The sequence below is a fragment of the Limosilactobacillus reuteri genome (assembly GCF_020785355.1).
GTDB lineage: Bacteria > Bacillota > Bacilli > Lactobacillales > Lactobacillaceae > Limosilactobacillus > Limosilactobacillus reuteri_I.
In genome coordinates this window covers 1-57,671 of sequence record NZ_JAJGVH010000032.1, presented here as the reverse complement: position 1 = coordinate 57,671, position 57,671 = coordinate 1, and the positions used below count along the sequence as shown (strand labels likewise).

The 57,671-nt window shown below is 39.8% G+C and carries 41 protein-coding genes (1 of these 41 running past the window's edge); 34 read left to right on the top strand and 7 right to left on the bottom strand.

From position 1 onward, the window contains the following. The 10 genes from LMB56_RS00970 to LMB56_RS00925 form a co-directional block, all read left to right on the top strand. Positions 1-847, top strand: the 3' portion of a protein-coding gene (locus tag LMB56_RS00970) for a UDP-N-acetylglucosamine 1-carboxyvinyltransferase (protein ID WP_229283364.1). The gene continues 431 nt to the left of window position 1, outside the view; 847 of the gene's 1,278 nt are visible here — the last part of the coding sequence; its start codon lies off the left edge, out of view; the stop codon is at positions 845-847. A gap of 92 nt (positions 848-939) precedes the next feature. Then, entirely contained in the window at positions 940-1,185 is a 246-nt protein-coding gene (locus LMB56_RS00965) for a type B 50S ribosomal protein L31 (protein WP_003665599.1), read from the top strand. 150 nt (positions 1,186-1,335) lie between these two features. Beyond that, positions 1,336-2,652: a PTS transporter subunit EIIC gene (locus tag LMB56_RS00960; RefSeq protein WP_229283365.1), complete on the top strand. Its 1,317-nt coding sequence runs from the start codon at positions 1,336-1,338 to the stop codon at positions 2,650-2,652. Then, on the top strand, positions 2,636-3,526 hold the full coding sequence (locus tag LMB56_RS00955) for an alpha/beta hydrolase (RefSeq protein WP_094504714.1): 891 nt from the start codon (positions 2,636-2,638) through the stop codon (positions 3,524-3,526). Before LMB56_RS00960 ends, LMB56_RS00955 begins: the two co-directional genes overlap by 17 nt. Before the next feature lie 49 nt (positions 3,527-3,575). Beyond that, positions 3,576-4,280, top strand: coding sequence for a class A sortase (locus tag LMB56_RS00950; RefSeq protein ID WP_229283366.1), 705 nt, complete (start codon positions 3,576-3,578; stop codon positions 4,278-4,280). Positions 4,281-4,694: 414 nt separating this feature from the next. Beyond that, positions 4,695-7,076, top strand: coding sequence for a phosphoenolpyruvate synthase (ppsA, locus tag LMB56_RS00945; RefSeq protein WP_229283367.1), 2,382 nt, complete (start codon positions 4,695-4,697; stop codon positions 7,074-7,076). Between the two features lie 15 nt (positions 7,077-7,091). Next, positions 7,092-8,879: a right-handed parallel beta-helix repeat-containing protein gene (locus tag LMB56_RS00940; protein ID WP_229283368.1), complete on the top strand. Its 1,788-nt coding sequence runs from the start codon at positions 7,092-7,094 to the stop codon at positions 8,877-8,879. A 12-nt stretch (positions 8,880-8,891) separates the two neighbouring features. Beyond that, entirely contained in the window at positions 8,892-9,671 is a 780-nt protein-coding gene (gene tpiA, locus LMB56_RS00935; RefSeq protein WP_229283369.1) for a triose-phosphate isomerase, read from the top strand. 11 nt (positions 9,672-9,682) lie between these two features. Further along, a complete protein-coding gene (fba, locus tag LMB56_RS00930; protein ID WP_035160021.1) occupies positions 9,683-10,549 on the top strand; it encodes a class II fructose-1,6-bisphosphate aldolase in 867 nt (288 codons plus the stop codon). A gap of 19 nt (positions 10,550-10,568) precedes the next feature. Next, positions 10,569-11,225: a histidine phosphatase family protein gene (locus LMB56_RS00925; RefSeq protein WP_229283370.1), complete on the top strand. Its 657-nt coding sequence runs from the start codon at positions 10,569-10,571 to the stop codon at positions 11,223-11,225. Between the two features lie 37 nt (positions 11,226-11,262). Here the strand turns inward: LMB56_RS00925 and LMB56_RS00920 are convergent, their stop codons facing one another. Further along, complete coding sequence (locus LMB56_RS00920; protein ID WP_229283371.1) at positions 11,263-11,727, bottom strand: low molecular weight protein-tyrosine-phosphatase; 465 nt, start codon at positions 11,725-11,727, stop codon at positions 11,263-11,265. 131 nt (positions 11,728-11,858) lie between these two features. Here LMB56_RS00920 and LMB56_RS00915 point away from each other — a divergent pair, with 131 nt between their 5' ends. The 6 genes from LMB56_RS00915 (at position 11,859) to LMB56_RS00890 (ending at position 30,957) form a co-directional block, all read left to right on the top strand. Next, the gene (locus tag LMB56_RS00915) at positions 11,859-12,428 is read left to right on the top strand and encodes a LemA family protein (RefSeq protein ID WP_003667234.1); all 570 of its coding nucleotides are present in this window, start codon (positions 11,859-11,861) and stop codon (positions 12,426-12,428) included. 2 nt (positions 12,429-12,430) lie between these two features. Next, positions 12,431-13,327, top strand: a complete 897-nt coding sequence (htpX, locus tag LMB56_RS00910) for a zinc metalloprotease HtpX (RefSeq protein ID WP_019252335.1) — start codon at positions 12,431-12,433, stop codon at positions 13,325-13,327. Positions 13,328-13,484: 157 nt separating this feature from the next. Further along, positions 13,485-14,864 (top strand): UDP-N-acetylmuramoyl-tripeptide--D-alanyl-D-alanine ligase, encoded by a 1,380-nt coding sequence (locus LMB56_RS00905; protein WP_229283372.1) that lies wholly within the window; start codon positions 13,485-13,487, stop codon positions 14,862-14,864. Positions 14,865-14,935: 71 nt separating this feature from the next. Continuing rightward, complete coding sequence (locus tag LMB56_RS00900) at positions 14,936-16,429, top strand: DEAD/DEAH box helicase (RefSeq protein WP_153703113.1); 1,494 nt, start codon at positions 14,936-14,938, stop codon at positions 16,427-16,429. A gap of 321 nt (positions 16,430-16,750) precedes the next feature. Beyond that, positions 16,751-29,728 carry a DUF1542 domain-containing protein gene (locus LMB56_RS00895; protein ID WP_229283373.1) on the top strand — a complete coding sequence of 4,326 codons (12,978 nt, stop codon included), beginning with the start codon at positions 16,751-16,753 and terminating at the stop codon, positions 29,726-29,728. 287 nt (positions 29,729-30,015) lie between these two features. Then, complete coding sequence (locus LMB56_RS00890; protein ID WP_153703111.1) at positions 30,016-30,957, top strand: glutaminase; 942 nt, start codon at positions 30,016-30,018, stop codon at positions 30,955-30,957. A gap of 43 nt (positions 30,958-31,000) precedes the next feature. Here the strand turns inward: LMB56_RS00890 and dltD are convergent, their stop codons facing one another. From dltD to dltX, 5 genes are read right to left on the bottom strand one after another with little or no spacing between them, the layout of a single operon-like run. Next, a complete protein-coding gene (gene dltD, locus LMB56_RS00885; RefSeq protein WP_107721934.1) occupies positions 31,001-32,290 on the bottom strand; it encodes a D-alanyl-lipoteichoic acid biosynthesis protein DltD in 1,290 nt (429 codons plus the stop codon). Next, a complete protein-coding gene (dltC, locus tag LMB56_RS00880; protein WP_003665624.1) occupies positions 32,283-32,522 on the bottom strand; it encodes a D-alanine--poly(phosphoribitol) ligase subunit DltC in 240 nt (79 codons plus the stop codon). Before dltC ends, dltD begins: the two co-directional genes overlap by 8 nt. A gap of 19 nt (positions 32,523-32,541) precedes the next feature. Beyond that, entirely contained in the window at positions 32,542-33,759 is a 1,218-nt protein-coding gene (dltB, locus tag LMB56_RS00875) for a D-alanyl-lipoteichoic acid biosynthesis protein DltB (RefSeq protein WP_229283374.1), read from the bottom strand. Next, positions 33,759-35,285 (bottom strand): D-alanine--poly(phosphoribitol) ligase subunit DltA, encoded by a 1,527-nt coding sequence (gene dltA / locus LMB56_RS00870; RefSeq protein ID WP_229283375.1) that lies wholly within the window; start codon positions 35,283-35,285, stop codon positions 33,759-33,761. Before dltA ends, dltB begins: the two co-directional genes overlap by 1 nt. A 21-nt stretch (positions 35,286-35,306) precedes the next feature. Further along, on the bottom strand, positions 35,307-35,447 hold the full coding sequence (gene dltX / locus LMB56_RS00865; protein WP_003665629.1) for a teichoic acid D-Ala incorporation-associated protein DltX: 141 nt from the start codon (positions 35,445-35,447) through the stop codon (positions 35,307-35,309). 330 nt (positions 35,448-35,777) lie between these two features. Here dltX and acpS point away from each other — a divergent pair, with 330 nt between their 5' ends. The 6 genes from acpS (at position 35,778) to LMB56_RS00835 (ending at position 41,631) form a co-directional block, all read left to right on the top strand. After that, positions 35,778-36,140 (top strand): holo-ACP synthase, encoded by a 363-nt coding sequence (acpS, locus tag LMB56_RS00860; RefSeq protein ID WP_003674648.1) that lies wholly within the window; start codon positions 35,778-35,780, stop codon positions 36,138-36,140. Continuing rightward, complete coding sequence (alr, locus tag LMB56_RS00855) at positions 36,140-37,267, top strand: alanine racemase (RefSeq protein ID WP_229283376.1); 1,128 nt, start codon at positions 36,140-36,142, stop codon at positions 37,265-37,267. Before acpS ends, alr begins: the two co-directional genes overlap by 1 nt. 18 nt (positions 37,268-37,285) lie before the next feature. Further along, positions 37,286-37,660 (top strand): type II toxin-antitoxin system PemK/MazF family toxin, encoded by a 375-nt coding sequence (locus tag LMB56_RS00850; RefSeq protein ID WP_003667249.1) that lies wholly within the window; start codon positions 37,286-37,288, stop codon positions 37,658-37,660. 190 nt (positions 37,661-37,850) lie between these two features. Beyond that, entirely contained in the window at positions 37,851-39,227 is a 1,377-nt protein-coding gene (locus LMB56_RS00845; RefSeq protein ID WP_019254274.1) for a cytosine permease, read from the top strand. Then, positions 39,218-40,462, top strand: coding sequence for a cytosine deaminase (gene codA, locus LMB56_RS00840; RefSeq protein ID WP_153703529.1), 1,245 nt, complete (start codon positions 39,218-39,220; stop codon positions 40,460-40,462). The genes LMB56_RS00845 and codA overlap by 10 nt, the downstream gene beginning before the upstream one ends. A 377-nt stretch (positions 40,463-40,839) precedes the next feature. After that, positions 40,840-41,631 (top strand): 2-keto-4-pentenoate hydratase, encoded by a 792-nt coding sequence (locus LMB56_RS00835; RefSeq protein WP_003667252.1) that lies wholly within the window; start codon positions 40,840-40,842, stop codon positions 41,629-41,631. Between the two features lie 108 nt (positions 41,632-41,739). Here LMB56_RS00835 and cbpA read toward each other — a convergent pair whose 3' ends face one another. Further along, positions 41,740-42,378 (bottom strand): cyclic di-AMP binding protein CbpA, encoded by a 639-nt coding sequence (gene cbpA / locus LMB56_RS00830; protein ID WP_029507556.1) that lies wholly within the window; start codon positions 42,376-42,378, stop codon positions 41,740-41,742. A gap of 205 nt (positions 42,379-42,583) precedes the next feature. Here cbpA and pth point away from each other — a divergent pair, with 205 nt between their 5' ends. From pth to LMB56_RS00770, 12 genes are all read left to right on the top strand, one after another. Further along, a complete protein-coding gene (pth, locus tag LMB56_RS00825; protein ID WP_003674660.1) occupies positions 42,584-43,144 on the top strand; it encodes an aminoacyl-tRNA hydrolase in 561 nt (186 codons plus the stop codon). Between the two features lie 18 nt (positions 43,145-43,162). After that, on the top strand, positions 43,163-46,702 hold the full coding sequence (mfd, locus tag LMB56_RS00820; RefSeq protein WP_229283377.1) for a transcription-repair coupling factor: 3,540 nt from the start codon (positions 43,163-43,165) through the stop codon (positions 46,700-46,702). Next, on the top strand, positions 46,699-46,965 hold the full coding sequence (locus LMB56_RS00815; protein ID WP_229283378.1) for an RNA-binding S4 domain-containing protein: 267 nt from the start codon (positions 46,699-46,701) through the stop codon (positions 46,963-46,965). The genes mfd and LMB56_RS00815 overlap by 4 nt, the downstream gene beginning before the upstream one ends. Before the next feature lie 106 nt (positions 46,966-47,071). Continuing rightward, complete coding sequence (locus LMB56_RS00810; RefSeq protein ID WP_020842863.1) at positions 47,072-47,428, top strand: FtsB family cell division protein; 357 nt, start codon at positions 47,072-47,074, stop codon at positions 47,426-47,428. A gap of 188 nt (positions 47,429-47,616) precedes the next feature. Continuing rightward, positions 47,617-48,111, top strand: a complete 495-nt coding sequence (locus tag LMB56_RS00805) for a S1 domain-containing RNA-binding protein (RefSeq protein WP_003665652.1) — start codon at positions 47,617-47,619, stop codon at positions 48,109-48,111. Position 48,112: 1 nt separating this feature from the next. After that, on the top strand, positions 48,113-49,507 hold the full coding sequence (tilS, locus tag LMB56_RS00800) for a tRNA lysidine(34) synthetase TilS (RefSeq protein ID WP_229283380.1): 1,395 nt from the start codon (positions 48,113-48,115) through the stop codon (positions 49,505-49,507). After that, positions 49,500-50,042: a hypoxanthine phosphoribosyltransferase gene (gene hpt / locus LMB56_RS00795; protein WP_003665656.1), complete on the top strand. Its 543-nt coding sequence runs from the start codon at positions 49,500-49,502 to the stop codon at positions 50,040-50,042. The genes tilS and hpt overlap by 8 nt, the downstream gene beginning before the upstream one ends. A gap of 231 nt (positions 50,043-50,273) precedes the next feature. Then, on the top strand, positions 50,274-52,382 hold the full coding sequence (gene ftsH, locus LMB56_RS00790) for an ATP-dependent zinc metalloprotease FtsH (protein WP_066035757.1): 2,109 nt from the start codon (positions 50,274-50,276) through the stop codon (positions 52,380-52,382). Between the two features lie 90 nt (positions 52,383-52,472). Then, entirely contained in the window at positions 52,473-53,393 is a 921-nt protein-coding gene (gene hslO, locus LMB56_RS00785) for an Hsp33 family molecular chaperone HslO (RefSeq protein ID WP_003665660.1), read from the top strand. Between the two features lie 107 nt (positions 53,394-53,500). Next, on the top strand, positions 53,501-54,502 hold the full coding sequence (gene dusB / locus LMB56_RS00780; protein WP_003674674.1) for a tRNA dihydrouridine synthase DusB: 1,002 nt from the start codon (positions 53,501-53,503) through the stop codon (positions 54,500-54,502). A 20-nt stretch (positions 54,503-54,522) separates the two neighbouring features. After that, the gene (lysS, locus tag LMB56_RS00775) at positions 54,523-56,040 is read left to right on the top strand and encodes a lysine--tRNA ligase (RefSeq protein ID WP_228342120.1); all 1,518 of its coding nucleotides are present in this window, start codon (positions 54,523-54,525) and stop codon (positions 56,038-56,040) included. Positions 56,041-56,272: 232 nt separating this feature from the next. Beyond that, entirely contained in the window at positions 56,273-56,806 is a 534-nt protein-coding gene (locus tag LMB56_RS00770; protein ID WP_229283379.1) for a DUF7010 family protein, read from the top strand. Positions 56,807-57,671: the final 865 nt, after the last annotated feature.

The following is a 57,671-nucleotide window of genomic DNA, read 5'->3' as shown; positions in this document are numbered from 1 at the left end:
TCATTTAGATGCGCCGAATGGCTTACACGGGTCTCGGATCTTTTTAGATATGGTATCAGTTGGTGCAACGATTAATGCTATCTTAGCAGCTGTTCGCGCTGAAGGAACAACGATTATTGAAAATGCAGCTCGTGAGCCAGAAATTATCGACTTGGCAACATTTTTAAATAATATGGGCGCCAAAATTCGTGGAACTGGAACCGATACGATCCGTATCACTGGAGTAAAGACCCTTCAGTCAATGAATACTCATACAATTATTGCTGATCGGATTGAAGCAGGAACATATCTATCATTGGCCGCAGCGCTTGGTGATGGCGTTATGATCCATAATGTTATTCCTGAACACTTAGAATCATTTACAAGTAAAATGATTGAAATGGGTGTTGACCTACAAATTGATAGCGATAAGATTTATGTGCCAAAATCCAGCAATTTACATCCAGTTACGGTTAAGACGATGCCATTCCCTGGCTTTGCTACCGACTTACAACAACCGCTTACTCCGTTGATGTCGCTTGCTGATGGTGATAGTACGATTGTTGATACTATTTATCCAAAGCGTGTAAAACACATTTCCCAATTACAAAAAATGGGGATGAAGATTGAAGCGCATGATGGGATGATCGTCGTTAAACATACAGAAGAGCTTCATGGCGCAGAGGTCTCGGCAGGTGAGATTCGTGCCGGAGCAGCTTTAACAATTGCTGGTTTAATGGCAGATGGACAGACTGTAATTAATAATGCCGGAAATATTTTACGGGGTTACGATCGGATTGTCTGGAAGCTTAATCGCCTTCACGCCAACGTTTCTATTGAGGACGATTCTTCAGTAAAAATCGGTTAGAAGTTGCGTACTTCTTTAAATCGTGGTATCCTGTTAAAGTTGATTATCTATGTTTCAGGCAATGATTCATGGCAAAAGGAGCGTAATAAATTATGAAACAAGGAATTCATCCAGATTATCATCCAGTAGTTTTTGAAGATTCATCTACTGGTTACAAGTTTCTCTCTGGCTCAACAGCCACTTCAAGTGAAACTGTTAAGTGGGAAGACGGTAACGAATACCCATTAATTCGGGTTGAAGTTACTTCAGATTCACACCCATTCTACACTGGTAAGCAAAAGTTTACTCAAGCCGACGGTGCTGTCGACAAGTTCAACAAGAAGTACGGTCTCAAGTAATCGAACTTCTTATTATTCAAAAAAGCCGGGAAAAGCGAAAGTTTTTCCCGGCTTTTTTTGAATTAAGGCCAATAAATCATTATTTTGCGTCTTTAAGTATTGATCTTTCTCTGCGTATAATATTGATAATTGAGAAAGTGGGGGCTACCTATGCATGAAAAAATTATTAATCGAATAATTGCCCTGCATCGTTATTCTTTTGTTAGGATAACCCGGCAGACATTAATTATGATTTTTCCCATTGTTTTTATTGGAACGATGGCAAAGATGATTTTGAAAACTGTTTTTAAACCAGATGGATTTATTTATAATATTGCTTTTCTTGATGTAATACCACAGAACGTGTTGCGGATTATTCAATTTATGTTAACTAGCATTAGTCAATTAACCTTAGGGATTCTAGGAATTTATACTGTTTATATGGCAGCAAAATTTACGGCGAAAAGGTATCGGCGAGACGGTAAATTTGCCGGAATAACCGCTATTTTGACCCTTTTACTAATGTCTTATCGTTATGGCAAGTCATCCCCGCAATTTTCCCTTAGCTTTTATCAACGGCTCCTCAGTGGCAATAGTTTGTTAATCGTTTTAATTCTTGGTTACGGAATCGGCCAGCTTTACCGGTGGTTAACCCCGCCCAAAGATGGTGATAATACCAATGCGTTGCCGTTATTACAGGAACGATCATTTAGTTCAATGCTGCCAATGACAATTAGTCTGATTTTTGGAGTGACGGTTGCTCTTTTCTTAAATTCCAACACAATCTATCATGCTTGGTCAACAAGTTACTCCACGTTAGTTACGACTGCCCAAGAACATCGGCAATTATGGCTGACGTTATTAGCTACAATGGGGCTAACAATATTTGATTGGTTAGGATTAGGTGTTCCATACACTTCGATGGCGTTAACCTCTGGAGATTCATTTACTGCTAACTTGAACTATGCGCTTGCTCATGGGACTCCATGGAATGTGCCGTATGAGTTTTTAGGCAGTTCTCTTTATAATTCATTTGCTAACTTTGGGGGCGATGGATTGATCCTTGCCTTGATAGTTGCCATTCTGTTAACTTCTAATGGCTCCTATATGCATCGTGTTGCACGGTGGACGGCCTTGCCAACATTATTTAATTTTAATTATGCGACAATGATTGGCTTACCGGTTGTATTTAATCCGTTATTTCTGATCCCATTTGTCTTCTTACCGATTGTAAACATTCTCCTTGCCAGTTTAGCGATTACGATTCACTTAATACCTTCAACGCCTTACCCGGTTTTGCAGGGTACACCAGGACCGCTTATTAGTTTTTTGGGAACAAATGGTAATTGGGGAATTTTGATTTTTACTTTGGTATTGCTTTTAATCGATATCGCTGCTTATATCCCCTTTGTAAAAATGGCTTTAGTTGTTGAAAATCGCTTAACATTAGCAGAACAGGACGTGATCAGTCATGAAAAAAATGACTAAATCAATTCTCCACACTCGTTTAGTATTGATTGGCCTAATATTGATCTTAGTCCTAATGGCAATCCCAGCATATTTTTGGATGAAAGATACAAATAAATATTTAGCTGCCCAACATAATTCTAGAATGTCGCCGATAATTATGGTTCCAGGAAGCTCAGCAACACAAAACCGCTTTAATCCGCTTATTCGTAAACTTAACGAAGATAGCCCTAAAAAACATAGTGTGTTGCGATTAGAAGTGATGAACAGCGGTAAAATCGTTTCGCAAGGATGGATAAATCGTGGCGATAACGAGCCGATTATCGTGATTGGCTTTGAGAATAATCATGATGGTTATCAAAATATAAAGAAACAAGCACAAATGGTTAATCAGGCTTTTGAACGATTGACGGAAGAGTATAACTTTAATAACTTTAAGGCGTTTGGCCATTCCAATGGGGGTCTGGTATGGACTTATTGGTTGGAACACTACTACTCTGAATATAAAGATGCGATTACAATTAAAAGGCTAATGACATTGGGAACGCCATACAACTTTGCGGAATCTTCTGTTAGCCATCCGACACAAATGTTTTCTGATTTTGTAAAGTATCGGAGTCGGATTCCTAAAAACCTATTAGTTTATTCGGTCGCGGGGACAGAAACTTATACATCGGATGGCCTCGTCCCAGAAGGAAGCGTCGATGCTGGTAAGTATATTTACCAAAAACAAGTTGCCCATTATACGAGTATGACGGTCACGGGAAAAGATGCTCAGCACTCTAGCTTGCCGCAAAATAAGCAGATTGTACGGTTAATTGAAGAGTATTTGCTTGATCCAAATGACAACGGTAATCCTAATTCGCAAAATAAGCAGGGGGCTACTCAAAATTAATTAAGCAGGTTATACTAAGTTCATAATAAAAAGTAAGGAGTTCAATATCGTGAAAAAAGATAAAAAGCGATCATTTGAATGGTTACGGTGGACAGCGGTTGTTGTACTGTTATTGATTTCAGTTGTCTTAATTTTTAACCAACAGATTAAGTCTTACTTAGTAGGGAGTTATAAACCTGAGATTACCCGTCAGACAGTACAAAGCAACCAAAAGAAAAAAGCGACCTATGATTTTCAAAGTGTCAAAGATCTTAACTTGCAAACGGCTGCCAAGGCTCGTGCAAATAAGCAATCGATTAATACCATTGGAGCAATTACGGTTCCCGCTATTAATATGACGATTCCAATTGCTAATGGGGTTGATAATACAACCCTTGCGTTAGCAGCAGGAACCCTTCGTCCGGACATGAAGATGGGGGAAGGTAACTATGCGTTAGCTGGTCATAATATGGCCCATGGGAGTAAAATTCTCTTTTCCCCATTGTACTATCATGCTAAGGTGGGTCAGATGATCTATATTACCAATATGGATCGCGTTTATGAATATAAGATTTATCAACGTGAATTTATTGCGGCGACCCGGGTTGATGTGGTAGACAATACGCCGGAAAAGATTATTACTTTGATCACCTGTGATGCTACCGGGGCCAATCGGTTGATGATTCGCGGTAAATTTGTTAAATCAGAACCATTTACGAAAGCACCACAAAATGTGCAAAAGAATTTTAGCGAAAAATATACGACAGGTCGTTAAAGGGAAGTGGGAAATAATCTCCTCGACAAGGCGGTGGGCTAAGCTAAAGCGGTGATTAGCACGGCACGAGCTAATTATCGTTCGTACTTAGCCTCAAGCCTTGTGACGACGCGAAGCTAGTTCCACGTTATCTTACTATTGTTCGTGAAAACCATTGAGGCTGAGAGAAAAAATTTTTCTTCCAGTCTCTTTTTTTATTTTGCAAATTTTTAGCGATATTTGTAATCCATTCCAAATCAAGAAAAACACAATGACAGTAAAAAATAGCCAAATTAAAATAAATTTTAAGTAAACAGATGAGCGAACGGACAAGAATGCCACCGTTTGCTCATTTTTTTGCCGTGAATAAATTTCTTGACTCTTTTTCAGGAACCGCATAAGAAAGAGATACATTGAATTTAAGGAGATGCAGTAATGGAGAAACGCGAACAAAAGAATGTTTTATGGTTTGATGAATTGCATCGCTCTGACGTTAATCTCGTTGGTGGGAAGTCCTCTTCATTAGGTGAAATGACTTCTGCAATGAAAATTCCAGTTCCATATGGCTTTGCGACGACAACTCACGCTTATCGTCAATTTATGGCAGAAACGGGATTAAACGACCAAATTAATAAATTATTAGCTGAAATTAATGACTATGAAAATGCTGATGAACTTCATCGGGTTTGCTCACATATTCGGCAGATGATTGTCGAAGCACCGATGCCAAGTGAGATCGCTATGACAATCAAAAAAGCTTATGCAGCCTTATCAGAAAAAATGGGTGAAACTGAACCATTTGTAGCAATTAGGTCAAGTGCTACCGCTGAAGATTTACCAAATGCTTCTTTTGCGGGGCAGCAAGAATCGTATTTGAACGTGCGTGGTGCTGAAATGGTATTAGCAAAGGTTCAAGAATGTTATGCTTCCCTGTTTACCGATCGGGCAACCTATTACCGGCATAAGCAACATTTCCCTCATGAAAAAGTGGCTTTATCGGCGGCCGTTCAGATGATGGTTTTCTCAAAAGCTTCTGGGGTTATGTTTTCAGTTAACGTGGCGAACGGAAATGACGCTCAAATTGTTATTGATACGATTTGGGGATTAGGTGAATACATTGTTTTAGGAAAAGTAACACCGGATCATTTTGTGATTAATAAAAATAACCTTCAAGTAGTAGAACGTTCGGTAGTTTCGAAGGCAATTGAATTGTGTCAAACCCCTGGTGGCGGAGTACATGAAGAACCGGTGCCAGCAGACCGGGCAATCCGGCCAGCGCTAACTGAAGACCAGATTCATGAATTAGCGGGATACGCAAAGGAAATTGAAAAGCACTATGGTTGTTACATGGACATGGAATTTGCGCTAGACGCACGAACAGATCGGTTGTGGCTAGTACAAGCTCGTCCAGAAACGGTTTGGTCAAACAAAAATAATAAGCAAGCAACAAAGGAGTCCACTGTCTCAATGAACAAAACTAAAAAAATCTTGGTCAAAGGCTTACCAGCAAGTCCAGGCGTTTCAACAGGAAAGGTGCACATAATTGCGGATCCTAAAGATATTGATGAATTTGAAGAAGGAGAAATATTAGTAACGTTGATGACTTCGCCTGACTGGGTACCGGCAATGAAAAAAGCAGCAGCAATCATCACCGATAATGGTGGAATGACCTGCCATGCCGCAATTGTTTCTCGTGAAATGCAGATCCCATGTATCGTTGGCACCAAGAGCTGTGGGCAAGCAGTTACTGAAATGCTGCAAGATGGCGCACAAGTAACCGTTGATGCTAAAAATGGGGTCGTTTATCAAGGTGATCTTGCAGAACAATTTAACGGGGAAAAGAAGACAACGGAATGTCACTATGCAGAATATTACGCGCCGACTGCAACCAGGGTCATGATGAATTTAGGCGATCCAGAACTAGCAGAAAAATATGCCGAACTTCCTGTTGATGGCATTGGCTTAATGCGAGAAGAATTTCTTTGGACGACTTATATTCATGACCATCCTCTCTACTTAATTGAAACTGGTCATCCTGAAAAAGTTGTTGATATGTTAGCAGATGGGATTGCTAAAGTAGCCCGGGCGATTGCTCCGCGGCCGATGGTTTTACGTTTTTCTGATTTTAAGTCGGGAGAATACCGTAACTTAACGGGTGGTGATAAATATGAGCCGCATGAACCTGCCGACTTATTGGGATGGCGCGGCGCTTCTCGGTACTATGATCCCAAATATATCGAAGCTTTTAAGCTAGAGCTTGCGGCGGTAAAAAAGGTGCGTCAAGAATTCCGGTTAAAGAACCTCAATGTAATGATCCCGTTTGTCCGCACCGTTGCCGAAGCTGATAAAGTTACAAAATTAATGGCAGCTTCCGGGTTACACCGCGGACCTGATTTTAAGGTATACATGATGGCTGAGATCCCAAGTAATATCATCTTGGCGGATCAGTTTAATAAATATGTTGATGGTTATTCGATTGGGTCCAATGATTTAGCAATGCTTATTTTAGGTTGTGATCGGAATAATGATACAGTGGCTCACCTCTTTGATGAGCGTAATCTTGCGGTAAAACGTGCGATTAGCCACCTTATTAAGGCTGCTCACAAAGATAACAAGACGGTTTCAATATGTGGGCAAGCACCATCTGAATATCCTGAATTAGCATCTTTCTTAATTCAACAAGGGATTGATTATATTTCAGTTAATCCAGATATGGTTAAAGAAACAAAACAGAACGTGGCAAGGATTGAACAGCGCATAATCCTGGATAACGCGACTGGCAAGGGACGACAAGCTATGGAAAGTTATGCATGGTAGAAAGGATTGAATAAAATGCAAATTTTTGTTGATATTAATGCTTCTGAAAATGGTAATGGTTCACAAGAGTTTCCGTTTAAGTACATCCAGCAAGCGGCAGATATCGCTCAACCAGGGGATTATGTCCAAGTGATGCCGGGTGAATATCATGAAGAAGTTCATCCGCAATATTCCGGTACTAGTGATAAGCCGATTATTTATGCGTCTGCTGAGCAAAATCGGGCAATCATTACGGGTGCTGACCGTGTTACTGGCTGGCAGCATGTTGCTGGTCCGGTATGGCAATTAAAACTCCCTAATGCCGAATTTGGTGACTATAATCCATACAACGTTTTAGTTGATCAAACCTTTAATCATGCTGGTGAAATCTTCCTGAATAATAAAGCAATGTATGAGGTTGATCAGTTAGCAAAAGTTGAAACACCAAGCGAAAATAAACTTTCACGTGACCGGAAATTTACCTGTTATACCTGGTATACCGAACAGTTGCCAGCAGAAGATTCAACCGTAATCTATGCGAACTTTCAAGCGCAAAATCCTAATGATGAACATGTTGAACTGACTTTCCGGGAGACATGTTTCTATCCAGAAAAAGCAGGGCTCAATCACCTTATCCTATCTGGCTTTACAATGACGAAGGCTGCTTGTCGGTGGGCATCTTCGCAATATAATAAGGGGATTATTGGTACTAATCGTGGTCAGGGATGGAAGATTGCCAAGTGTGACATTTCTCACGCTAAGTGTTCCGGGATCTCCCTTGGTCGAAATATTGTTCCAACCATTGATGATGATAAGGTTTATCCACATCGGATTAAGAACAATACGATTCATGATTGCGGACAGACCGGAATTATCGGTGTTGAAGGCAACCCATCACCGATTATTGAACACAACAGTATTTACAACATTAACGTCCGGCAAAACCTTGTCAGTGATGATGTTAGTGCGATCAACCTTTCGCCAGCGATTGGGGCTAAAATTTTACGCAATTGCATTCATGATTGCACGCGCGGAATTTGGCTTGGTGGCAAGGTTGAAGATACCCAAATTTCACGGAATGTGTTCTACAACAATTCACTGCCAGATTCATTTGAAGTCACAAACGAAAATCGGGAGGACTTAGTAGCGGCCCTTGGTGAAGATATTGAAATTAAGGATTCGATGGGTGTGACCTTGATTGATAACAATTTCTTATTATCAGATTGTGCGCTTAAGCTCGAATCTAAGGGCGTTCTTCTCGTTCATAACCTAATTAATGGCAGTGTGGAATGGTTAAGCAATACGAATGTTGCTGAAAATGACCCTTACTACCACCGCCTTTACCAACAAAATGCGCCAGAAAGTGCTCCTTACGATTCTTCCTGTTTCTATAACAATGTCTTTATCCGGAAGAACCTCCGGAGTGAAATGGCAAAATTAATTGCATTTGCCCACGAACAGGCAAGTGAACAACCAGTCGATAATCATATTAGCGATGATAATGCTGCTTATGTTGGCCTAGCCAGTGGACACCGAAGCTATATTCCAGCTAATAAAGCAGGAAATATTTTTATGAATGATGAGCAAGAAGACGTTAAGGTTGGCATCGATTCAAATGAAGATGGAGTATTTCTTGATAGTAATATTTGCGACTACTTGAACGAAGATACCAGTCGGGTGATCGCAGTTGGTGCTACTCCCGAGACCGCCCGTGATTTTGATACAGATTTCTTAGGGAACCATCGTGAAGGAATTAGTGTAACCGCTGGACCTTTTGATGCAAAAGAAGAATATAGTCGACGCTTATTTAGACTACTGTTTTAAGGAGGCAAAGAAATGCGCAAACCGTTTATTATTGCGAACTGGAAAATGAATAAAAACGTTCATGAATCTGTTGCATTTGTTAAAGCAATTAAAGAAAAGCTCCCGGCAGATAAAGAAATTGGGATCGCGGCACAAGCAGTCTCGCTCTATAACATGAAAAAAGTGGCGGGCTCTTCCAACTTACAAATTATTGCTCAAAATGCATCTGCTGAGTTAGAAGGACCGTATACTGGAGAAATTAGCATGCGAAGTTTAGCAGATGCGGGCGTGACATACGTGATGCTAGGCCATTTAGAGCGCCGGCGCCTTTTTAACGAAAGTAATGATTCAATCAATCAGAAAGTTTTAGCAGCCCTCAATGCCGGCATTATTCCCATTATTTGTACGGATGAAGAGATGGTTCAAACAGAAGTTAACGGACAAATTCATTATGTATTTCGCCAACTAAAAAGCGTCCTTAAAGGGGTACCAGCTAACAAACTATCACGGATTGTTATTTCATATGAACCAAGTTGGGCCGTTGGAAGCACGCATCAAGCAAATCCAAACATTGCGGAAGAGGGATGTCAGGCAATTCGTCAAAGCCTGGTTGAAATGTATGGTAATGAAATTGGCGAGCAAGTCCGAATACTCTATGGTGGCAGCGTTAATCCCGAGAACATTGGCCAAATTATGAGTAAACCAAACGTTGATGGGGCACTAATCGGTCGTGCAAGTCTCGAGATTGAAAGCTTTTTACAAATGATCAATTATATCGAATTAGCGAGCAAGCAAAAGTTACAGGTAATTTAGGAGGAAGAATGATGGCTTACTTTGATAACGGAAACAAACTTTTTGATGACGCACGGAAGAATCAATATGCAATTGGGGCATATAATATTAATAATCTTGAATGGACCCGGGCAATCTTGCGGGCGGCAGCAGAGACTAACACCCCAGTACTGATCCAAGTTTCAATGGGAGCCGCCAAGTATATGGGTGGTTATAAATTTGTTAAAGATATGGTTGAAGACCAGATGGACGCAATGGAAATTAAAGTTCCAGTTATCCTGAATCTTGACCATGGTGACTATGATGCAGCGATTGAATGCATTAACTTAGGATATTCGTCAGTCATGTTTGACGGACATAAGTTACCAATTGAAGAAAATTACGCCAAAACCAAAGAGATTGTCCAATTAGCGCATTCACGCGGCATTGCGGTTGAAGCTGAAATCGGTAAAGTAGGAGAAAACCAGGATACTAGCAGTGGGGAACTTGCTGACGTTGAAGATGCAATGGCGTTTGCAGCGATGGGGGTTGACCGTCTTGCTTGTGGGATTGGTAATATTCACGGCATTTATCCTGCTAACTGGCCAGGGTTAGACTTTGACCGCCTTCAAGAAATTGCGAATGCGATTGATATTCCGCTCGTGCTTCATGGTGGTTCAGGGATTCCTAGAGAACAGGTTCAAAAAGCAATTTCAATGGGGATTGCAAAGGTGAATATCAATACTGAATTCCAGTTAGCGTTCCAAGATGCAACCCGGAAGTATATTGAAAATGAATTAGACCTCAATAAAGAACAAAAAGGATATGATCCACGGAAATTATTACTTCCCGGAACAGATGCAATAACTGCTAAAATGAAAGATATGATTGAATGGTTAGGCACGCCAGCAGTTGCCTAATTATAATGGAGGTTATGGAATGGCAATCACAGTTTACTTTGTCCGGCATGGTGAGACCTACTTTAATCGGTTTGCCCGCTTGCAAGGATGGTCAGATACCCCGCTTACAGAAAAGGGCAAGATGAATGCTAAAAAGATCGGTCAAGTTTTAGCGGACTTAAGGATCGATTACCTTTTCTCCAGTGATTTAAAACGAGCGGTTGATACGGCACGGCTTTTAATTGCGGATCACCCAACTGCGAAAATGAAAGAACCAATTCAAAAGGAATTCTTCCGCGAGGTATTTTATGGGTCTTTTGAAGGCCATAGTAATGAGGAAGGGGCCATCTGGGCAAGCTATCTTGAAGGCAAGCGATTTAGGCGTATCGGTGAATTAGTTGATGAATTTGGCGTTGAAAAAGCGCATGACCTGCTGAAAGCCGCCGATCCAGCCCACCTTGCAGAAGATAGTAATGAGTTAAATACTCGTATAGAGCAGGCAATTGCCTTTTTACAAAGCTTACCTGACGGAAGTAATGTGGTCGTAGTAGCTCATGGATCGATCATCCAATATATTGCGGGGATGTATGGCGAATCTGGATATAAGTATGAAAACTTACATAACGGCGCGCTGATGAAGGTCCAGCTAACAGCTAGAGACGTTGAAATTACCGGATACAATCAATTTAAACTATAAAAAGAGGCAAGGAATTTTTTCCAAACCTCTTTTGTTATTATGATAATTCTTTAGTAATCTTATCCAGCCATAATGGTAATGTCTCGTTTAGGCTATTGTAAGTATCTTCAAAGCGGTGGGTATACCAAGGATCGGGAATTTCTTGATCCTCTTTACCGGGAATTACTTCATATGCTAAATGGACTTTATCACGATCTTGTGCTGGTGCAATGCGTTGCAAGTTGTACTTGTTCATATTATCCATGCAGATGATGAAATCAGCCCAATCGAAGTCTTGTCGTGTAATTGGGCGTGAGATTAAGTCGTCTGTTGATAGCCCGTGTGCGTGCATTGTCTTTGCGGCACCTGGATGGGGACCATTTCCTTCTTCTTCGTTGCTTGTTCCAGCAGAATCAACATTGATTTTGCCATTTAATCCTGCATCATCAACCATTTGCTTAAACATTGCCTCGGCCATTGGTGACCGACAAATGTTTCCTAAGCAGACAAATAAAACGTTCATGTAATCACCTCATTTATACTTCTATCATACCGAAAAAGATAATATTTTGCTAAAATATTCGGTAATCCTAACACTATCCTTAAGTTTTTGGTAAAATTAAGGACAAATATTTTTTTAGAGGAGGAACAAAAATGACCCTTATTATTGTAATTGTTGTCATTGTCTTGCTGATTGCCATTTATGCAGGACTTTACAACAGTTTGATTCAATTGCGGACACACGCACAAGAATCATGGAGTCAAATTGATGTTCAATTACAACGACGTAACGACTTGATCCCTAACTTAATTTCAACAGTTAAGGGCTATAGCAAGTATGAAGCCGGGACCTTGGAAAAGGTAACAAAGCTGCGGACAGAATTAAACAGTATTCCAGACAGCGATCATGCTAAAAAAATGGAAGTTTCCAATGAATTAACGGGAACTTTACGGACATTATTTGCCGTCGCTGAAAATTATCCAGACTTAAAAGCAAGTGCTGAATACCAAAAATTAATGGAAGAATTAACCAATACTGAAAATAAGATTGCCTACTCACGGCAGCTTTACAACAGTACTGTGGCTGCTTTAGATGCTAAGATTCAATCTTTCCCAAGCAATATTGTGGCTAAAATTCATCACTTCCAACAAATGGATTACTTACAAGTGCCAGAAGAAGCCAAGGCTGTGCCAAAAGTTTCATTTGATGATTTAGGTGATTAAGCATGTTATATCAGCAAATTGCCCGTAATAAACGAAAAACAATTTTGGTGATGTTTGGGTTCTTTGTATTGCTTGCTTTAATTGGGGCTGCGATTGGATATTTATTTGCGCGGACAGCGATTGGCGGCATGATCATTGCGGCGATTATTGCGGTGATCTATATGTCCGTGATCATTGGTCAATCGACTGATGTAGTGATGCGGATGAATAACGCGACAGAGGTACGATCAGCGAGTGATGCGCCAGAACTTTGGCATATTGTTGAAGATATGGCCTTAGTTGCACGGGTACCGATGCCGAAAGTCTATATCATCCATGACCCAAGTCCCAATGCTTTTGCGACTGGTAATGATCCTGAGCATGCTGCTGTGGCCGCTACTACTGGTTTGATGGAAAAAATGAATCGTGAAGAACTAGAAGGGGTAATGGCCCATGAAATGACTCACGTTCGTAACTATGACATCCGTCTGCAAACAATTGCGTTAGCCTTAGCATCCGCAATCGCAATGCTTGTCAATTTTGCTGGAAATTTCTGGTGGATTGGTGGGCGGAGCAGTAGCGATGACCGAGATAATCCATCAAGTGTTTTCGCGATCCTTGGTTCGATTCTCTTGATTATCTTAGCGCCATTGGCAGCAACCATTGCGCAGATGGCCCTTTCACGTAATCGGGAATACTTAGCCGATGCAGGTGCTGTTGAGTTAACCCGTAATCCGCAAGGGATGATTAGTGCATTAGAAAAGCTAAAAACTGCTGTCCCAATGAAACATGTGGACCCAAGCAGTTCAGCATTATATATTAGCGATCCAGAAAAGAACGCTAAGCACCATCCTTTTTCAAATCTATTTGACACTCACCCACCGCTAGATAAGCGAATTGAACGGTTGCGTCAAATGTAATAAGTTTATAGTGAGACAAGACTGAGAAAAAACTTTTGCTTTTTCTCAGTCTTTGCTATTTTTGCTCACGACTTATCGTTTTTAATCGCCTTATACTAGTGAGGGTGATATAATTAAAAAGCTAGACCAAAGTATCAAAAGAAGAGGTATCTTTTTCATGAAAATGAAATTAGCGGAAATTGCCAAGGCGATCAACGCACAAAATGACATTGAACAATGGAAAGACGTAGAAGTGACTAGCGTGTCATTTGACAGTCGACACTTAGATCAAGGGAGCTTATTTGTTCCGTTGCAAGGTGCCCAAGACGGCCACCAATACGTACCAAGTGCTTTTACCAATGGTGCAGTAGCTAGTTTATGGGCTAGTGACCATGAGATAACGGATCAGACGCACCCGCTATTAGTCGTTAATGATCCACTAACGGCCCTTCAACAACTAGGCAAGTACTACTTGCATAAGATCAATCCGATTGTTGTTGCAGTTACAGGTAGTAATGGTAAGACGACGACTAAAGATATGATTGCGTCAATCTTAAGTACGCAGTTTAATGTCACAAAGACATATGCTAATTTTAATAATGAGATTGGGGTTCCAGTAACGCTTCTTAACATGGAGTCTAATACCGAAGCAGTGGTAGTTGAGATGGGCATGGACCGTTTTGACCAGCTTGACTTCTTAAGTAAGCTTGTAAATCCTGACATTGCCGTTATTACAATGATCGGGGAAGCACATATCGAATTCTTCGGGACTCGTGATAAGATTGCTGATGCAAAGATGGAAATTACCCATGGCCTAAAGGAAGATGGAACACTAGTATTTAATGGGGATGAGCCATTATTAGAGGAACGGGTGAAAGATCTTGCCCAACGACAGATGCGCTTTGGTCGGCAACTAAGCAATAATTTGTATGCAACAAGTGTCCACGATGAACCACGGCAGCTATCATTTACCGTCAACGAATGGCCAGATGAAGAATTCACTATTCCAATGGTTGGTGAATACAATATTAATAATGCGTTAGCGGCTATGGAAGTGGGGAAGATTCTGCATATTACTCCCGCCCACATGAAGCAAGCGTTGGCAAACGTTGAATTAACGGAAAATCGTGCTGAATGGGTTAAAGGAAAGAATGGCGAACAGATCTTAAGTGATGTTTACAATTCAAACCCAACCGCTGCCAAGGAAGTTCTTAAGACGATTGCAGAGACACCAGTAGATGGTCGCCGGATCGCCGTATTAGGGGACATGCTGGAATTAGGGGATGCTGCGCCAAAATTGCATGCTAGCTTAGCAGAAGAGATTGACCACCAAAAGATTGCTAGTGTTTACCTTGTAGGCGAACAAATGAAAAATCTTAAAGCCAAGTTGATCCAAGAAGGTTACCCAGCTGAAGATATCCATCATTATGCTGCTAGTGACCTTCAACAATTAATTGCCGATCTTACGGCTGCTTTGACAGGTGAGGATATTGTCTTATTGAAGGCAAGCCATGGCATTCACCTAGAAGAAGTCTTGACGGCATTGAAAGCAGAATAGTTAATATATTTGCCAGTCGATTACTGATGCTTATATCATGAATCGACTGGTCATTTTTAGGAGGAAAATTTTTGAAGTTTAGTGAATTAGGCTTATCCGATAGCCTATTAAAAGCAATCAAACGGAGCGGATACGAAGAAGCAACACCAATTCAAGAACAAACGATTCCAATGGTTCTTGAGGGTAAGGATGTTATTGGCCAAGCACAAACTGGAACTGGTAAGACGGCTGCTTTTGGGTTACCAATTATTGAAAACGTTGATACTGAAAATCCCAATATTCAAGCAATTATCATTTCACCAACACGTGAATTAGCAATCCAGACTCAAGAAGAACTTTATCGTCTTGGTAAGGATAAACATGTTCGCGTGCAGGTAGTCTATGGTGGAGCAGATATTCGGCGCCAAATTAAGAGCTTGAAACAACACCCACAAATTCTTGTTGGGACTCCTGGACGGTTACGGGACCATATTAACCGTCATACAGTTAAACTTGACCACATTAAGACCCTTGTCCTTGATGAAGCAGATGAAATGCTAAACATGGGATTCTTAGAGGATATTGAATCCATCATCAAGGAAACACCGGATGATCGGCAAACATTGCTCTTCTCAGCAACCATGCCACCAGAAATCAAGCGGATTGGGGTTCAATTTATGTCTGATCCGGAAACTGTTCGGATCAAGGCCAAGGAATTGACTACTGACTTAGTTGATCAGTACTATGTTCGCGCCCGTGACTATGAAAAGTTTGACATTATGACCCGCTTAATTGATGTTCAAGATCCCGACTTAACAATTGTCTTTGGTCGGACAAAGCGACGGGTAGATGAATTGTCGAAGGGCTTAATTGCACGGGGATATAATGCAGCTGGTATTCATGGAGACCTTACTCAGGATAAGCGTTCTAAGATCATGTGGAAGTTTAAGAACAATGAACTTGATATCTTAGTCGCAACAGATGTGGCTGCCCGAGGCTTAGATATTTCCGGGGTTACGCATGTTTATAATTACGATATTCCATCTGACCCAGACAGCTATGTTCACCGGATTGGCCGAACAGGACGGGCCGGACATCACGGGGTATCTTTAACCTTTGTTACTCCAAATGAGATGGATTACCTTCATGAGATTGAAAAATTAACCCGGGTACGGATGCTGCCACTCAAGCCACCAACAGCTGAAGAAGCATTTAAGGGTCAAGTTGCATCAGCCTTTAATGATATCGATGAATTAATCGCGCAGGATTCAACTGATCGTTATGAAGAAGCCGCTGAAAAGTTACTAGAAACTCATAATGCAACTGATCTGGTAGCAGCATTGTTAAATAACATGACGAAGGAAGCAGCGAGTGAGGTTCCCGTTAAGATTACTCCTGAACGTCCCCTTCCACGACGTAACAAGCGAAATAACCGTAATGGCAACCGAAATAATTCGCATGGTGGCAACCACTACCGGCGTAAGAATTTCCGTCGTCACCAACATGGTAGTCGCCGGAATGATAACCATGGGAAGAGCCATTCTAGTCGGCATGCATTTAATATCCGTCATCGAAAAGAAGATTAAATTAGCTAAGAAGTCTTTGGTTGAGAGATTTGACCAAGGGCTTTTTTATGTTAAACAAATTTAATATAATTGATTGAAAATTAAAATTAGGTTATACTTATCATATGTTTATATATAGATGGATTTTTTAGAATTACATTATCGGGGAAATCAGTCTATAGGCCCTATAGTAAAGCATAGGTAACGAGGTTGTTTTTTTAATGTACTAGACAATTACTACAATAGTGATTAATAAGATGATTAATTATTTGTTTTTGTTCAATTGCATTAATAAAGGCAACCTCTTTTAATTAAATTTTAATGATCCAGGGGGAATAGAACATGGTATCAAAAAATAATAAAAAATTGATTGCGGAAAAGAATCGGCGCAATGAAAAGCAACGGTTTGCCATCCGTAAATTAAATGTTGGTGTCGCATCAGTCTTACTTGGAATTACTTTTAGTATTTACGGTGGTGGACAAGTAGTAGCACACGCTGATACTGCCAATGCTAGTGACCAAGTTGCCACAAGTGATACGGGCGATAATAGTTTAGCCACTAAGTCCGAAGTTGCTTTAAGTAGTGCTGCTTCAAGTGCTAATCAATCGTCCATATCAGCAACTAGTGCTAATAGTGCAGTCCAAAGTCAAGCGTCAGCTAATAGCCAAACAGCAGTAACTGCTAACACTCCTGCTAGTGATGATGCTGTTGCTTCAACTGCAACTGTAGAAGCAACTAAGGATCAATCTACGACAGAAAAGCAACCAAGTGCTAGTCAAGAAGTACAAACTCCAACACAAGCACAACCGGTAGCACAAGAAAATAGTTCTAGTGATGCGAGCCTTAATGCAACCCGGCAAGTCCTAAATACGATTGCTAACAGAAATTCGGTGCCTGTTGCAAATTATTTGACGTCATTTGCTGCTGTTCCTGCTAGTGATGGTGTAGAAACTACCACTTTAAACTTATTTACTAATCAAGAAACCAATGCAAATAATCTTGCTGAAAGTAAAGTGGCAACTACAGCACTTGCGGCTGAAACAGAAGATCCTAATGCAGTGACAGTTAGTGATGCAGACGGATTAATTAATGCTATTCAAAAAGGTACAGCTACTACCATTAATGTTGCAAATGACATTAATTTAGGTACTAAGACAAGTAGTTATTATACTGGGACCTCTATTTCAAATAAACGTGATATCACTATTCAGTCTGCTATCCCTGGCACAAAGTACACTATTGATTTTGCTGGATATGGGTTCAATATGTACAGTAATGATTACGGTGTAACATTTAAAGACCTTAATCTCTATGGCCAGAGTTATTACGGTATCGTTCGTAGTGCTGGTTCATATACTTTTGATAATGTTGACTATACTGGTTCCCAACTTGTTTATACTGATTCTGGATACAATGCTACTGTAATCTTTAAAAATACAGTGAATGCTACTTCAGTGGAAAATTATGTGGGACCACTTGATAATAAGACACGTACTGCACAATATAATGGTAGTAAAGGTAATCAACAGGTTCTTCAATTTGCGAATGGTACTAATAATATTAATTTTGAAGCAGGTAGTAGAGTTGCATTTACCACAAATAACTCAAATGTAATTGAAATTGATAGGGGTACAACTGTAATTAATGTCAAGAGCAATTCTGATGGTAGTGCCGGAGCGCAAGTTACCTTAAACCCACATACTAAAAATGGACCAGAACAGTTAAACGGTATGAGGATGGATGGTATTGCTCGTGGTATTGCATCGAATGGGAATACAACTTTAAATATTGATAAGGGTGCAAATCTTAATATTAATTTAAAAGATGATTCTGATGATAAATATCATTCTGGTGCACTATATTTAAACTCTGGAGCAACTATCAATAATAACGGTAATTTAACTATTACGTCTGAAGGTACGCCATATTATCATGCACAAGGTTGGGATGACCCCGTTTATATTAATGGGGATGCGACAATTAATGTTGGTAATGGTGCAACCTTTAGTCTTGAAGCAACTAATCTGGGAGACTTCAACGGGCATTTAATGACTGTTTCAGGTACAGGAACTGTTAAGCTTGATCCTCACTCTAGTTTCAAAATTAGTGCGGATGGTACTGGTGCTGTAACTGCAATTAACCTTTCAAGCGGTAGCACCTTTACTTCTGATCAACCCAAAGAATTCACTATTGATTTATCTGCTAATATTAGTTCCGACAAGACTTTGATTAAGAACGGTACAATCAAATTTACCCGTGTTAAAAACACTAATGTTGCTAGTCAATATCAAGTCCCATTAGGTAAGGTCGATGCCACATATAGTTCTAATGGTACGTTAAGCAACAGTGTAGTAACTTCCTTAAATAAAGACGTTCCTACAACAATTTATGACTACATTAAGACAAATCCGAGCGCTCTCTCTTTTGTCGCTGCTGGTGAAGATGTAACTCTAACGAATTTACATCTTGACAAAAATAATCAATTAACTGGTATTACAACATCTACTGGTGACAGTAAGACTCCAATTTATATTACTGTTTTGATTAATGAGACTGCTACAGGCGTTCCTGAAGCAGGAATGTATCGCCTATATACTGATACTGATGGAAACATAACTACTACAAAAGTAACTTATACCGGTACTCCTAAAAATCCCGACGGTTCACCAAAGCCTAATGGGGGAGAATTCTCTATTGATCTATCCTCGTTAGCTAGTCAATTAACTGATGACGCAAAGATTACCGTCGTCGCTTCTAAAGACTTCGTTGAATCTCCAACGCTTACTGAAACGGTTGCAGCATTGAGACAAGTAAATACTGCTACTCTTCAAGAATTAGTAGACGCTGCTTCTGCCGAAGAACAAAAGCCAAGTTACTACAATGCTACTGAAGAAGCTCAAATGGCATATAATAATGCAATTGCAGCTGGTCAAGATATTCTTGATAATCCAACAAGTTATGATCAAAGTGATGTAGATGGAGCAGTAAGTGTCATTCAACTTGCTTTAACTGCATTAACTGGTAAAGAAACGGATAAGACTGCATTGCAAACTGCTGTTGATCAAGCATCATCAGTAGAATCAAGCAATAACTACACTAATGCGGATACCAGGCTTCAAGATAACTACCAAGCTGCCATTAAAGCAGGTCAAGGCATTTTAAGTAAAGAAAATGCTACTCAAACTGAGGTAGATAATGCATTAACCACCATTAATAATGCAAAAGATGCTTTGAATGGTGATGCTAAGAAAGCAGCAAGTAAGGAAGCCCTTCAAAAAGCAGTTGATGAAGCACCTACTGTAAAATCAGATGATGCGGCATACTACAATGGTTCTGATGAAGCTAAGAAGGCTTATGATGAAGCAATTACCGCTGGTCAAAAAGTGTTAGATGATTCAGACGCAACCGCTACTCAAATTACTGCTGCGTTAGATGCCATCAATACTGCTAAGGGTAATCTTAAGGGTGAAGCAACTGATAAATCAGCGCTTCAAAAAGCAGTTGACAATTCTGCAACTGTAAAAGAAAGCAATAACTATACTAATGCAGACGAAACTCAAAAAACTGCATATGATAATGCAGTTACAGCTGCACAAACAGTTTTAGGTAAAACTAATGCAACTCAAGCAGAAGTAAACAAAGCTCTTCAAAATCTTGAAACTGCAAATAATAACTTAAATGGGGATGCTAAGACTGAAGCTGCAAACAAGGCTGCCTTAGAAGCTGCTGTTAAGGATGCGCCAAATGTAAGAAATACGCCTGCATACTATAATGGTAGTGAAGAAGCCCGAACAGCATACAATAATGCAATTACTGCAGGTCAAGCAGTTTTAAATGAAGCAAATCCATCTGCAAGTGATGTTAAGAATGCTTTAGATGCAATTAATGCAGCAAAAGATAACCTTAAAGGTGAGGCTACTAATACTGAAGCCTTGGAAACAGCTTTAACCAATGCTAATAGTGCTAAGAACACTGGTAACTACACTAACGCCGACCAAGCAAATCAAGAAGCTCTTAATAATGCGATTACTGCAGGTCAAGAGATTTTAAAGAATACTAATGCAACTCAGGCAGATGTAGACAATGCAGCAAAGGCTATTACTGATGCAATCAATGGCTTGAATGGGGATACTAACCTTACAAATGCTAAGAATGCTGCTACTGAAGATATTCAAAAGGCTTTAGATACTAAGACTACCCAAATCACTGACGCTACTAATATCGATCAAGCTACTAAGGATCAATTAATTGCCGATGCTAAGAAGGCAGCAGAGGATGCTAATACTGCGATTAATCAAGCAACCAAGGCCGATACAGTTAATAGTGCTAAGACTGAAGGAATTACGAACATTAACAATGTAACTGTTCCAAGTTTAGATGATGCTAAAACTAAGGCAACCAAAGAAATTGATCAAGCATTAACTGATAAGACTAAGGAAATCAATAACGCTGAAAATATTGACCAAACGACTAAAGATCAGTTAATTAAAGAAGCAACTGATGCAGCGAATACAGCAAAGGATGCTATTGAAAAAGCTACAACTAATAATGATGTAGCAACTGAGCAGTCAAAGGGTATTGATGCAATTAGCAATGTAAAGGTACCAAGCGTTACTGATAGTCAAAATACTGCAAAAGAAGCAATTGATGATGCCCTTAACGCTAAGACTAAGGAAATCAACGATGCTAACAATATTGATCAAACAACTAAGGATCAATTAATCAAAGAAGCAACTGATGCAGCTAATAATGCTAAAGAAGCCATTGATAAAGCAACGACAGCTGATGCAATTAAGACTGCACAAGATGAAGGAACAACTAATATTAATAATGTTACTGTTCCAAGCTTAGAGGATGCTAAGAAAGCAGCAAATAAAGCAGTAGATGATGCCCTTACAGCTCAAACTGAGGTAATTAATAAAGCTGATAATCTTAATGATGCAGAAAAGAAAGATCTAATTGATCAAGCAACTGCTGAAGCCAATAAGGCTAAAGAAAATATTGAAACTGCTACAACAAACAATGAGGCAGCTCAAGCAGGTCAAGCTGGTGTGGATGCAATTAAAAAGATTGTTCCAACAAGCTTAGATACTGTGAAATCTGATGCAAATAAAGCAATTGACGATGCTTTAACTAAGAAATTAGAAGAGATCAATTCCGCTAGTGATTTAACTACTGATGAAAAGACTGCGTTAACACAAGAAGCCAATACAGCTGCGGATAAGGCAAAAGAAGAAATTACTAATGCAACGACTAATGATGCTGTAATTGAAGCACAAAATAATGGTGTTACTGCAATTGATGGCATTAAAGTTCCAACTGAATCAGCAGTCAAAGAAGCAGCTAAGAAGGCAGTAGCCGACGCAGCAACTGCAAAGAACAATGCAATTGATTCTTCAAACTTAACTGATGAAGAAAAAGCTGCCTTGAAACAAAAAGTTACTGAAGCACAAAATGCTGCAGATCAAGCAATTGACAATGCAACAACAAATGCAGCAGTAACTGAAGCTCAAAAAAATGGAGTTACTGCAATTAATGGTATTGAAGTAACTACGTCAACAGCTAAAGAAGCAGCTAAGAAGGCAGTAGCTGACGCAGCAACAGCAAAGAATACTGCAATTGATGCTTCAAACTTAACTGATGAAGAAAAGGCTGCCTTGAAACAAAAAGTTACTGATGCACAAACAGCTGCAGATCAAGCAATTGACAATGCAACAACAAATGTAGCAGTAGCTGAAGCGGAAGACAAAGGCGTTAAGGCAATTAATGGTATTGAAGTACCAGCTAAATCAGATACTAAGGACCAAGCAACCACTGACCTTAATACAGCAGTTGAAAATGCTAAGAAGGCCATTGATCAAGACAGTAATTTAACTGATGAACAAAAGCAAGCAGCTAAGGATCAAATTGACTCTGATGCTAAGACTGCTCAAGAAGCTATCAACAATGCCAAGACTAACGATGATGTTAAGAAGGCAGCGGATAATGGTACATTAGCAATTGATAAAGACGTTGCTAATGCCGCCATTGATAATGCAGTCGCTGGTAAGAAAGCAGAAATTTCTAACTCATCATTAACAGACGAAGAAAAGACTGCTTTGAATAATGAAGTAGATCAAAAAGCCAAGACTGCTAAAGAAGCAATTAACACTGCAACTACTCCAGAAGCAGTAACTACTGCACAAGAAAATGGTATTAAGAATATCAATGATATTGACGTACCATCTGAATCAGCAGCTAAACAAGCAGCTAAGAAGGCAGTAGCAGAAGCTGCAGACGCCAAGAATAGTGCAATTGATTCTTCAAACTTAACAGACGAAGAAAAAGCTGCCTTGAAACAAAAAGTTACTGATGCTCAAAACGCCGCAGATCAAGCGATTGATAATGCAACTACTAATGCAGCAGTAACTGAAGCTAAAGACAATGGTATTAGTACAATTGACGGCATTAAAGTTCCAACAACATCAGCGAATAAGGAAAAAGCAATCACTGACCTTAATACGGCTGTTGATGAAGCGAAGAAAGCAATCGATCAAGATAGCAACTTGACTGACGAGCAAAAACAAGTTGCTAAAGATCAAATTGATTCTGATGCTAAGACTGCTCAAGATGCCATCAATAATGCCAAGACTGATAATGACGTAAACAATGCAGTTAACAGTGGTAAGGTTGCAATTGACAAAGATGTTGCTAATGCAGCTATCGACAATGCAGCTGCTGGTAAGCTTAAGGAGATCCAAGATCCATTAACTACTGAAGAAAAGCAAGCTTACACTGATTTAATTAATTCTGAAGCAAAGAACGCAAAACAAAATATTGCTAATGCAACTACTGTTGAAGAAGTAACCACTGCACAAAACAGTGGCGTAGATGCAATTAACAAGATTGAAGTGCCAACTACTTCTACAGTTAAGGACGATGCTATTAAGGCAATTGATAAAGCATTACAAAATAAGACTGATGAAATCAATAGTGCTTCTAACCTTAACACTCAAGAAAAGACTGACTTAATCAAGCAAGCAACTGAAGCAGCAAATACTGCTAAGAACAATATCAACAACGCCACTACTAATGCTGGTGTTGAGACTGCCCAAACCAATGGTGAAAAAGCAATTGCTGATGTAACAGTTCCAAACTTGTCTGATGTTAAGAAGGAAAGTATTGATCTCATTAACAAGGCTTTAGATGCCAAGACTGACGAAATCAACAATGCTTCTAACCTTTCTCAAGATGAAAAGCAAAGTTTGATCAATGATGCAACTAATGCCGCAACTGAAGCAATTAACAACATCAACCAATCTCAAACAAATGATGATGCTAAAGCTGCAGCAACTACTGGTGTTCAGAACATCGAAAATGTTACTATTCCAACTCTTGACGAAGCGAAGAAGAACGCTAACCAAGCTATTGATGATGCGTTGAATGCTAAAGTAAATGAAATTAATAATGCGTCTAACTTAAATGAGACTGAAAAGCAAAAATTAGTTGATCAGGCAAATGATGCAGCAGCTACTGCTAAGAATAATGTTGAAAATGCCACTACCAATGATGGTGTGCGCGATGCAGCCAATGCAGGAATTGACAACATTAAAGGCATTAGCTTTACTTCACTAGAAGATGCTAAGAAGGCTGCTAATACTGCAATTGACAATGCTTTGCAAGTTAAGACAGATGAAATTAATAATGCATCTAACTTAAGTACTGATGAAAAGCAAGACTTAATCAATCAAGCAAGTGAAGTAGCTAAAACTGCAAAAGACAATATCAACAATGCCACTACCAATGATGCTGTGACTGAAGCACAAAATAAGGGGATTGCAGATATTGCTAATGTGACTGTTCCAAGCTTAGATCAAGTTAAACAAGATGCAATTAATGCAATTAAGCAAGTTCAAGATGCTAAGAATAAGCAAATTGCTAATGCATCTAACCTAAGTGCTGAAGAGCAAAAAGAATTAACTGATCAAGTAGATAAAATTGCTAACGATGCAATTGCTAAGATTAATGAGGCAGCAACTACTACCAATGATGCAGTTACTGCAACCCGCGATGAAGCAATCAAGCAAATTACTGATTTATTTATTCCAACTCTAGACGGTGCGCAAACAGATGCAATTAATGCAATTGAAAGTGCTAAGAATGCTAAGCTGAATGACATTAACAATGCTGCTCACTTAACTGATCAAGAAAAGCAAGCTTTAGTTGATCAAACCAATAAAGCTGCTGATGAGGCAACGAAGGCAATCAACGCTGCTCAAACTAATGATGAAGTTAAGAGTGCAGAAACAGCAGGGTTAGATAGCATTAATAACATCACTATTCCAACTCTAGTTCAGAAGCAACAAGAGGCAATTGAAGAGTTGAATGCAGCCCGTGATGCTAAGAATAGCGCAATTGATAAAGCTGCTGATTTAACTACTGATGAAAAGAATGCTTTGAAGGATAAAGTTCAAGCAGAATACAGTAATGCAGTATCAAATATCACGAGTGCGACAACGGATGAAGCAGTAACAACTGCTAAAGAAGACGGCATTGCTGCAATTAAAGACATTCAAATTCCAACTAAGTCAGCTGCAAAGGAACAAGCAACCACTGACCTTAATGATGCCGTTGAAGAGGCTAAGAAGGCCATTGACCAAGACGGCAACTTGACTGACGAAGAGAAGCAAGCGGCGAAGGATCAAATCGATTCCGATGCTAAGAAGGCCCAAGAAGCCATCGATAATGCAAAGACTGATGATGAGGTAAACAGTGCCGTTGATAATGGTAAGCTTGCCATTGATAAAGCCATTGCTAATGCCGCCATCGATAATGCAGTTGCTGGCAAGAAGGACGAAATTGCTAAATCACCATTAACTGATGAAGAAAAGACTGCTTTAAATAATGAAGTCGATCAAAAGGCTCAAGATGCTAAGGAAGCAATCAATAATGCCCCTACCCCAGAAGCTGTAACCACTGCGCAAGACAATGGTATTAAGAATATCAATGATACTGAAGTGCCAACTGAGTCAACAGCTAAAGAAGCAGCTAAGAAAGCTATTACAGAAGCAGCCGAAGCTAAGAACGATGCAATCGATTCTTCAAACTTAACTGACGAAGAAAAAGCTGCATTGAAGCAGAAAGTTACTGATGCCCAAAATGCTGCAGATAAGGCAATTGATAGTGCAACTACCAATGCTGCAGTAACTGAAGCCAAGGACAATGGTATAAAAGCAATCAACGCCATTGAAATCCCGACTAAGTCACCAGCTAAGGACCACGCAACCACAGACCTTAATAATGCCGTTGACGATGCTAAGAAGGCAATTGACCAAGATAACAACTTGACTGACGAAGAGAAGCAAGCTGCGAAGGATCAAATCGATTCCGATGCTAAGAAGGCCCAAGAAGCTATCGATAATGCGAAGACTGACGATGAGGTTAAGACTGCCGTTGACAATGGTCAGCTTGCCATTGATAAAGATGTTGCTAATGCCGCCATCGACAATGCAGTTGCTGGTAAGAAGGCTGAAATTGCAAAGGCACCATTAACCACCGATGAAGCTAATGCCTTGAATGACTTAGTTGACCAAGAAGCAAAGGCAGCTAAGAATGCAATTGATTCAGCTACTACCATTCCAGCGGTTGAAGATGCTAAGAATAAAGGAGTTGCTGCAATCAACGATATTGCAGTTCCAACAACTTCATCAACCAAGGATCAAGCTAACCAAACAATTGATGATGCTTTAGCTAACAAGACTAAAGAAATCAATGATGCAACCAACTTATCTGATAAGCAAAAGCAAGACTTAATTGATCAAGCCAACGAAGAAGCAGCAAAGGCTAAGGAAAACATTAAGAATGCCACTAGCAATGAAGCAGTCAACAAAGCTACTACAGATGGTGTAGATGCTATTGCAAATGTCACTGTCCCAAGTCTTGATGATGCGAAGAAAGATGCTAGTCAAATAATTGATGACGTTCTTAAGCAAAAAGAAGATGAGATCAATAATGCTTCCCACTTGACTGATCAAGAGAAGCAAGACCTCATTAACCAAGCACAAAACGCCGCTAACGAAGCTAAAGACAAGATCAACCAAGCGACAACTAATGACGATGTAGCTACGGAAAGAGATGCTGGCGCAGAAAAGATTGCTAATATTGTCGTTCCGAGTCTTGATGATGCTAAGGATAAAGCCACGAAGGCAATTGATGATGCTTTAGCAGATAAGACGAAGGAAATTAATGATCAAACTCATTTATCTGATCAAGAAAAGAAGGATCTTATCAACCAAATCACTGATATTGCTGATAAGGCAAAGGATAAGATTAACAATGATTCTAATGACGCAGAAGTTGCCAAGGACGAAAAAGATGGTATCGATGCAATTGTTGATACTAAGGTTCCTGGCTTAGAAGATCGCAAACAGAATGCAATCAAGTCCTTAGACGAGGCTAAATCTACTAAGCTTGCCCAAATCGATGAAGCAACTCATTTGACTGCAGATGAAAAGGCCAACTTAACTCAACAAGTTGATGCGGAATACAATAAGGCCCTTGATAATATTAATAAGGCAACAACCAATGACGATGCTGATAAAGCAAGTGCAGACGGTGTAGAAGCCATTCTTAATATTGCTGTTCCAAGTCTTGATGAAAAGAAGCAAGATAGTATCGATGCTCTTAATGAAGTGCGTGAGGCGAAGAAGGAAGAAATCAACAACGCAAACAACTTAAGCCAAGATGAAAAGGACGAGTTGACTAAGCAAGTTGATCAAATTGCTGATAATGCCATTAATGCAATCAATGGAGCAAAGGATGATCAAACAGCTAAGGATGCGGGAAATAAGGGTATTCAAGATATTCTTGATGTTAAAGTGCCAAGCTTAGATGAAGTTAAGAATAATGCTAAGCAAGCAATTGCGGATGCCTTAGAAAGCAAGACTAATGAGATCAATGCTGCTTCAAACCTCGATTCTGCTACTAAGCAAGAATTAATTAACCGTGCTAACGCAGAAGCAGATACAGCCATTGAAAAGATTGATCAAGCTACCAGCAATGATCAAGCATTAGCTGCATCTCAAGCAGGTGTTGATAAGATTTTAGGAATTGAAGTGCCAACTCTTGCTGATGCTAAGCAAAGTGCCATTGATGCAATTAATGATGCTCTTAAACAAAAGGAAACAGAAATTAATAACGCCTCACAGCTAACTTCTGATGAGAAGCAAAATCTAATCAATCAGGTAAACAACATTGCCGATAATGCTAAGGATGCTATTAACAACGCAACTACTAACCAAAGTGTTGAAGAGGCAAAGAATGCTGGGATTGAAAATATTAATGCTATCAATGTTCCAACGACATCAGCTGCTAAAGATGAAGCAATCAAGGCAATTGATGATGCCTTAACTAATAAGGTTAACGAAATCAACAATGCTACTAATATTACTGCTGGGGAAAAGGCCAACTTAATTGATGAAGCTAATAACGCGGCTAATACAGCTAAAGATAATATTACGAAGGCAACATCTGATAGTGAGGTTGCAACAGCTACTACAGATGGTATTAACGCGATCGCTAATGTAACGGTACCAAGTCTTGAAACCGCGAAGGACCAAGCAAAGAATCTGATTGATGATGTTCTCAACGAAAAGAAGAATGAAATCAATAATGCTGATAATCTTTCAGATAGTCAAAAGCAAGACTTGATTAACCAAGCAACTGACGAAGCGGATCAGGCTAAGAAGAATATTGATAATGCTACAACCAATAATGATGTTCAAACTGCAGAAGACAATGGTGCTCAAGCAATTGAAAATGTAACTGTTCCAAGTCTTGATGAAGCTAAGAAGGCTTCAACTAAGGTAATCGATGAGGTATTGAAAGAAAAGACGGCAGAAATTAATGCTGCAACTAACCTTTCCAATACTGAAAAAGATGCTTTAATTAAGGACGCTACAACTGCGGCTAATACTGCTAAGGATAATATTGCGAAGGCAAAAACTAATGACGCAGTTAAGGATGCTGAGACTGATGGTGTTAAGGCAATCCTTGACATTAAGGTTCCTGGCCGAGAAGATCAACAAAAGGATGCTATTGCTGCCCTTGATAGAGCATTAGCTGATAAAGTCAGTGAAATTGATAATGCTAATAATCTTTCTGAAACTACTAAGCAAGATCTTAAGCAACAGGCTCAGGCAGCATACACGACCGCTGTTGACAACGTAAATAACGCCCAAACTAGTGCGGAAATCAATGCTGCTCGGGATAACGGTGTTCAAGCAATTCTTGATATTACAGTACCAACGTTAACTGATGCTCAAGATGCTTCAATTACAGCAGTTGAACAAGTTCGGGATGCTAAGAAGACCCAAATCGAAGCAGCTAAGAACTTGACTGAGGCGCAAAAAGAAGCATTGAAGAACCAAGTAGACGAGATTGCAGATAAGGCAATTGATAATATTAAGAATGCAACCACTGACGCCACTGTTAAGGATGCGGAAACAGCAGGAATCAACGAAATCTTGAATGTAACCATCCCAACTCTGGATGCAGCAAAGAGTGATGCTAAACAAGCTATTGCCGATGCATTAACAGCTAAGACGGCTGAAATTAACGCTGCTCAAAACTTAACTGATGCTGAAAAGCAAAAGCTAATTGATCAAGCACAAACCGAAGCTGCTGCTGCAAACAAGAATATTGATGCAGCAACAACTAATGATGCGGTTGAACTTGCTGCGAAGAATGGCGTGCAAGCAATCTTAGATATTCAAGTACCAACTGTTGAAGAGACTCGCGACCAAGCGAAGAAGAACGTTGATAATGCTTTGAATTCTAAGAAGGAAGAAATCAATAATTCTAACCTAAGCCCAGCAGCGAAGGAAGCGTTGATTAATGAAGCTGAACAAGCAGCAGAAAATGCGCGGACAGCGATTGACAATGCTACTACTGCTAGTGCAATTAGTGAAGCAGAGGCAGCTGGAATTGCGGCAATTGAAAATATTAAGGTTTCAAACGCTCCTACTGAATCTGATAATTCTTCTAACCACCAGACTAATACTGAAACGCCAACTGAAGGCAACAGTACTAGCCAAGATAATAACAATGCAACTCAAGCTCCGGTTCAAGGTAACAATACCCAAGCCGACTTAACGGGAAGTCATGGAACTAACCTTACTACTGGTCAACAGACAGAAAAAGCTGCTGATACAAATAGTAAGGAAGCATTACCACAAACAGGTAATGAAACAGAACGTGGCTTAAGCATTGCTGGCTTAGCAATTGCAAGTCTATTAGGCTTATTCGGACTTTCAGGATTAGGTAAGAAGAAACGCGATTAAATTAATTAGTCGTTTGATAAGCTTAAACTGGTTTAGGATAAATTAAAAATGCCCCGCTCTTATTTAGGAATGTATAAATAAGAGTGGGGTATTTTGTTATCTTTTTATAAAAATATTTATGCTAATTATTTGATTTATTTATAATGTATTTGTTACGATTATTACGATGATTAGTATCTGAGAAGATGAGCTCATGTAGATATTCGGCTATTATTTCATCATGCAAATTAAGTGTAAAGGGGGGCTAATTTTTCTTGTTTGGTACTTGAGGAGCTGCAGGGTTATTTATGCCTTGTGTGAGAGAGGTTTTGACGATGCAAAAATTAGAGCAATTGATTGATAAAAACTTTGCTGAAACAGCTCATGGTAAGGTTGCAAACTACATTCCGATATTAGGAATTGTTGATCCGCAGCAATTGGGCATTGCCATTTATGACGTTGACGAGGACGAAATTGGGACCGCTGGAATGGCAGGAACGAGATTTGCAATCGAGAGTATTGCGAAGGTCATAACTTTAATATTAGCGATCAAGAGATTAGGTCATAAGCGCGTCTTAGCAGAACTAGAAAATGGTTCGGCAGATTATAGCCTAAGTTCGGTACTATTGGATGACGAGTTAACCGAGCAGGTCCACCGGGTAAATTACCTTAATAATTCCTCCGCCTTGTTAACGACAGCCTTAATTGACCAGTTGATGGGGCAGAATAGTTTTAATGCCCTTCTCGGTTTCTGTCGTGAGATCTGCAATGACCCATGCATTAGCCTGAATGAGCGTTTATTTCGGTCAGCAATTATGAATGATAAAGATATTCATGCACTGGCTTACTATATGAAAGATAAGGATATTTTAGAGACTGTTGATCAAACATTGATAACTTATTTTATGCAAAGCTCAATGATGGTGACAGCACAGAGTCTTGCTAACTTAGGAGCAGTCTTGGCAAATGATGGAATTAAACCTTGGGATAATGAGCGTCTTATTAGCCATGAAGATAACGAGTTGGTAAAGAAATTGCTAACAACAGTTGGTTCGTTTGAAGAATCAAAAGAATACACAATTAAAATTGAACTCCCTATTAAAAGTGGTACTGGCGGCGGCTTATTGGCTTGTGCCCCGCAAAAATGTGGTATTGGTATTTTTAGTCCAGCTCTTGATCAACATGGCAATAGTTTGGCAGGAATGAGTTTATTACAAGATGTTGTTGATCAATTAGAATTAGTAGTTTAATAAAAGCGAGGCCCGAAGAAAATTCTTCAAGTCTCGCTTTTTGTTAATGTAATTTTTCTTGGAATTTCTGTAAATTACCAGGAGTTGGGGTTAAGTTAGTCCATTCTGGTGAAAGGAACTTACTATTGATTTGGTAATGTGGTTGCGGTTGCTTGTTAGAAATAAAACTATTAGTAGCTTTATCAACTTTTACCCAACCAGCCCAACCGATATGAATAGTATCTTCCATAAATCCAGGCTTATCACCATCATGAGAAAGATCCAAAATGTGATTGAACCCTTGTTGGCGAAGCTGAAATTTAATTTTTTCAACAGATTGGTAATACATATTCATGTCCATCCCCGTGTACTTTTCCCACTTTGAATTAACCGGTGGGATGATAAAGAGGACGTTTGAATTGGTATTCTTAAACTGATTCAAAACTACTTCCAAATCGCCATATTCTGGTGACTTAGTATAATTGAAATTCCGTTGTGATCCCTTTGTTTTCGCTAAGTTTTTCTTCACACGCTGCGTATAGAAGCTGTTTTTAATACCAAAACGGTTGTTATTAGTATCACGTGCGGCTTCGTTCATTGCATCATCATAAAGTTCGTTGTAATTGTAACGCGGAGGAAGTTTCTTAACGTTTGGGAGAATATGCTTGCCATAGTTATTATTCAATTGAAAACCTGAGAAGATGGCATCTTCATGAACCAACATATTAAGCCGGAAGCGGATAACTCCCATATCGAAACTGCTAAGGGATTTTCCTTCTGCAATCTTTTTAGCATACGAAGAAACAGTCCCGTCTTTACCAAGCATTGCAATTAATCGCGTTGCAATGTAGCGATCGTATGGTGATTTAGGATTAGCGTGTTGAAGCCAGTTAAGGTTAGCGAGTTCACCATTGTAGTACTTGAAAGCTGGTGGTTGAACCCCCTGCTTAGTAAACCATTGTGGTGAAATGATATAGACGGCCTTATTATCTCTCATCTGCGTTTCCATTGAATTAATGTTAAAGAATTGCGGAAGAGATTGGGTACCCCGTGAACCGAAGAGGAAGGGGGTATAGTTATGATAACGAGCAGCCATTACAGAAGGATGGAAACGATCCATTCGCCGTAATTCACTAGAACCAAAGAATGGAACATAGTGGGTGTGCTTATCACTGAGCGCTTGTTGTTTAATTGATTGATTCTTAAAAACAACCGGGCTTAGCGATACTGCAGCTTTATGTTCAATCGCCGCTGAGTGCTTTTTACTAATCGGCAGTGAAAACAAAAGAACTACTAATAGACAAGCGACAATCAGCGGGCCAAAGATTGACCACAGCTTTTTGCCATTATGCATTTTGGAGCTCCTTTACCCGTTCTTCAATCTTTTCAATAGTGTCCCATTGGCTACGGTCAAATTCTGAAACTGGTACTTGAACGCCAAAAGCATCTTGTAAACCAAGAAGAAGGCTAACAGTTGCCATTGAGTCTAAAAGACCACTTTCGAAAAGGTTTTGACTTGCATCACTAAAGTCTGCAGTGTCCCGACCAGTTGCATCAGCTAAAATATTAATAATTTGTTCTTGCATAATTAAAATCCTCCTAAAATTATTTGAATAGATAAGTATCTAAGAACCCACTGAAGATCAAGAAAGTAAACATTACAAAGTTAAATGTGACAAAAATAGCAACTCCAGTAGTGAACTTATTATGTGGTAGCTGTTTTAAGTTTTTGCGCTTGAAACGCAGCCACCAGTCATTAACTACTAGGCCTAGACCTTGGAGAAAACCATAGAGAATATAGTACCAGGTAATTCCATGCCAAAAGCCCATTAGTAACATATTAAGCATATATGCGGTTGATGACAAGGCATTTCGATTCTTAAACCACCGTTTTTTGGTAGCAAGAAAGACGAACCGCATAAAGATATAATCACGGAACCAGAAAGAAAGGCTAATGTGCCAACGATTCCAGAACTCTTTAAGGTTTTTCGATTTGAAAGGCTGCTTAAAGTTCATTGGGGTCCGCACACCCATAAAGTAACTAATAGCAACTGCAAACAATGAATAACCAGCAAAGTCAAAGAATAAGTAAAGTCCGTAAGTGTACATGACACCGACTAAGTTCCAAGAAGGAAATGATGGATCAGCTAAGGCCGCTTTTTCAAAGAAGGGGTAAAAACGCTGACCGAAGAAATAACCGATGACAAACTTGTACAAGAACCCAAGGAATAAGTAGAAAATTCCTGTATTAACAAGATTCAAATATTCCTCGCGGGTCGGGACCTTTTTATAATCCTTTTCAAAACGTCGGTAACGATCAATTGGTCCAGAAGTAATGGTTGGCATGAACAGAATGAAACGAATGAACTCCCATGGGGAAATCGCTTTGATCATTCCATCACGCGTTTCAATTACTGTTCCGACTGCCCGGAAAGTTAAATAACTAATTCCTAAGAAACCAAGGAGGGAGTTATGACCAACCATTGCCGGTGAAAGCTTAACAATTACAATCGGCAAAATTGATAAGGCGGCAGTGAAGTAAAAAACACCACTCGAATTATTATTTTGCCGGTAGCGATGATAAGCCATCACAATAATTGTCTGGTAAATAACATAAGCAATTAATGAAATTCCTTGTTGCCAGCTTGAACCATCGAACATTAAGAAGATAAAAATGAAACTAATTAATGTTTCATACCAGCTAAACCTCTTCCCAAAGTAAAGGCCGATTCCCAACGGCAAAATAGCAAGAAGTAAGTAGAAGAAGTATACCGGGGTTCCATAAGCACTGAAATTAGGAAGGTTTGAAATCCAATCAATCATTACTTGTTAGCCTCAGCAATCATTTGTTTAACTGCAATCTTGCCATTTGCAGACATTGGGAATGATTCACGGTAAACGAATTGGGTAGGCATCATATATGGCATGATTAAGCCGTCCAAGCTTTCACGAATCTGTTTTGTTAATCCAGCCGTATCTTCAGTCGCTTCGTTTGGAATAACATAAGCAATCAGGTGCGTAACTTTGCCATCTTTATTATATTTCGGAACCGCAACTGCTTGTTTGATTAAAGGACTCTTTTCAAGACTGGCACGAACTTCATCAAGTTCAATCCGGTAACCATGTAATTTAATTTGGAAATCCATGCGGCCTTTGTGGTGAAGTAAGCCATCGCTGTCAAGAGTTCCTGCATCCCCAGTTCGGTAAGCAGGAACACCATCAATCTTAAAGAATGACTTGGCTGTTTTTTCCGGATTATTCATGTAGCCATGTGCCACACTATTACCACTAATTACAATCTCACCTTGTTCACCAGGAGTAATGATTTCTTGATCGCCATTCCAAATGGATAATTTGACTCCTGGCTTTGCATAGCCAACTGGTAAGCGGTCATTGTTTTCAATGATTTCAGGTGTGATCTCGATCCCTGATACGGCAACCGTTGTTTCAGTTGGACCATAAGTGTTGAAGATTTTAGCATCTGGGAATCGTTGGTGTAATCCTTTTGCAGTCTTTACTGTTAATTCTTCACCACAGAAGAGAAAGGTCTTTAAGCTTGGCATTTTTTGTTGGTTAAATGCTGGGCTAAGCATTAACATATCAGCAAATGATGGCGTCCCTACAAAAACTTCAAGATCAAGGTTTTGTAGAGCAGTAAACATCTGACCAAAATTCTCAACAACTTCGTGAGGAAGCGCCTTGATTGTCCCACCATTAAGTAGTGCTGGTAACCAGTACATGTTTGAAAGATCAAATGAATATGGTGGTTGCCCTAAGAAATTAGCATGTTCTTTGATTTGAAACTCGTCACTTAACATCCAGTCAACAAAGGTCATAAAGTTATCGTGACTAACTTCAACCCCCTTTGGCGAACCAGTAGTTCCAGACGTAAAGAGGACATAAGCTAGTTCGTCACCATTAATCATTGCTGAAGTATCAAAAGTTTGTGGTGTTGCCAAAATTTTTTCAAGCTGTTGATGATCGACAATTGGGGCATCAAACTGGAGATCATTGCTTGGAAAATCATTAACAGCAATAATCATCGCCGGTTTAGCAGTATCCAGAATTGATTGCATCCGTGGAATTGCTGAATCGTTGGACACTGGAATATAAGTATGTCCAGCTTTTAAAGCTGCTAAAAAGCTAATAATCATTTCAACTTGATGATCACCATATACGAGAATCGGACTACGATCAGGCAAAGATTGAGTACTAAGCCATGCCGCTAAAGTATCAACTGCTGAGCTTAAGTCCGCATAAGTGGTCGTTTTGCCCATTTCATCATATGCGATCCGCGTTGAGTTGTCCTTGGCAATTTGCTCAAAGACAGTAATAATATTCTTACTCATATATTATCTATTTCCTCCGCATTAGAATTCGTTGTAGATAAATGGCTCTTGGCCTGCTCCGTAATAACCATAAAGGTAGATTAATAAAAGAAGCACTACAAAGTAAAATAATGTTTTTAAGATGAATCGTAATGCAGGATGGCGTTGAATAATCTGAGCCATAGTTCTCCTTCTCTCATCTTTATAAATTTGTAATTGGCATTCATATCAAGAATACCATTAATTATGTATCTCGGCTAATAGGGTGAGTTACTTTCACCTTACTATAAAATCCTTAAGAAAAAATTAATGAAATATTCAAAAACAAGAATGCTTATTGCCTTAAAATTATAACTTTTTCTGAGCTAATTGTAACTAGAAAAACCTAAACTTTATTTATAATTTTATATGACATGACAATGATGGACTAATGTAACAACAATTGCAAGAAGCGCTTATTTTCGATAAGATTAAGCGGTAGATACTAGTGAGAATTAAGGAGACGAACACTCGATGATTAAGGGGATTGGAATCGATATAACCGAGATTGAACGAGTTAAGAAAGCCGCAACAGCGCATTCTCAATTCATCCAGCATGTATTGACACCGACTGAATTAGAACAATATAGTCAATTTAGCGGTCAGCGATCAGTAGAATATCTTGCTGGTCGGTGGTCACTAAAAGAATCTTTTGCTAAAGCATACGGAACGGGAATTGGTGCTAAACTAGGCTTTCATGATATTGAAATCATTGATAACCAATATGGGGCGCCAATTGTGACTAAATCGCCGTATAATGGTAATGCTCATGCTTCAGTGAGTCATACTGCCACATTAGTAATGACAGAAGTAATTTTAGAAAGTGAGAATAAATAATGGTTAATGGTCGTTTGCGAGATACATCATTAATAGTGGACTTAGATGCATTACGTCATAATATTCAAGAACAGAAAAAAGTATTGCCCGAAAATAGTAAAATCCTGGCCGTTGTAAAAGCAAATGCTTATGGCAATGGATTGATTCCAGTTGCCCAAACGGCAATGACCAGTGGTGCAAGCGGTTTATGCGTGGCGATCTTAGATGAGGCATTAGAATTACGGGATAACGGGATTGAAGCGATGACGCTTGTCCTTGGAATTACGTCCGTTGAAGATGCGTTGATTGCTGCTCAAGCCGGAGTTTCTTTAACGGTTGGCTCCTTAGATTGGCTTGAACAATATCATCAGTTAGCACAAGTTGCCAAGCCTAAGAAACCATTAAAGGTTCATCTGGGGATTGATTCAGGAATGGGCCGGATTGGTTTTACAGAGGTAGCTGCATTTAAGCAAGCTGTTAAGCTGCTTGATAGTCCTGAATTTGAATTTGAAGGAATGTTCACCCATTTTGCAACTGCTGATAGTCCTGATGAAAATTACTTTAATCAGCAGGTCCAACGTTGGCATCAATTTGTTGCCAGCCTTGATGAACTGCCACCGTATGTTCATATGGCAAATTCAGCGACCGGTTTATGGCATCGGGAGACAATCACTGCTAATACAATTCGAATGGGGATTTCAATGTACGGACAAAACCCATCTGGACGTGACTTGAAATTAACGCTTGATTTACAGCCCGTTAGTTCATTAGTTTCATCAATTTCTTTTGTTAAGCAGTTAAAGGCAGGAAGATCTGTCAGCTATGGCGCCACTTATACGGCGGAACAAGATGAATGGCTAGCCACCTTGCCAATTGGTTATGCTGACGGTTATCCACGGTGTATGACTGGTTATAAAGTATTAGTTGACGGTCAATTTTGTGATATTGCCGGACGAGTATGTATGGATCAAATGATGATTCGACTTCCTAAGTATTACCCAGTCGGCACTCCAGTAGTATTGATGGGCAAGTCCGGTGATCAAGAAATTACAGCAACTGATTTAGCTGAGCGGGCCGGTACTATTAACTATGAAATCCTAACTAATATTAGTAATCGGGTTCATCGCATTTATCGCCAAAGTAAATAATTAAGGGAAGCGAAGGTAGTGACAAAACGAAAAGTAAAACGGGGCGACATCTATTACGCTGACTTATCCCCGGTAATTGGATCGGAACAGGGTGGCGTTCGTCCAGTCCTGATCCTTCAAAATGACGTGGGAAATCATTATAGTCCAACAGTAATCATTGCTGCGATTACTGCCCAAATGCAAAAAAAGAAGATGCCTACTCATGTCCAACTAAAAGGTAAGTCGTTACCGTTAACTCATGATTCGGTCATTTTGTTGGAGCAATTACGTACGATTGATAAGCAACGATTGAAAGACCGAATTGCTCATTTATCGCCAGAGACAATGGCAAAAGTAGATAAAGCATTAACAATTAGTGTGGGGTTAAATGCTGCCTATGATGAAAATAAATGAGTTTGACAATTTGCGTCAGAACTCGTATACTCACTATTAAATTAATCACGGTTCTTTTAATGTAGCCCAGAGAGACTACAAAAGACAAAATAATATAAGCATAGTGGGCACAAAACTATGCTTCCTCTTTTGTAAAGCTCTAGGACCATTAAAGGGACTAGAGCTTTTTTAGGTCTAAGGAGGATATCTTGTGAAAGAACAAAAGGGGACAACAATTTTTAGTATTCCAATGAAGAACAGAAAGACTAATACTTGGGATATGTTTGCCACGTGGGTCGGGGCAAATGCTAATAATGGGACATGGTTTGTCGGCGGAGTACTCGCCGCTTGTGGATTTTCGGTTGCCATGAAGGTCTTAGTATTGTCATCTGCCTTATCATATGTATTTTTAAGTTTGGTAGGTTACATTGGTTATAAGACTGGGGTATCGACGATGACTTTAAGCCGTGCCTCATTTGGTGAACGGGGTAGTTATCTCCCATCATTAGTTAATATTACCCAATTTATTGGTTGGACAGCGGTTAATACTTTTATTGCGGCCCAATCGGTAAGCATTCTTTTCCATGACTTACTAGGATGGCCTGTGTGGGGACAGCATGGCGGCTATTTAGGGCTAGTAGTCGGGATTATTATCATGAGCATTCTCCATATCATTAGTGTTTCTAGCGGATCACGTTCGGTCCAAATGATTGAACGCTTAGGAATAATTCTTGTTCTTGTATTTGTCATTTGGGAGTCAGTGGCTGTTTTTCGAACTGTTTCCTTTAGTCAAATTGTAAATTGGCATGTTCCTGCGCAATCAAAAATGGCAGTCGGCGCGGCGGTCGATTATGTAGCAGCTTTTAATTTAGCCTGGGTAACTGCCGGTGCTGATTTCACCCGCTTTACTGCTAAGGAAAAGAATGCGACTTTGACGCCGTTTTTTGGTGCTTTACTAGGGGTTGTATGGTTTGCTTTTATCGGCTTGATTTCAACAATTAGTATTGCAATTTCAAGTGGGGTATATAACGCAAATAACTCCGATCCCTCAACGATTGCTAGTAAGTTAGGACTGGGGATAGTTGCCCTCCTTGTTATTATTTTGACCTCGATGACGGCCAATGCTGTTAACTTATTAGCGGCCGGATCAGCTCTTTCAAATATCTTTACAAAGCTCAAATTAAAGTATTCATTATGGATCGTAGTATTGCTTGCGACAGTTGTGACCTTTATTCCGATGTTTGTCGGTAGTTTCTTGAGTGCTTTTGAATCCTTTCTTGACTATGTGGGGATGGTGTTAGGCCCGACGATTGCTATTATTTGTACTGATTTTTATTTCCGTGCTCACCGGCAATATGATGTTGATGAATTAGGTAAAGTTGGTGGAAAATATTGGTATCGCGGAGGCGTCAACTGGGTAGCAATTATTGTTTTTGCTATCGGGGTTGCCTTCTTCTTAGGGGTTCATCAGTTGCCAATCTTCGTAAATACGATTGGAGCAACATTTATTGATATGTGTTTGAGTGGTATCCTATATTATGGAATTATGTTGCTGGTTGACCGAAAGGAAGATGAATTATGCTATTAAAAAATGTACATGTTGATAATCATGAAGAAGTAGTCGATGTTCGAATTCTCAATGGAAAATTTAGTGAGATTAAGGCTAACTTAACGCCCCATGACGGTGAAGAAGTTATTGACGGTAAAGAAAATTTACTTTTACCACCATTTGTTGATTCTCATGTTCACTTAGATGCTACGCTTACTGCTGGTCAGCCAGAATGGAATGAAACCGGGACTTTATTTGATGGTATCCGGATTTGGAGTGAACGGAAACAAGATTTAACTAAGGAAGATGTTAAATCGCGTGCGAAAAAGACATTACTAAATATGGTTGGTCATGGAATTCAACACGTACGGAGCCATGTTGATGTGACTGATCCTCATTTGATTGCTGCCCGTGCTCTCCTCGAATTGCGTGAAGAATTAAAAGACCAAATCGACTTGCAGTTGGTTGCTTTTCCACAAGAAGGCATTCTTAGCTATCCTCATGGACGTGAATTAATGGAGCAGGCGGTTAAAGAAGGATTAGATGTCGTTGGTGGTATTCCCCATTTTGAGTTTACAACTGAATATGGGTGGCAATCTGTCCATTTCTTAATGGCTCTCGCGGATAAGTATGATCGTTTAGTTGACGTCCACTGTGATGAAATCGATGACCCAGCTTCGCGTAACCTTGAAGTTTTAGCGACCGAAGCTTATGAACGAGGGATGAAGGACCGGGTCACAGCAAGTCATACGACAGCGATGGGCTCATATAATGATGCTTATACTTATAAATTATTCCGTCTATTAAAGATGAGTGATATTAATTTTGTATCTAATCCATTAGTTAATGTTCACCTTGGCGGCCGTTTCGATACTTACCCAAAGCGTCGCGGCGTTACCCGGATTAAGGAATTAACAGGAGCGGGGATTAATGTTTCCTTTGGTGAGGATGATATCCAAGATCCGTGGAATCCTCTCGGCGATGGTAACATGTTAGATGCGGTTACGATGGGTGTTTATATTGCTCACTTGATGGGGTATCACCAACTGCAAGATGCCTTTAATTACGTAACCTATAACGGTGCTAAGACATTGCATATTAGTGATAATTATGGAATTGAAGTAGGAAAACCGGCAAACTGTATCTTATTGAATGCCCACGATTTCTATAATGCTCTTAATAAGCATGTTGAAGTTCTTTATAATATTCGTCATGGGAAAGTCCTTGCCGAGACGAAACCAGCTGAAACCAAAGTTAATATCAAACAAAATTAAAAAAACTCATAATAGTTATTGACAAGTTAGGGAATGACCGGTATATTATATCCAACAATTAAATTTAGATTAGAAAAACGCTGAAGGAAATAACGATTTGAAATTGGTGACAGAGAATTAGCGGGTGGTGTGAGCTGATCGAGATTTCTAATTGTTAATCATTCCTGAGTTACCGGCTGAAACCAAGTAAGCTGAGGTTGGCTGCCATCCATTATTTTGGCCACAAATGATTGTTTGTGAATGAGAGGATTGACTACGAGTTGATCAAAGTAGGATGGTACCGCGCAGAAGCGTTCTTACAATTGCGATAAAGCAATGTAAGGACGCTTTTTTCTTTCTAAATTTTAAGAAAATATTTTGTCTTGGAGGTAATTATTATGACTGAATTAAACGCACGACAGGAAGAATTTGCTAAGGCTCTTTTTGAAGCTTATGACACTAATACGCCGTTAAACGAGGAAGAATGGAAAGATGTTGTTACTGATGATGAAACAGCATATGCAGTTCAAGATGCGGTAGTAAAGTTAAAAGGAAAGCCAACTGCAGGCTATAAAGTTTCGTTAACTAGTAAAGAAACTCAAGACATGTTTGATGCTGATTCACCATTGTACGGACAACAAGTTGCTGAACGATTCCTACAGTCACCAGCGGATGTTGACTTGCAGATGTTAAACGAACCGTTATTAGAGGTTGAATTAACCTTCCGCGCAAAAGAAGACTTGCAGCCTAGTGATACATTAGAAGATTTATTTCATAAGGTAACTGTTGCGGGTGCCTTAGAATTGCCTGATGCACGTTTTGTCGACTGGTTTCCAGATTTAGGAAAATATAATGTAATGGCTGATTGTGCTGTTGGTGGTCTTGTTGTATATGGTGAAGAACATGATGCAGATAGTGTATTTGAAAACGTTGACGATGCTGCTAATGTTCATGCTGTTTTATTCAAAGATGGTGAGAAATTAAAAGAAGGGGTATCATCAGAAGTTTTGGGCAATCCCTTTAAGTCTCTTCAATGGTTAGTGCAAAAATTAGCTGAACAAGGAAAAGCATTTACCAAGGGTCAAATGGTATCATCCGGAACATTTGTCTTACCACCTAAGCTCACTGCTGGTAAGTGGGAAGTTGAGTTTGATAGCGGTTTAGGAAACGTTGTGGTTAATGCAAAATAAGTGTTGAAAGCAGGTGGGAAAATTGGGTGAGGAATCGCCAACGGAAATTAATATTTTGAGAATTAAAAAGCGATCTGTGGTTGAGTTAATCACAGGTCGCTTTAATATTTAATAGCTTTGGTGCAAGTCTTCAATTTCTGAAACTTCCAACCCTTTTTTCTCAAGTCGTTTAACAATTCGTTCCATCTTTTCTTTGGTAACATCAGCAGGTAAGGTGTATAAGACTCGTTTCATTGTCTCGTCTTTGGGATCGAGTGAAATGACATTTACGATCTGACAAAAACGAGTGATTTCTTTGGCAGCCGTCACCAGCGCTCCCCGTTCATCAGGAGTAATGACGGTTAGAACATAGCTTCCGTTATTGACGTTCCACCCAGCAGCTAGCATTCGTAAAAGACTATTGTGGGTTAGTATTCCGTAAAACTGGTTATTGTTGTCCAGTACCGCAATATATGGAAGATCACGAATAGCAAAGAAGATAGAGAAGAAAGCGGCGTTAATTGAGATAAATTTAGTGGCATTTTTTAATAATGCAGTTACCGGTAAATGCATATCTCCATTTCGTGCCTTGTGCCGGTAAAGGTGCATTTTGTAAATATTTCCCCGAAAAATCTTTCCCGACTTATCCAAAACTGGTACACAGCGATAGCCAGTATCCTCTAAGACAGTCAGAGCCTCATCTAATGTCGCTGTTTCTGGAAGAGTTGTTAAGGTTGCTTTGGGTTTGATTAATGAATTGAAAATCATAATTAACATCCTTTTTATCGATTAAGTGCACCAATTATAATAACATATTTCTATCAAAAGGATTAGAAAAAAATTAGAAAGCTTATACTGGTAATTCAAATTAGTATGCTGAAAAAATTAACATAGGGTATAATACTAGTTAAAATTTATGCTGGACGGGGAGAGTGACCGTGCGGCTTTTTTTCGTGAAAGGAATGAAAGAATAATGAAAATGATTGTTGGCTTAGGAAATATTGGGACGCGGTATGATGAAACCCGTCATAATACTGGCTTTATGGTGGTTGATCAACTAGCACGAGATTATCACCTGGGAGCATTCACCCACCTAAAGCAGGAAGCAGTAGCAGTTAGTGGGGTGATTAATGGTGAAAAAGTAATGTTAGTCAAGCCGACGACGTTCATGAATGATTCAGGACGAGCAGTCGGACCGCTAGTAGACTATTATGATATTGATTTGGATGATCTCGTAATCGTTAATGACGACTTGGATATGCCAGTTGGCAAAGTACGTTTAAAAACACATGGAGCTTCTGGTGGTCATAACGGGCTTAAAAGCATTATCAGCGCGTTAGGAACCAAGAACTTCAACCGGGTAAAAGTAGGGATTGACCATCCTCAACATGGAACAGTCGTTAGTCATGTCTTAGGTAAATTTTCTAAAGAAGAACGACCAAAATTTGACCAAGCTGTTGAACAAGCTGAGCATGCATTAGAAGACTGGATTAATGGGGAAGATTTTGCCAAGTTAATGAATGCTTATAATTAAAATAGAAAGGTGGCGTTGATGGTGCAAATAGAAAATTTAATCGAGAAGACGCCATCATTTAAACAAATTACGGCTGACCTCCAACCAAAGAACCATCAATTAATAACTGGGATTTCTGGATCAGCGCGAATTGAATTGCTAAGTGCTCTTTCTAAAGAAGGGCAGCGACCAATTCTAGTAGTGACCGACACGATTTCCCATATGCAGGAATTAGCTAGTGACTTAGAGAACCTCCTTCCTGCCAGTCGTGTTTATCAGTTTCCGGTTGAAGAGGTTTTAGCAGCGGAAGTAGCAACTAGTTCTCCTAACTATCGTCTTCAGCGGGTACTGGCCTTGAATGCGTTGATTAATAACGAACCGGCAGTTGTGGTTGCGTCTGCTGCGGGATTACGGCGCAATATTATTTCACCGGAATACTTTGCTCAGTCCTCGTTAAAAATTAAGACTGGCGGGGAAGTGGATCCAGCTAAAATTCGGCAGCAGTTAAGCGCAATGGGGTACCAATATCAAAAAATGGTCTTGCGTCCTGGTGATTTTGCAATTCGTGGGTCGATTATTGATATCTATGCCTTAAATACTGATAATCCAGTTAGAATTGATCTCTTTGATACAGAAGTTGATTCACTCCGGTATTTTGATGCTAGTACCCAGCGGAGTATTGACAACGTTGAAGAAGTTCAGATACTGCCGGCAACAGATTTTATTATCCCGGCGACTGAATTTTCGCGGGTGTATGAAGCCCTTGATACTGAATATAAAAAGGTAGTGAAGGAGTTAAGTGCTGACGATGCTGATATTAAACAGCAGGTGGCTAACCGCTTTGAACCATTATTGAACGCGCTTAAGAACCAGCATTTGCCTAATGAACTTTTAGAATTTAGCAACCTAGTTTATCCGGCTAAGCATTCCTTATTTGATTATCTTCCTGATGATGGGACGATTTACTTTGATGACCTGACGCGGATAAAGCAATTTGCCAAACAGATGACCCAGGAAGATGCAGGCTGGTTTAAAGATAAGGTTGCCCACCACCAATTAACGGCTATTCCAGATCTTAGCAATGACGTATCGGCCATAATAAAAAAAGACCTGCATCCGCAAATTTATGGCGCCCTATTTAAAAAAGGTCTCGGTAATATTAAACTTAGCCAAATTACCGACTTAAAAAGCAGAACCATGCAACGTTTCTTTGGGCAAATGCCACTGCTGAAAGCCGAACTTCAACGGTGGATTGATCAAGGGCAAACAGTAGTACTGATGGCTAATAGTCCAGAACGACGAAAGCAAATTGCCCAAACACTTGCTGACTTTGATATCACTGCGACAGAAACTGAATTGACAAATATCAAGCCGAATGTTGTGCAAATTGTTGCTGCTAACTTAAACAATGGATTTGAAATGCCGCTTGCTGGGCTGGTTGTTATTACAGAAAGCGAGATGTTTAAGCAGGTAAAAAAGGTTCATCATCGTCCACAAAAACTTGCCAATGCCGAACGATTAAAAAATTATACTGACCTTAAACCGGGTGACTATGTAGTTCATGTCAATCATGGAATTGGGATTTTTAGTGGAATTAAGACGATGGAAGTTGATCATGTTCACCAAGACTACATGATCATAAATTACCGGGATAACGCTCAGATATATGTGCCAGTAACCCAGCTAAATCTTGTCCAAAAGTATGTATCATCAGAATCTAAGACCCCGCATATCAACAAGCTTGGCGGTAACGAATGGGCAAAGACTAAACGGCGCGTTTCTTCAAAAATTGAAGATATCGCTGATGAATTAGTTGACTTATATGCTAAGCGAGAAGCGGAGAAGGGGTATGCTTTTCCGAAAGACGATTATCTCCAAAAACAATTTGATGCTAATTTCCCATATAATGAGACTCGTGATCAGTTGCGGAGTATTGATGAAATTAAAGAAGATATGGAAAAGCCAAAGCCGATGGATCGCCTATTGGTGGGGGATGTCGGCTATGGTAAAACCGAAGTTGCAATGCGGGCAATTTTTAAGGCAGTCACTGGAGGAAAGCAGGTTGCCTTCCTTGTACCAACAACTGTTCTTGCCCAGCAACACTACAACACCCTTATGCGCCGGTTTGAAGGTTTCCCAATCAACATTGCCTTGATGTCACGTTTCAAGACGCCAAAAGAGCTAAAAGAGACAGAAGCAGGGTTAAAGGATGGAAGCGTTGATGTTGTTGTTGGGACCCACCGAATCCTATCAAAGGATGTTGAATTTAAGGACCTTGGCTTGTTAATTGTTGATGAGGAACAGCGTTTTGGGGTAAAACATAAGGAAAAACTAAAACAATTAAAAAACAATGTTGATGTTTTAACTTTGACGGCAACCCCGATTCCCCGGACATTACATATGTCAATGCTGGGCGTACGAGACTTATCAGTTCTTGAAACACCGCCTGCTGGTCGTTACCCAATCCAAACCTATGTAATGGAGGAAAATAGTAGTGCGATTCGCGATGGGATTATTCGTGAAATGCAACGTGGCGGACAGGTTTATTACCTTCATAATCGCGTTCATGACATTGAAGAGACAGTGGCATGGTTACAAGAACTTGTTCCTGAAGCCCGAATTGGCTATATTAATGGTCAAATGAGTGAAAATGAACTGGAGACAGTCCTCTATGAGTTTATTCAAGGAAATTACGATGTATTAGTGACTACCTCTATTATTGAAACGGGGGTTGATATCCCGAATGCGAATACCCTCTTTGTTGAAAATGCTGATCGGATGGGGTTAGCACAGCTATATCAGATTCGTGGACGGATTGGCCGTAGTAATCGGGTGGCTTATGCTTACTTTATGTATCAGCCTAATAAGGTCCTAACCGAATTAGGAGAAAAGCGGCTAGCTGCAATTCGTGATTTTACCGAGTTGGGGTCTGGATTTAAGATTGCGATGCGGGACCTTGCTATTCGGGGAGCTGGAAACCTCTTGGGAAAACAGCAGCATGGATTTATCGATTCTGTTGGTTATGACCTATATTCGGCGATGCTTAGTGATGCGGTAGCTAAAAAGCAGGGTAAGAAACAAACTATTCACTCCGATGCGGAAGTTGAGTTAGGGGTTGAAGCTTACCTACCAACAGATTATATTGCAGATCAACGGCAAAAGATCGAATTATATAAGACAATTCGCCAAGCTAAGACGGATGAAGAAGTTATTGATATTCAAGGTGACTTGATTGATCGGTTTGGCGATTACCCAGCACCGGTTGGGACGCTGTTGCTTGTAAGTCAATTGAAGAATCATGCTGATCTGGCAATGATTGCTGAGATTAAGCGGCAACGGGATAATATTAATATTAAGTTTACCAAACGTGCTAGTCGCTTGATTAAAGCCCCCGCAATAATTAAGGAGCTAGCTAATACGCGGTTCAAAGCAACAATTGGTGAGGACGATCAGCAACTAACGATTCGGCTGGTTATTCAACCTAAAATGACTACTGATGATTGGCTTCACCAGCTACTACAATTTGTAACGGCTTTAGGAAACGTTATTCAAGCCGATGAAAAAGGAGCGGAAAAATGAGATTAGATAAATTTTTGAAAGTATCACGGATTATTAAACGTCGATCAATTGCTAAGGAAATCGCGGATCAAGGACGGATCTTAATTAATGGTCAACCAGCAAAATCATCCAGTCGGGTAGCGGTTGGTGATACTTTAACAATTAAGTTTGGTAATAAGACCGAAACAGTTAAGATTAATCGGATTGTTGAAACAACAAAAAAGAGTGAAGCAGAAGATATGTATGAAATTGTCGATGAAACTTATGCGGAATCCTTTGACTAACTATAATGTCTTCTGAGATATAAAAAAGTTGATAATCATATGGACATTCTCCGCGGTATCTTGCTATACTTAAAGCGTGATAAGTTAAAATGGAGGGGAATGTCAGATGAAAGGACAATCTGATAGCAAAGTTTCACAATTAAATACCCCATATGCCCGCCAGGTTTCGAATCAAAAAACATATAATCGGCATGTGCATAAGCGCCGTTGTCAGCGGATTATTGCCGTTTTTTTGGTTATATTCTTAATCTTTGGAATTCAGATATTTCAGAGTAAACGGACATTAGCGGATATTAATGGCAATATTCGACAAGCACAATCACAATTAACAAAACAAAAGCAAAAGAATCAACAACTGCAACGTCAAATTAAGTTGTTGCATAATCCCGAATATATTCAGCAGGTTATCCGTGCCAAGTATAACTACTCTAAGAAGGGCGAGATAATCTATAATTTGAACTAATGATCACAAAATAGGATGTTTTTTGTAGGGTTAGAATATTTTAAATGTTAAAATTAAGAATGTAATTGGGTGATTTTTCAGCTTAGTTTTTTATGAGAAGTTTAGTTATTTTCATACGTTTTCAAGATGAAGTTATGATATACTCAAATACAAAAATATGAGATGGTTCAGGAGGATCTATAGGTTTCATGGCAATTGAAGTTGGAGCAAAGGTTTCAGGTAAAGTTTCAGGAATCACTAATTTTGGTGCATTCGTTGATTTAGATGACAATCAGACAGGGCTAGTACACATCAGTCAAATCTCTGATAAATATATCAAGGATGTTCATGATGTATTGGCTGTCGGGGATGAAGTTACAGCAAAAGTAACACGGATTGGTGATGACGGTAAGATTGCCCTTTCAATCAAGGCCGCAGCTCCTCGTGAACATCAAGATCATCATGAAAATAACCATCATCGTGAAAATAATCACCGGGATTTTCATCACGAACGGAATAACAATTTCCGTGGCCACAATGATAACTTCCGTGGTGGCTTTAGTGGTCGCCACCATAACAGTCACCAACACGAAGACTTTAATGACATGTTAGCTGGCTACTTAAAGGAAAGTGAATCACGTTTATCTACTTTGAAGCGTCAAACTGATGGTAAGCGTGGAGGCCGTGGTGGTCGACGGAGCTAATATGACGGATTTACAACAAGCATTTGAGCGACACCTAGAAAGGAGTCGCTTTTTTGCTACCCAGGATAAGGTAGTAGTTGCCGTTTCAACCGGGGTCGATTCGATGGTTCTGTTAGATCTCTTGCAGCACTTGTCGTCAAAGAATCGTCCCCAGATTATCGTTGCCCATATGAACCATGAGTTACGAAAACAAAGCCAGCTTGAAGAACGATTCATTCGGCAATATTGTAAACAAAATGATTTAAAACTAGCGGTTACACACTGGCCACAAGATCTTCATCCACAGACCGGGATCGAAAACGCTGCTCGGCAAGCCCGCTACCAATTTTTCCGGAAAGTAATGAAAGATAATCGGGCAAGCATTCTGCTAACTGCACACCACCAAAATGATCTAGCAGAAACAATGCTGATGAAGATGACTCGTGGTGGTCAGTTGAGTCAATTAGTGGGAATACGGGATCGGCGCCCATTTGCTTCTGGCACCTTAATTCGGCCACTTTTACCCTTTAGTAAACAGCAGCTAAAGAAATATGCTTTACAGCATCATCTTAAGTGGTATGAGGATAAGACAAATAAGGACTTGAACATTCAACGGAATCGATTTCGGCATACGATAATTCCAATGCTTGAAGAAGAAAATCCCCAGTTGCTTTCTCACCTCGAAAGCTATCATCAACAGTTAACGGATCTCCTTGCCTGGCGTGACCAAGAAGTTGCAGATCAATTAGCAGCATGTGTTGATCAACAAGGAAGAATGATCCTGGCAAGGTTAGCGAAAAACAAGGAAATTATTCGAAAAGAAATTTTACGACAATGGTTTAATCAACAAGGAATATATGATATTAAGGACCAGCAACTTGATGAATTGTTGGAGGCCTTAGAAAACGAGCAAAAGCCACAGCAAATCATTGAATTGCCGCACCGATATATTCTTGAGAAATCCTACGCTACTTGTGCGTTAAAAAAATTGGATAATCCGCTTGAGAACCTACAAAAGCCCCAAGATCATGTGATAAAATTGGAACAATGGTATCAAGTAGATCCAATAAACTTAATGGCAGTGTCAGCTGAAAAGTCGTTTTTCAAGGATGAAGAGCAGGTAGTTTCGCAATGGCTTGCTCCCGATCAATTTCCGCTGCGGCTACGACAATGGCGACAAAAAGATCGTATTCGCTTAAAAAATGGCCATCACCAGTTAGTCAAACGGGTTCTAATCAACCAAAAAGTTTCCCGAAAACAGCGTGACCAGCAAATGGTCCTGGTTGATGCGCATGACGAGGTCGTCTGGATAGTTAATCAAAAGTGGAGTTGGTTTGAACGGCCAACCGGCTATCAGCTGACATGGCAGCCATGTTTTGTTGGAATAAAAAATAAGGAGAAGAAAGTAAATGAATAACGATATTGAGCGTGTCTTATATAGTGAAGAAATGCTTGGCAAACGAATGGACGAATTAGCAACGGACTTAACAAAAGATTATAAGGATAAACGGCCAATTATCATTTCCGTTCTAAGCGGAGCAGTTTTATTTACTGTTGATATGATCGAACGGCTAGACATCATGGCCCAAATCGACTTTATTGATGTTTCTAGTTATTTTGGTGGCTTAGGTTCGACTGGAAAAGTTAAACTTATTCATGATTTGAAAACAGATGTTAAAGACCGGCATGTTCTAATTATGGAAGATATTGTTGATACTGGTCGTACTTTGAAATACTTGATGGACCTTTTAGCTGACCGGGGAGCAAAGAGCATCAAGGTTTGTTCATTATTAAATAAGCCAGAAGGTCGGAAAGTAGATGTCGAACCTGACTATGTTGGCTTTACGGTTCCTAAAGAATTCTTGGTTGGGTATGGTCTTGATTACAAAGGATTCTACCGAAATTTGCCATATGTTGGAATTTTGAAGCCATCTGTATACCAAAATGATTAAAAATGTTAGATAATTAGGATGACGGAAAATCAATATTAAATGGACGGTATTTTAAAGATATTCTTAATTAACGTCCATTTTTATGGATCCGTAAATATGTAGTATGTATTATTAATAACATTGGCGATAAAACTATTAATTCTTCTGTGAAATTAATGGTCAATATTTGTCAAATATGCTATGATAGTGACTACAATTAAAAATATCGTTGCTGGTAGATAGGAGGTTGTTATGAACAACAATCGTAAAAAAAATAATTTTACTCATAACGTTCTCTTCTATGCCGTGATGTTCTTGTGTATTATGGGAATCGCCTACTTCTTCTTTGGGGGCAATACCTCAACAGGACAAAGTAAGACAGTTTCCCAAAGCGAGTTTATCTCCGAACTGAAGAGTAATAAGGTTAAGAGCGTTCAGCTTCAGCCAAATGGTGGTGTATATAAGGTTACTGGTACTTACCGTAAACCCCAGTCAAATAATGACAACTCCGCCAACAATACTGGCTTTGCTCTTACACCACAACGAAACAATAAGGTAACTCAATTCCAAAGTTCTGTTTTGGAAAGTGACGTAACTGTTAGTCAACTTCAAAACTATGCTAACCGTCATAATGTAAAGATTAGTACTCGTGCTGAAGAATCTAATAGTGTCTGGATGAACCTGTTGTTGACTGTCTTGCCATTAGTCATCATGATTTTCTTCTTCTACATGATGATGGGCCAAGCTGGTCAAGGTGGCGGCGGCCGTGGAGTGATGAGCTTTGGTAAGACCAAGGCTAAGCCATCTGATGCTAAGAAAAACAAAGTGCGTTTCTCGGATGTTGCCGGTGAAGAAGAAGAGAAACAAGAATTGGTTGAAATCGTTGAATTCTTGAAGAATCCAAAGAAATTCACTAAGCTTGGTGCTCGTATTCCATCTGGTGTTTTACTAGAGGGGCCTCCAGGTACTGGTAAGACCTTGCTAGCTAAGGCGGTTGCCGGTGAATCAGGGGTACCATTCTTCTCAATCTCTGGTTCTGACTTTGTTGAAATGTTCGTCGGTGTTGGTGCCAGTCGTGTTCGTGACTTGTTTGATCAAGCCAAGAAAGCTGCTCCGGCAATCATCTTTATTGATGAAATTGATGCTGTTGGTCGGCGCCGTGGAAACGGCATGGGTGGCGGTCACGATGAACGTGAACAAACATTGAACCAATTGTTAGTTGAAATGGATGGTTTCCAAGGCGATGAAGGAATCATTGTCATGGCAGCTACTAACCGTTCAGATGTCTTAGATCCCGCCCTTTTACGTCCAGGACGTTTTGATCGAAAGATTTTAGTCGGTCGTCCAGATGTTAAGGGCCGTGAAGCCATTTTACGAGTTCATGCTAAGAACAAGCCAATGGCAAGCGACGTTGACTTAAAGGAAATTGCTAAACAGACTCCTGGGTTTGTTGGGGCTGATTTAGCTAACCTATTAAACGAAGCGGCTTTATTAGCTGCGCGGCGGAACAAAACTGAGATTGATGCTGCTGACTTAGATGAAGCAGAAGACCGGGTAATTGCTGGACCAGCTAAGCATAACCGTGTCCAATCTGAACAAGAACGAAAGACTGTTGCATACCACGAAGCAGGTCACACGATTGTGGGTCTTGTATTAAATGACGCACGAGTTGTGCACAAGGTTACCATTGTCCCACGTGGTCGCGCAGGTGGATATGCTATCATGCTTCCACGTGAAGATCAGATGTTAATGTCGAAAAAGAATGCGATGGAACAAATCGCTGGTCTGATGGGTGGACGGGCTGCTGAAGAGCTTGTCTTTAAGTCACAATCTTCAGGAGCTTCGAATGACTTTGAACAAGCGACCCAAATTGCTCGTTCAATGGTTACCCAGTACGGAATGAGTGATAAGATTGGTCCAGTAGAACTGCAAAGTTCTGGTCAGGTCTTTACAGGTCAAGGCTATGACCAATCGCCTTACTCCGAAAAGACTGCTGCTTTAGTTGATGAAGAAGTACGTCGAATCTTAACTGAAGGGCACGAAACTGCCTTACACATTATTGAGACGCACCGTGAGCAACATAAGCAAATCGCTGAAGCATTACTCAAGTACGAAACGCTTGATGAAAAACAAATTCTTAGTCTTTATAAGACTGGAAAAGTTCCTGATAAGGATGTTGCTGCTGAAGACGAAGAGGCACGCGCACAAACCTTTGAAGAATCCAAGCGTGAACTTGAACGATTGGAAAATGAGCGTCACGATGAAGCGAAGGATAATCAAAATGATTCATCCGATGCTAAGAGTGATAACTCAAATGATTCACAATCAAGTGATGATTCAGACAATTCTGAAGACAAGTAAACTATTGAAAAGACGGAAGATACAAAACCTGATTGGTAGGTGGTGGTCTTCCGTCTTTTCTTTGGGTTAAATTTTAAGGAGGAATTTAAAATGAAAACAACAGATTATTTAGTAAAGTCAATGACCAAGGATGGAAAGTTTCGGGCTTATGCTGTAAATGCTACCCAAGTCGTTCAAAAGGCACACGAAATTCATGATACATGGAGTGCTTCTTCAGCTGCTCTTGGTCGAACGTTAATTGGAACGATTCTTTTGGCTACTTCTAGCTTACAAGGGGAAGCAGGAATGACGGTTAAGATTCAAGGGAATGGTCCGGTTGGCTTTATTATTGCGGATGGAACTGCTGAAGGAACCGTAAAAGGCTACATGGGTAATCCACACGTTTCTTTACCAGCCAATGATAAGGGAAAGATTGATGTCGCAAAGGCAATTGGTAATCAAGGTACCCTTTCTGTAACCAAGATGGCTCCTGGCGACAAGACACCATATACCGGTGAAGTAAATTTGGTTTCTGGTGAACTTGGTGATGACTTTACTTACTACCTTGCTCAATCTGAACAAATTCCTTCTGCGGTTGGTCTTTCAGTATTCGTTAATCCTGATGAAAATATTGACGTTGCTGGCGGCTTCATGATTCAAGTAATGCCTGGTGCTAGCGATGAAGAAATCAGCAAACTTGAAAAGACATTGAAGGGCTTGCCATTGGTATCACAGATGTTACGTGATGGTGATACGCCAGAAGATATTTTGAAGAAGATTTTTGGCGATGACTTAAAGATCCTTGAAACGATGCCAGTTCGTTATGCATGTGATTGCTCGAAAGAACGTTTTGCCCACGCCCTTGCAAGTATTTCTAAAGATGATATGAAGAAGTTGATTGACGAAGACCACCATGCGGAAGCTGTTTGCCAATTCTGTGGGAAGAAGTACGAATTTAACGAAGACGAATTAAAGAAGATCTACGCGGAAATGACTGCGAATGATGATAAAAAATCAACAGATGAAAAGTAATTTTTGGTGCTAAGCGCGTTGATATGCTATGATAGTTGAGTTATCGGACAATTAAAAATGAAACTGGATGGCCAGCACAGTTTCTTAAGCAGTAATGAGGTGAAAAAATGAAGTGGAAGATCGGTAACGTTGAAATTCCTAATCAAGTTGTTGTTGCACCAATGGCTGGAGTAACCAATTCCGCCTTTCGGGTTATCTGTAAAAGATTTGGTGCTGGCTACGTTGTCTGTGAAATGATCTCAGACCGTGGCATTATGTACCATAATCAACGAACTTTAAATATGATGGATGTCGATCCTGAAGAACATCCAATGGGAATTCAAATTTTCGGTGGAACCAAAGAGACATTAGTTGAGGCTGCTAAGTATGTGGATCAACATACAGCAGCTGACGTGATTGATATAAATATGGGGTGTCCTGTTAATAAGGTTGTAAAAACTGACGCGGGTGCACGATGGTTACTGGATCCTAATAAAGTCTATGAAATGGTGTCATATGTTACTGATGCTGTTAAGAAGCCGGTTACCGTTAAGATGCGAACCGGTTGGGACGACAAGCATATTTTAGCTGTTGAAAATGCATTAGCAGCTGAACGGGCAGGAGCTAGCGCGATTGCGATGCATGGTCGAACTCGAAAACAAATGTATACGGGACAAGCAGATTGGAATATACTAAAAGAAGTAGCGAGTCAATTGAAAATTCCGTTCATGGCTAATGGTGATGTGAAGACACCAGAAGATGCTAAGAAGATCCTTGATATGACTGGCGCAACCGCCGCAATGATCGGGCGGGCAGCGATGGGTAACCCATGGATGCTAAAGCGGACTGAACATTACTTAGAGACTGGTGAGCTGCTCCCAGAAGCAACTCCAGAACAAAAGATTGAAATGGCCAAAGATCACCTTAATCGTTTGGTTGATTTAAAGGGTGAATATGTTGGTGTTCGTGAGTTCCGTGGGTTATCGACGTACTATATCAAGGGTATTCCGCGTGCTGCCCGGACTAAAGTAGCGTTAGTCGAGGCAGAAACACTTGATGAAATGAACGATATTTTTGACCGCTTTGCTGAACAAACTGCAGAACGGGCTGCAAAAAGACAGCAAGCCTAATTACGAGGAGGAGAACTTAAGTGTCACAAGAACTAGATCAAATGCGCGTTCGGCGTGAAAAAATGGAAGAGTTAAAAGAAGCGGGGATTGAACCATTTGGCCGCCGCTTCAAACGAGACCATCTTGCCCAAGACTTGCATGATAAGTTTGATCAATACGATAAAGAAGAATTAAACGAGATGGGTGCCAAAGTAATTATTGCGGGTCGAATGACAAGAAAGCGGAGTAGTGGTAAGGCTGGTTTCGCTGACTTTGTTGATCGAACTGGTAAGATTCAAGTTTACGCTCGTAAGGATATGGTTGGGGATGAACCTTACCATGTTTTCAAACGGTCAGATATTGGTGACTTCCTTGGAATTGAAGGGGATGTTATCAAAACGGATACAGGTGAATTAACCGTTCGTGCACATAAAATTACCTTCTTGTCAAAAGCATTGCGTCCGCTTCCTAATAAGTGGGATGGGGTTACTGATCCTGAAACTATCTATCGTCAGCGCTACCTTGATTTAATTTCTAACCCAGAAAGCTTCAAGCGTTTCCACCAACGGACAGCGATTATCAAGGCCGTCCGGAAATACATGGATGATAATGGCTTTACAGAAGTTGAAACCCCAATTTTGAACACCCAAGCCGGTGGTGCTAATGCACGGCCATTTATCACTCACCACAATGCGCTTGATATTGATATGTACTTGCGGATTGCTACTGAGTTGTACCTTAAGCGGTTAATCGTTGGTGGCTTTGAACGAGTATACGAATTGGGCCGGATTTTCCGGAATGAAGGGATGGATCCTCACCATAACCCTGAATTTACTACAATGGAAACTTATGCTGCTTACTTTGACTTCCAAGATGTTATGGATGAAACGGAAGGAATCGTTAAGGCAGCAGCTAAAGTTGTTTCAGATGATGGAAAGATTACTTACCAAGGACATGAAATCGACCTTGGAGGGAACTTTAAACGGATCACGATGGTGGATGCCGTTAAGGAAAAGACTGGCATTGACTTCAGCGATGAATCAATGACGGACGAAGATGCTAAGAAGTTAGCCGATGAACACAAGGTTGAATATAAGCCTTACTGGACAAAGGGACATATCTTGAATGCATTCTTTGAAGAGTTCGTTGAAGACACACTTATTCAACCAACTTTTGTCTATGAATTCCCAGTCGAAGTTTCACCATTAGCAAAGCGGAATGCTGATAATCCTGCGATGACTGATCGTTTCGAATTGTATGTTGATGGTAGCGAATTGGCAAATGCCTTTAGTGAATTAAACGATCCAATTGACCAGAAGGAACGTTTTGAAATGCAAGCAAAGGAAAAAGCTAACGGTAATGATGAGGCTGAACCAGTCGACTTAGATTACGTTCAAGCCCTCGAATACGGAATGCCACCTACTGGGGGACTTGGTATCGGAATCGATCGTCTTGTAATGCTCCTTACTGATGCTAAATCTATTCGGGATGTTATTCTCTTCCCAACAATGCGTCCAGAAAAGGAAGCTAAGAACGATTCAAAGAAAAAGAAAAAGTAAGCTGAATAGTTGATATAAAGGCATTTAGAATATGCTAAAACTACTTGCAGGTTCTGATATGATTTTTTTATAAGATTAGAAATTAGGGTGTATATACACCAAAAATACACCAAATTTAATAAAAAATAGCATAAAATAGAGAGCTCGTATTTCATTTTTTGTGGGGTGCGAGTTTTTCTGTTTTAGATATGATAGAATAATTATCAATTTAGAGGAGAAATGAGGGGAATTGATGGGAGAATTAGAAAAGTTAAAGCAAGACTGTATAGTAAAACAAAAGCGTGGGTTGCATATAATAATAGCTTCGATCGTAGTATGGGGTAGTATTCTTGCGGTAGAACTACTTAATGTTCCCGTTCTTACTAAAAACTTATTCATATTTGTCTGTACGGCCTTACTTTTACCAGTATCTTATTTCATATCTCGATTGATTAATGTGGATTTTCAAAATAAAACAAATCCGTTAACTAAATTGGGGATTTTGTTTTCGATGAATCAGCTTTTGTATCTTCTAATTGCAATGTGGATTTATCCGACTATTCCCAATAAAATGCTAATGGTGTTAGCGATAATATTTGGTGCTCATTTACTGCCATATAGTTGGTTGTATAATTCTAGGGCTTATTTTGTTTCATCGATAGTAATTTTGGTATTAGCTTTATTGGTGGGGATTAATTTCAAACCGTTTATTTTAGCATCAGTTATGCTTGCCATGGTAGCAGCATTTTGCATTACCTTAATATTAGAAAATCATCAACTTGACTGAAGGGGAGCGAGACAGAAGTCACTCGTGACTTCGTTTTCGAGCCCCCGCAAGCAACAATAGGCCTCCAACATTCGGTTTTTTTACCGGGCGTTGGAGGCCATTGTTGTACTGCGCCATTTGTCTTTTATGAAAGGAACCTGATTTATGTCACAGCCCCTTTTTTGCTATATTATTTTAATTCTTACCAATAGTAAGAAAATGATTGCCAAGAAAACATAAAAGTTGAGTTGTTTCGGCTATTCAACTACTGATTTAGTGACTGAATAATAGATTAGTTGTTGACTTGAATAAAATAAGAATTTAAATCTAGGATAATAGTTTCCAGCGTTAAGATAAAAATAAGCACATCGAGTTACCAATTGAGTTTAATATTGATGCTGCGTAAACTAATTCTCCATATTAATTAAGGGTAATTTTCGGGATGGTAAAGAAATGCTAATTGGCAAAAATGGTAGGGGGTGCGGGCAAGCTTGTGAAAGGAAGAGTGAGTTTAACAAGCTAATAGATAGCGATGAAAATAAAATTCAAAAAAGTTGAAAAAAGGTGTTGACGAAAGAATGAAATCCATGTATAGTAGTTATCGTTGTCAAAACAGTTAAGTGCTGTTGAGATGGTTTAACAAAAAAGTTAAAAATAATTGTTGACATCTGCTTGACGACATGATATATTAATAAAGTTGCTGATTGAGTTATCGATCAAAAGAAATTCAAAATTAATTAAATTTCTTCTTGACAAGCTAATCCGATATACGTTATAATAAATATGTTGATTGGCTGCTTAATTAGCCAACAGGTAGACCTTTGAAAACTGAACAAAGTTTCGACGAATCAAATGTGTAGGGTCTTCAATCACGATGTGATTTGAA

Coding starts and splice junctions, on each gene's coding strand:
- tilS (WP_229283380.1), top strand. CDS start 48,113: ATGACGGATTTACAACAAGCATTTGAGCGACACCTAGAAAGGAGTCGC.
- LMB56_RS00905 (WP_229283372.1), top strand. CDS start 13,485: ATGAAAATGAAATTAGCGGAAATTGCCAAGGCGATCAACGCACAAAAT.
- dusB (WP_003674674.1), top strand. CDS start 53,501: ATGAAGTGGAAGATCGGTAACGTTGAAATTCCTAATCAAGTTGTTGTT.
- htpX (WP_019252335.1), top strand. CDS start 12,431: ATGTTATATCAGCAAATTGCCCGTAATAAACGAAAAACAATTTTGGTG.
- LMB56_RS00835 (WP_003667252.1), top strand. CDS start 40,840: ATGACTGAATTAAACGCACGACAGGAAGAATTTGCTAAGGCTCTTTTT.
- ftsH (WP_066035757.1), top strand. CDS start 50,274: ATGAACAACAATCGTAAAAAAAATAATTTTACTCATAACGTTCTCTTC.
- codA (WP_153703529.1), top strand. CDS start 39,218: ATGCTATTAAAAAATGTACATGTTGATAATCATGAAGAAGTAGTCGAT.
- dltX (WP_003665629.1), bottom strand. CDS start 35,447: ATGGCTCAGATTATTCAACGCCATCCTGCATTACGATTCATCTTAAAA.
- tpiA (WP_229283369.1), top strand. CDS start 8,892: ATGCGCAAACCGTTTATTATTGCGAACTGGAAAATGAATAAAAACGTT.
- dltC (WP_003665624.1), bottom strand. CDS start 32,522: ATGCAAGAACAAATTATTAATATTTTAGCTGATGCAACTGGTCGGGAC.
- LMB56_RS00810 (WP_020842863.1), top strand. CDS start 47,072: ATGAAAGGACAATCTGATAGCAAAGTTTCACAATTAAATACCCCATAT.
- LMB56_RS00890 (WP_153703111.1), top strand. CDS start 30,016: ATGCCTTGTGTGAGAGAGGTTTTGACGATGCAAAAATTAGAGCAATTG.
- ppsA (WP_229283367.1), top strand. CDS start 4,695: ATGGAGAAACGCGAACAAAAGAATGTTTTATGGTTTGATGAATTGCAT.
- fba (WP_035160021.1), top strand. CDS start 9,683: ATGGCTTACTTTGATAACGGAAACAAACTTTTTGATGACGCACGGAAG.
- LMB56_RS00895 (WP_229283373.1), top strand. CDS start 16,751: ATGGTATCAAAAAATAATAAAAAATTGATTGCGGAAAAGAATCGGCGC.
- LMB56_RS00940 (WP_229283368.1), top strand. CDS start 7,092: ATGCAAATTTTTGTTGATATTAATGCTTCTGAAAATGGTAATGGTTCA.
- pth (WP_003674660.1), top strand. CDS start 42,584: ATGAAAATGATTGTTGGCTTAGGAAATATTGGGACGCGGTATGATGAA.
- LMB56_RS00955 (WP_094504714.1), top strand. CDS start 2,636: ATGAAAAAAATGACTAAATCAATTCTCCACACTCGTTTAGTATTGATT.
- acpS (WP_003674648.1), top strand. CDS start 35,778: ATGATTAAGGGGATTGGAATCGATATAACCGAGATTGAACGAGTTAAG.
- alr (WP_229283376.1), top strand. CDS start 36,140: ATGGTTAATGGTCGTTTGCGAGATACATCATTAATAGTGGACTTAGAT.
- hpt (WP_003665656.1), top strand. CDS start 49,500: ATGAATAACGATATTGAGCGTGTCTTATATAGTGAAGAAATGCTTGGC.
- LMB56_RS00920 (WP_229283371.1), bottom strand. CDS start 11,727: ATGAACGTTTTATTTGTCTGCTTAGGAAACATTTGTCGGTCACCAATG.
- mfd (WP_229283377.1), top strand. CDS start 43,163: ATGGTGCAAATAGAAAATTTAATCGAGAAGACGCCATCATTTAAACAA.
- LMB56_RS00960 (WP_229283365.1), top strand. CDS start 1,336: ATGCATGAAAAAATTATTAATCGAATAATTGCCCTGCATCGTTATTCT.
- dltB (WP_229283374.1), bottom strand. CDS start 33,759: ATGATTGATTGGATTTCAAACCTTCCTAATTTCAGTGCTTATGGAACC.
- dltD (WP_107721934.1), bottom strand. CDS start 32,290: ATGCATAATGGCAAAAAGCTGTGGTCAATCTTTGGCCCGCTGATTGTC.
- cbpA (WP_029507556.1), bottom strand. CDS start 42,378: ATGATTTTCAATTCATTAATCAAACCCAAAGCAACCTTAACAACTCTT.
- LMB56_RS00770 (WP_229283379.1), top strand. CDS start 56,273: ATGGGAGAATTAGAAAAGTTAAAGCAAGACTGTATAGTAAAACAAAAG.
- LMB56_RS00805 (WP_003665652.1), top strand. CDS start 47,617: ATGGCAATTGAAGTTGGAGCAAAGGTTTCAGGTAAAGTTTCAGGAATC.
- hslO (WP_003665660.1), top strand. CDS start 52,473: ATGAAAACAACAGATTATTTAGTAAAGTCAATGACCAAGGATGGAAAG.
- LMB56_RS00965 (WP_003665599.1), top strand. CDS start 940: ATGAAACAAGGAATTCATCCAGATTATCATCCAGTAGTTTTTGAAGAT.
- LMB56_RS00815 (WP_229283378.1), top strand. CDS start 46,699: ATGAGATTAGATAAATTTTTGAAAGTATCACGGATTATTAAACGTCGA.
- LMB56_RS00915 (WP_003667234.1), top strand. CDS start 11,859: ATGACCCTTATTATTGTAATTGTTGTCATTGTCTTGCTGATTGCCATT.
- LMB56_RS00925 (WP_229283370.1), top strand. CDS start 10,569: ATGGCAATCACAGTTTACTTTGTCCGGCATGGTGAGACCTACTTTAAT.
- dltA (WP_229283375.1), bottom strand. CDS start 35,285: ATGAGTAAGAATATTATTACTGTCTTTGAGCAAATTGCCAAGGACAAC.